We start from the raw sequence: 49,612 nt of genomic DNA, 5'->3' as shown, positions 1-49,612 counted from the left end.
ACTCTGGGCCGACGCGCTCGATGGCTTCGGCGAGTGTGTAATGCATTTCGGCCAGCCAATCGGGCCGATTAAGCACGAGGGCGGCGGCCAACTTCTCGCTGGTGGACAGGACTCCAAACCCGCCGTGCTTGGCGTCACGAGCTTTGGTGATGATGTGCTGCAATTCGCGGTCGGTCACGGATCGTCCCCTCTGGCCATTTTGAGTATACTCCAATGCACCTAGCTTAAGCTCCTAGCTCAAAATAGGAAGGTGCAATCTTTATGAGCCAGGTCGATTTGCACCACCTATTTGAGCCGTCGATTTCAGAAGACGGCTTCAGTTTCATTAAGGTGGGTGTGGGGGCGATATGGGAGGCTAAGTGGTCCTTAGATAAATGCCTGGGGGGTCGACTGCTGCCGACCCTTTCCTGCCGTCTGCCCGGGACGCTGACCGTTCTTGCCGACGAACCGGAAATCCTGAAAATATTGCGTCGCCACTCTTTGGGCGTTGCCACATGACCGAAATCACACTCCGTGACCTCTACTACTGCACAAGCGCCGGCTTCATACGTGTCGCAGAAAGCAAGACAGACGGTTCGCCGGTCCACATCGACGACGTCTTGTCAGGCCTCACATGCAATTGCATGTGCCCGGGATGCGGTCGCGACATGGTCGCAAGAAAAGGCGAGCAAAGAGCGCACGTATTCGCTCACCGTGCACACCAGGCCGAGAACTGCCGATCGCCTGGTGAAACTGCCCTGCACAAGTTCGCAAAGATGGTACTCCGCGACCGGCTGCGACTGAAACTACCGGCCATCACAATGTCGGACCAGAACGGCGTAGTGGAGGTCTTCAAAGAAGCCGTTTTGGAGTTCGAGGAAGCGGCTCTTGAGAAAAGGGCGGGCGAAGTCGTTCCTGACGTTATCTGCCGCCGCGGAGGCCGCGACCTTCACGTGGAATTCGTTGTGACGCATGCTTGCGACCCGACGAAGCTCGCCAAGCTCAGTGCCATGGATGTCGGCGTACTCGAAATCGATCTCAGAAGATACCGCAACAAGCCGCTGAAGCACCTCGATGACGCGATTCTCTTCAAGGCGCCCAGAAAGTGGCTTCAGACGCGCATGTTCGCCAAGGGCGCGCGGATGATGGAGGAGCGAAAAATCGCGATCGAACGCGAGAAGGACGATAAAGCAAGAGCGCTGTGGCAAATCTATACCGAGCGGCCGGCGGAAAGCCAATTCTCGCTAGGGCCATGGCAGGAAAAGGCAAACGAATACGGGCTCGGAAAAGCGGTCTCTGGTGGTGGTCAACACAAGACATGCTTCGAAGTCCGTGATGCCGAGTGGAAGTCGTTTATTCTGCTGGAGATCGCCTGTCGAAGAGGCCATTGGCCTTTCGATGCCTTCATGGCCCTGTGCAGCAAAGGATGGGTGCACCAGGCTTTCGTCTTCCGAGATAACGACATGGCGTCCAGAATGCGAAAGCTCGAACGCGCTTACCACTCTCCGTATGAACAATATTCGGACTTCTTGAAAGACATGACAAAGGCGGGACTGTTGGGACAAACGGAATCAGGGATACGTGGGTCGATGCGCCTATGGAAAATTGTCGACAAAACGGCGCTCAAAGCGCATTTGCCTGACATAGGGCGGGCAGTTGTGGAACAGCGCATTGCCGATGACCGCGCGAATTCGCTTTTCAGGCACCCATCAGTCGCTTCCTTCGGCGACGTCTCCGGCCAGAACGATTAGCGATTTGCGCGACGATAACGGTGACTATGCTGACTGTCGGGAGCCGCCGTCCTAGAGGTTGAGGTCGTCTGCAGCGACGAGGACAAGCATCGACGGCGCGTGGAAGCGCGGTCAGCGAATATTGCCGATCTTGAACTTCCTACATGGGAAATGGTCAAAACCCGCGACTACGCGCCATGGGCGACCACCCGACTTGTGATTGATACGGCCCGTCTCAGTCCAGAAGAAGCAGTTGCAGAGATCGGAAAGCGGATCGATGCCGTACCCTCGATCAGGAATTCGGACTGATGGTTCCACCAGATCCCGGGGCGGGGACATGAGCTACCTCACAACATTCCGGGAATCTGGCTTTCGATCCCTCCGCCAGATTAGAGAACCCATTGAAGCTGCGCCTTTGGCCGCGGTTGTGTGTCCCAGGGGTCGGAGCCATAGTCCTGCGTCACATAAGCATGCAACGCCCTCAGGGCAGCCAAAACAGCGCTCGCCTTAATGCGACAATCTTCCAGGTCATAGACCTTGATTCCGTGCACAAGGTCATTTCGCATTTTCTTGGCTTCAGGGATCGGCGGCCAGTTTTGCTCGAGGATTTCCGGAAGGGTGCGATGCTGCCGCTCGAAAACTGGCCACTTTTCTTTGAGGGTGTCGAACCCATCGCGACCTAAAATCGTATCCGCCTGATCTCTCGTGAATCCGCGTGCTACAATGGCTTTCCGAAGACTTCGCTTGATGAGCTTTTCAAGTGTGAACATGGACGTCACGAGTGCTTCGGCGTGATGCCCATTTCTCAGCAAACTCTCGATGCGTTCGAGAGCCTGATCGAAGCCTATTCTAACCGGATACATGGTTCCCCCCTTTCGTCATCGTTCTGCCCTCACCCCTTTGCCGATAATTACATCTTCAATTCCCATTCTCATAGATGCGCTCTCGCTTGACTTTTTGTTCTCATTTTGTTCCAATCCCGTATGGGATAGGAGTGCGCGCTATGAAACACGAGCGTATTGAGCGGGAATTCCCGCTGATGAAGATTTCGATCCCCAAGGCTACCGCCGAAGAGCTGCAGCGTGGCTTGGAAGCCGCGATCGCCGTATTCCGGCGCTCCGGCGTAGACCCTCAAGATGCCGCCGACGGCGTCAACATCCGCGGGGCCTGGGACATCACCGGCTTTCCGGAAGGCTTCGACATCACCGATGAAGAAATGGAGGCTGCTGCCATATGGGACGCAGCCGACTCCGCCGCGCTCGATGCCGCTTGCGCGGAATGGGATCAAAAAGGCAGGCAGCGTCCGGACAGCGCTCACCTTCAGCTCATTACCGATCCCGCGACACAGCTCGTCGATCGCGACACCGCACTTGCCATGCTCCGATCGCGCGTTCAGGATTCGCGCGATCGGAGCGAATATCTCGATAGCGCTGTTGGAATTCTTTCCTGGATCGTCGCCGCCGACCTCGAAGACCGGTGGCGCGCTCGGGAGCTGGTCAGCGCCGTGACAATCGCCTTCACTGCACTAGAGCTTTCCGGCTTCAGACCGGGTGAGCCAATCGAACCAAAACGGCAGGCCGTCTTCCATGCGATCAATGCGCTGGAACGGGCAACGACATGAAAAATGACCGCTGCGCCGGTCTAACGGAGATTGAGGAAGCCTATGTGCGGTCGCTATACCCGATATCTTCCCTGGTCGGAGATCCATCGCCTCTGTCGGTTAACCGCACCGGCTGACGCCGGTCGCAACCTTGCGGGTCGTTTAAAAAGCTGCCAAACAGCGCCATTAGGGCAAACAAACCGGCCCGTCATTCGCGCAGGAGTGGCGGCCGTGGGTTGGTTAAAGCATGTGCTGTAATCAACGTGTGGGGGACATTTTTGGAACAGCCGGCGCTTAAGCTTTCTAGCCATGTCAGCTTGGATCTAGACGGTCTAGAGCTGCTGGATCGGGACGACCTGATCGCAACCATTAAGAGAATGGTGAATGGGGGCGTCTCTCTCAGCTTCCACGGCAAGAGAACCGCGATGGAAATCGCCCGGAAGGTGCGTCCGCGCATTACGCGTCGCATCTCCGATCTTCACGTAGGCACGCCCGAAGAGCAGAGCCAGAATCTCCTGATCGAGGGTGAAAACCTGCAGGCGATGGTGACTCTCTACAAGTACCGAGGACAGATAGATCTCATCGTCGCGGACCCGCCTTATAACACCGGCCAGTATTTCCGATACAATGACCGTTGGGACGAAGACCCCAACGACCCGGACCTCGGCACGCTAGTTACGCTCGAGGATGGCTCGCGGCACACGAAATGGATGAAGGCCATGTTGCCGCGTCTTCAAATCATGAAGGCGATGCTGAAGCCCAACGGGGTCGTCGCGATGTGTATCGACGACAACGAACTCTTCCACCTCGGGCTTATGATGGACGAGGTGTTCGGCGAGCATAATCGTATTGCCATTATCAACTGGCAGAAGTCGTACGCTCCCAAGAATGACAGCACCCACGTCTCCACCGCAACGGAGTATGTGCTGGTCTACGCCAATGACAAGGAGTTGGCGAAGACGGCGCTGACTCTGCGCACCGAAGCGATGAACGCCCGTTATAAGACGCTCGACGGTGACGTGGAGCCATGGACGAGCGACAATCCGGTCCGCCGGGAAGCCCGCGAAAGGGACCGGTATGCCATTCAATCGCCCTTCACGGGGGCATTGCACTATCCGGGTGCGAACTCCTGGCGAATTCCTCGTGCTGACCTCAAGAAATACCTTGAGCAGTGGGGGTCGGAATATGTCGAGAAGGACGTAGGCGACGGCCGCGTGAAGGCCCTGATGATAAAGGGTTCCCCAGCCGTCAGAATGAACCAGGGACAAAACCTCGATAGCGATCCGGTTGTCGAAGGATTGGACCTCTTAGAACACCCAGTCATCCGCAAAGCCCGAGCGAAGGCCGAGAAGGTGCGCAATAATGAAGTTTGGCCGTTCCTGCACTTTCTCAAAAATGGCGATGGCCGTCCTCGAGTGAAGCGCTACTTGAGCGACGTTAAAAAGGGGAAGGTGCCTCTCACCTATTGGGCAGATGAGGACTACGAGACTCCCTTCGAACTGGGCACCCAGTCATGGGATCACGAGGAATCGGGTCACAGTCAGGCCGGCATTACAGAGCTGAACGCCATCGTAGGCAAGGGGCATCGTTTCGACACGGTAAAGCCCATGAAGCTGATGATGAAGATCATTCAGCTATGGTGTCCACCGAATGGGCTCGTTATGGACCCCTATGCTGGGTCCGGCACCACCGGACACGCGGTTCTGGAGCTGAACAAATCATCGGGAGCGAACAGAAGATTCATCCTTGTCGAGCAGGGTCGGCCCGATAACGGGGACAAGTATGCCCGCACACTGACCTGGCAGCGCCTGCGCAACGCGATCACAGGGGAGAGACCTGATCAGAATGGGGAGCTTAGGGGGACGGCGGAGCCGCTTGGGGGCGGCTTTGAGTTCAGGGCGCTGACGACCCAGATTGATGCGAAGACGGTCCTGACGATGAAGAAGGACGAGCTCATCGATGTCGTCATTACGTCCCACTGGCAGACCGGAAGCCGCAGCGCGCCGAATCTGGTGCGTATTGAAGACCCGCGCTTTACTTACCTTGTCGGGAAAAACGAGCGAGATGAGCCCTATTTCATCATCTGGAACAATGGGACAGGGCCAGTCGGCCAACTCGATAAGGACACCTACAACGTCGTCTTACAGGACGCCAGAAAAGCCGAGCTGAAGCAACCCTACCACGTCTATGCGCGCTACGAGCTCTACCAGTCGAAGAATGTCCGCTTCTATAAGATCCCGGACAAGATCCTTGCGCATCTCGGTCTCAACGAGAACAGCGACCCTTTCAATGACGAGGGGGAAAACTGATGGAGTTGCTCCCCTTTCAGCTAGCGGCTTCCACACAGATCGCTGACCGGTTTCAAGAGTATATGGAAGACCCCCTCACGATCACGCGCAGCCGGATCGTGCCATTCTACCAAAACCTGTCATCGATCACCGGCAGCGGCAAGACGCTGATCCTTGCCGACGCCGTGGAACAAATCCGAAGCCGTCTTCCGGTCGAGCCTATCGTGCTCTGGCTTTCAAAGGGGCGTATAGTCGTCTGGCAGACGCTCAACAACCTAGCGAACGGGAAATATACCGACCTTGTTGGCGGCTTCGACGTGAAGCCACTACTTGATTGCAAGCCCGCTGATGTCGAGGACGGAACGCGCGGTCTGATGCTGGTCGCGACCGTGGGCAAGTTCAACCAAAAGGACAAGGAGCAGGGCGATCGGAAAATTTTCCAGGTCGGCCTCGATGTGGCGGATCAGTCGCTCTGGGACATGCTGCGCGCGCGCAAGGACTCACGGGGGGCCAGGCGACCCTTTCTGGTTGTCTACGACGAAGGGCATAACCTCTCGAACCAGCAGACGGAGCTTCTGCTGGACCTGCATCCCGACGCATTGATCGCGGCGAGCGCGACGCTGCGCATCCCGCCGGCGCTTGAGAAGATCATCGACCGTCTGAGGGCCGATAAGGGATGGAGAGAGGCGGATTTCGTCACGTCCGTTAAGAGCTCCGAAGTCGTGAAGTCAGGCCTGGTCAAAAAGCAGATCATGCTGTGCGGTTATCTTACGCCGATGGAGATCGCCATCAACGAGCTCCTCGCGGATTTTGCGAAGGCAGAGGCCGCCGCGTCTCGCCTCGGTTTTGATTTCTCGCCGAAGGCGATTTACGTCGCCAATACCAATGTCGCCGACGGCACCTCAACAAAGGAGGACGCGGCGCGGCCGTTTAAGGAGCGGCAGGCACGCCCGATCCTGATCTGGCGGCATCTAGTTGACAACGTGGGTATCGATCCCGCCGAGATCGCGGTCTATTGCGATTTGAAGTTCGACTCGAAGTTTCCGCCTCCATGCGGGTTCAACCTCTTCTCGGGCGGTGACAACGACTACGATCAATTCATGGCCGGGGGCTTCCGGCACATCATCTTCAATCTCGGGCTGCAAGAGGGGTGGGACGACCCGTCTTGCTGCTTCGGTTACGTCGACAAGGACATGGGTTCGGCCGATCAGGTCACGCAGATCATTGGCCGCGTGCTTCGCCAGCCTGGGGCGCAGCACTATCCCGTGCCTGTACTGAATACCGCGCATTTCTACATCCGCACGGACGAGAAGGGTGTCTTTGAAAGCATCATCACCGACGTCCGGCAGAAGATCACGGGTGATGCACCAGACATTACTCTCACCGTTTCTAAGAGTACACGCGGAGGCGATCGGCCGACGAGGCCCCCGCAAAAGCACCGTCAAGCACCAACGGCCTCGATAGACTCCTCGGATGCAAAGCAGCCCATCGACGACATAGTGAAGCTGATCCCGAACTACCAAGGCAACACCGAGGACACGATCGGAACGGGCGGGCGCATACAGGTCCTGCAGACTATCGGCAAGAATGCGGCGGCCAAGGAAGAGTGGATCGATTTCGACCACAGCAACAAGGTGACGGCCCGGTGGGTCTTCCTGCGAGAGCTGCAAAAGCGGCATCGTAAGGCCGCTCATCTTTGCGATATAGAGCACCCAAAGTTCGATGTGCTTGTTGAGTACAACAGCCCGGCCGCGGCGCTTATTCGCGAGCAGGCTGATAAGGTTGCGGATGCTTATATCGAGCACTCCATCATTGTGCAGAATGCGCTCGATGATCCCTATGTTGTCGATAGCGTCTTTGTTGATGAGACTAAGTTGGTCAAGTTCAGCAACGCCCTTCACGAGGGCTATAGCGGTCTCAATGAGCTCGAGAAGACCTTTGCCCTCGCGCTCGATAAGACGAAGAAGACTTGGTGCCGCAATCCTTCCCATGGCGGCTACGAGATACCGCTTCTAGATCGCGGCAGCACCCGCACCTTTAATCCTGACTTTCTTGTCTGGGCTGATGCGAAGCACGTTGTGGCGATCGACACTAAGGGCGATCATCTCATCGTGGAGGACGCCGGGCGAAAGCTCTTTCACATCGAGCCGGTCTCGCCCGGTGCTCAGGTTTCGGTGCGCCTGGTGACGGAAGGCCATTGGAGCGTGATTAATGGTCTTCCTAGCAAGTCAAAAGGGAAGTCGGGTTTCACCGTGTGGAGCCTCAAACAGGGTAAACTTCACCCGAATGCGTGTATTGATGTAAATGCGGCGGCGAAGGCCTGTCTGCAGGTCTAGACGGCCATTAGCATTGTGCCCCGAGTTCACGGCTTTAGGCTCCGGCTCCATGCCGACAGGCGGCGTGAGGAAGCCGGAGAGCTCAAGCCGGCTGTGGCCGTCCGGCGTGCGCATCATGGCAATCTCGACGCGCTGATCGCCCAGTCCAGTGACACGTCCGGCCCATTCTCCTTCGATCGTGGCCCGCCCTTCGAGCTCAAGGCCGAGACTCCAGGGTGACTTTGCTCGCTTAATTGAAGGAATACACCGTCGCTTCATCAGCGCGTTCTCTAACGCCCTTAAACGACGGGTGCCGGAGTTTCTGGTCGTCGGTCCAAGCGCGATATTCGATCTCGGCGATCAGCAGCGGTTCGGTAAAGACGGCATTCTTCCGCCTGAGGCTCACCGCCGGCGATTTCGTCACGATGCCTTCGAGCAGCTTGCGCAGTTCGGTCGACATTTCGTGAGTGAAGCCGGTCCCGACGCCGCCGACATAGACAAGCCCGTCGCCCTTACGCGCGGCCAGCAGTAGCCGGCCAAGCGCGCGAGGAACGGCCTCTGACGGCTCGAAGCCAACGATGATGAAGCTGTCGCGGCGATTGCAAGTGATCTTCCGCCAATTATCGTTCCGGCCGGAGCGATAGGGCCGCTCGCGATGCTTCGCTATGATCCCTTCGAGGCCATGCAAGCAGGCGATGCGGAAGAACTCTTCCCCGTCCACCGCGACCTCCTCCGAAAGCCGGATCGCGCCATTGCGTCCGGCGACGATCGGCTCCAGCAGACGCCGGCGCTCGTGCTGTGGCAGCCACCGCAAATCGCGGCCGCCAAGGTAGAGGAGATCGAAAGCATAGAAGATGATTTCGGCCGCTTCGTGCGCGGCCGGCCGGCGCCCGAGCGCGCGCTGGAGCATGCCGAAGTCAGAGCGCCCCTTGTCGTCGAGCACGACCGCTTCGCCGTCAAGGATGGCGGTCTTGAGGTTGAGGCGGCGCGCCTCGGTCGCGATCGAGGGGAACCGATCGGTCCAGTCGTAGCCGCCGCGTGTGATGATCCGTACCCTGTTCGGCTCGATGTGGACGGCGAGCCGGTAGCCGTCCCATTTCACCTCGAAGGCCCAATCCGCCCCCTTCGGCGGCTTGTCGAAGAGCATCGCCAAGCATGGATCGACTCGGGCCGGCATTGGGTTCGGCGGAGGCGTGTCGGGCGGCTTCTTCGGGGATGCTCTTGCCATTCGGCCATTAATGCACAAATCCTCGAAAAATGCCGCAACAGCGGGGTAGCACTACCCTTGAGCGGCGAGCGTTTCGACCAAGCTTGCGAAGCGCCGACGAACTCTCATGTCGCGAATTCGTGCGAATGCCCGGTTCAGGGCAAGGCCCTCCTCGCTGGACAGAAATTCCGTCAGCTCTTTATTCGGATTTGGCTTGTCAGATGTGTCGTCCTGGTGGCCGGACATCTCTTCGAAGAAGTACGAAGGCGGTACGCCGAGCGCGGCCGCTATCTCATTGAGGCGGCTTGCACCAACTCTATTGGTCCCCTTCTCGTATTTCTGCACCTGCTGAAACGTCACTCCGATTGCGTCGGCAAGCGTTGTCTGCGTCATGTCATTCCAGACGCGCCGCATGCGGATTCTGCGGCCTACATAAATATCGATCGGGTTGGGGGTCTTTATTATGGGACGACTGAGCACTCGATTCTTCCTACTGTATTTTCATGTTTTCGGTCCAATGCGTCGCCGGCGAGCCGGGATCCAGATACCGGCCGATCGAGCGCAGATAGGCGACGATCTCTAGCTTGAGGAAATCGCGATCGCCGAACTTTTTATCTATGCGCTCGAGCTCATCGGCAGCCGTATCCATCTCCTCGAGGTCGCCGAGAACATAGCTTTCATGACCGACGGCGCAGATTTCGCAGCCGGCCTTGATCACCGCGTCGACGAAGGTGGATATCTCGCTCGCCTGCATTAGTCGCTTCTTATTTGCCACCATGCAGATCACTCCCGTTCGCGGAGCCAACAGCGACCGAGAATGACGGCGCGGCTTGCGCCGCGCGGTCATGGTCTTCGCTGCCTGTTCCATTCGGTTTCGTCTGCACATGCAGCAGAAAGTCGAAAATGGCCGTCAAGGTAGGGCCGTCGAACAATTCCAGCTTATCAATGATCGACTTTCGGGCCTCAGCCTCCCCTAGTTCCTCGCCCCAAAGATGCGGCGCTACCGGGTACAGGATCTCCACCGGAGAAATATCCAGCACCTCGCAAATGTGGAGCAGTCGGCCGACGGTTAGCCGCGAAACCGCGTTTTCGTAGCGATTATAAACCTGGTCGCTGAGCCCGAGCATCGGCGCCAGCTTCGATCGCGGGATTTTCCGTCGGTCGCGAGCGTTGCGAAGGCTGGTGCTGATCTTTTTTTCGATTTCGGCGCTTAGCTCCAGTTCGCCGAAGCTGGTTTTCCGATAGATCGGCTTGTCAAATTGTGGATCGTTGATCTGCTGTAAACCGAGGTGAGAAATCCATTCTTCGAAAGAAGGTCCTGCCATTGCTCCTGCCAAGTGACGTTGATCTTCGGAGTTCGTTCGAATCAATGTAACCGAATTGGTAGACTGGATGCACTTGAAATCTCGTGATCGTGGCAGAATTTATGGCGCGTCGCTTCGCGAAACCGCTCTATGCCTTCGGCACGGAGCCTTGCCTACAGCCAGTCTCCGCCCATCCGGGTGACGATCGGACGCGCGGGCCGCTACGCGGCCAGAACGACGTCATCAGTACACCAAATTGGGCTATCGCCCGTTTACAGAACGGCCCGAAATCAGCATAGTGCGCCGGCTCGGGCAATACGAGTTGGTGATGGTAAGTCGCTAGCCCTTCTTGCCACTCACCGCGGGAGCCGTCCTGGCGCTAGCCAGTGACGGCTCCTTTCATTTGCGAGTGACGGCCGCGATGGCGGCCGACTTTGTCGCCTCAGAGAGGGAAAGAGGGCCCTGCCCTCTCTCCCTCGCAAGGAAAAAAACGGTCTCCCCGTCCTTCCTCCGCGCGACCAAGTCCGCGCTCCGTGCAGGATCGACGCGGATCCGCCTAGGCGGATCATGCGTCGCCCCTTCGGCTTCGCCTCGGGCGGGCGAACCCCCTCCGTTTTTTCCCTTGCCTCCCTCTCTCCCGCTGCTCCGCGCGAGCTCGGGAGCAGGAGCGGGGCTCCTGCCCCTTCGGGCACGAGACCGCTTCGCGGAGAAAGAAAGGGCTAGACCATGAAACAGACTGCTTACCTACTGGACCCCGAAACCACGATCTTTCGGGCCGTCGAGCTTCCGGCCGGAATCAGCTTCAAACCCATCTATGACCTGATCGAGTGCCGCTTGATCGAGGTCGTGCGCTTTGATGAACGGCATTCCCTGTTCGCTGACGAGGAAGGCTTGCACCACGGCTTAACCGCCTTCACCATCTTTGAAGGATACCCGCAGCCGCTGGCCGGCAAACTCGTTCTCGTCGGCGGTGACGGAAGCGAACCCTACCACTCTCCCCTGATAAGCCTTGAAGACGCTTCGGCGCATTTCAAGTGCTGCCGTCCGGTACTGGACCCGGTGTTTGCGACCCACGACGAGATGACGGCGGGAGGGCTGATCATCTCCGGCGCATTGATGGGCTTGCAGGTCAGGATTGACCGCCGTGCCCCGAGCTTTGTCGAAGGAGAGGCATGATGAAAATCGCCATCGTGGAAAACCGAAACCTCGCCATCGTGACAGGAACCTTCGCCGCAAACATTGCGGCGAAGGACATCGAACACCAGTTCGACGCACTGACCCACTTTCCAGACCGGCGCGCGAATGCCGAGCTTGACGAACTGGCCCACCGACTAAACGAGTTTGCCGGCTACGTCGTGGAGCTGTGGGAGAAGGCGAGCGCACCGAATCCGGAACCAGAGATCGAGGCTTTCACCCGCCGCCACGTCGAGTTGACGCGGCGCTATTGGGCGGCGGAAAGCCGCTGCATGAACTGGTTTATTACCGGACCGGCGCGCTTTCCCGTTGCCCGCAACGAAAAGCGGATGAAGATTTCCGATGCCCGCCGCGCCGATCTTGCCGCACATTCAGCAGCGGCCCGGAAAGCGGTGAAGCGGAAAGCCTTCCCCCACGGTGCGGATGACGAGCCGATCCGCTCAGGCGATCCATCAGCGTTGCAACGGATCATGGCGAAGATCGAGGACCTGGCCCTGTCGATCGACAAGATGAAGGCCGCGAACTCCATTATCCGGCGCATGGAAAAAGACGGCTCCGACGACGCGGCCATGATTGCGGCGATCGTCGCCCAGACCGGCCTTTCGGCAGAAGTGGCGGCACGCGGCGTCGTGCTGGCCGACTGGCAATGGAAACGCGGATTCGACACGGCGGGCAACCGCGCAGAAATCCGCCGCCTGCAAGGACGGCTGAAATCCCTCACGCGGATGCACCAGCGCGGAACGCAAAGCCAAGAGGTCGTGACACAGGCCGGAGCCGTCGAGATCAAGATAAATGCCGATATAGCGCGCATTCAGATGATCTTTCCCGGCAAGCCCGACGAGACGACGCGGCGGGCGCTGAAGGCCAACGGCTTCCGCTGGTCGCCGTCGCAAGGTGCGTGGCAGCGGCACTTGAACGAGGCGGGGAGATGGGCCGCCGAACGGGTGATGAAGGCGATCAGCGCCGAAGGTGCCGCATGAGTGCGGCCCCTTTCGGGCGTCCTGCCCGCCGCCATGTCACTGTGTACGATACGCCGTCGCAGCTTGGTGGAAGCTTCACCGTCTCGATTGTCGAGACGCTGGCCGGAAACGCGGTGAAGGTGCGCGTCTGGTACGGACGCGCGACCGCGCAAGGCTGGGAGGCGTGGAAGGATTGGGACGGCTACACATTCCAGACCGATCGCACCGCCCTCACCTACGAGCGAGTAATGCCGCTTTTCAAATAATGCACCGCGCCGCGTCGATTGACGGCGCGGCCGGTTGTCATCATCGCAATCACCGAGAGGGAACGGCAATGAGCCGATACACTGTGGAGATCACAAACGGGACTGCAACGGATGCACAAGGGACCATCGGTTACGATCCGCCGTTGCGAACCTTCTTTCTGCAAGGCTTTCCGCATCCCGAAACCGACGAATGCGCATTGTGGCTAGGCGCGTTTCTCGATGAATATGCGACGCTGGAATCGATCATCGAGACAGCCCGGGCCGCAGGCTACGAGGTTCGCGGGCTGACACAGAAAATGATGATCGCGATGATCAAGGAATCCGGCAAGCCAACGCCGCCGAGCCTTGGCGAACGGCTTGGCATCGTTCGGTAAACGATTTCGGATAATATGGCGGAATCAGTTTCGAGGGGGAAAGCAGCAGCGCCGGGCCAGCGGCGCATTCGGGGAGGATGGGCCACCCCGACCGAGGCGACGGCCTCGCCCTCGAACGGAGGTGATCGCATGTGGTTTCTACCACTTAGCATCACCCTAGACGTGAAAAGGACCCGGACCACCTGGCTAGTGCGTATCCGAGTCCAATTCTGGTTCTAGGAAACGGGGGCGGGCCGCAAGGCTCGTCCCCACTCCGGAACCAAATATAGCGAGTTTTCCCCGAACTTCCAAGCGCCGGCCGTTCCAAGCCCGCATCGAGCGGGCCAGGAACGGAACGAGGGGCGCCCTGACGCCCCTCCCCTCGCGCTCCCCTCTCCTACCACGGCCGCCGCCCCGCTTCCCGGTGCGCCGGTCACTTCGGCTGGTTGTCGTTGTCGAACGCCGCAGCCAGGTCCTCGACCACTCCAGCGAAAAGATGACGGAGAACCGGCCTGACGGCCGGTTGGCGATTTGCCGATTGATGAGGCTGAAAGTCGGCCAGGGCTACGAAGGCCGCGTTTTCCGGCAGCTCCAAAGTGGCCGCACGCAATCTCAATGCTGCGCACGATACGTCAGGCCCTGCCCGGGCGTGCAACCCCCTAAAGGGTTCTCCTCTCCGCTACCGCTCCGTTGCGACCGCTCACGCGGTGCACTTGGCAGTTCCAGCCGTATTCGAGCTTCGCGATTGCGCACAACCACTTTGGAGGATCCACCTCATGAAAACGCTCGTAACCTTCTGCCAGAAGACCGGCCGCCGCCTTCGTCTGTACATCAATCGGCAAATCGCCAAACTGTCCCATAAAGGCCAGTTGAAAATCTCCGTCGCCTTCTCGCTTCCGTTCCTGGCTAAGGTCGAGGTCAGCTATCAGGTCCAGTTCGACGGGAAAGCTGACAACGACAACAAGCCGAAGTGACCGACGGCGCTGCGCCCTGCGCAAGCAGGGCGCGACTTCTTGACGGCTGAGGTGAGCAGCGAAGGCGAAAGGATGGTGATTGACGATGACATGAAGGGTTCGGCCGACTTGACTCTTTTGTTCTTATTTTGTTCACTGTGGCACGCGCACGAAAGAGAGGTGCCCAATGTACAAGGAAACTCCCCTGACAGTGGCTGAGGAGGTCGAACTGCAGAATGCGGCCGAAAAGCTGATTGCACGTCACGGCGGCGACATGCTGAAAGCTCTCAAGGCTGCGATGCTCCACAACGGCTATCTCGAAGGCCAGATCGAACAGATCGCCGCAGCAGTTCCGGGGCTCATCAAGATCCATTACGACGGCCCCATGGCTTCGAACTAGGCGGCCTGATGCATGCCGAGAAATTATCCGACCAGGATGACGATCTGGAGCGCGACGTCGACGCCGTCATCGTCTCCTGTGACGGCGACGCAAGAGCCGCGGCTCGCGCATTGATCGTCCAGGTCGCCTACCTGGAGCGCGAGATTCAATATTTTCGGGTCGCAGTCTCCTCAGGCTTCAGCCGGCAGTGGCATCACAAGAGATGGGAGATCGAGACTGATGCCGGGTCGGAGGATGGGTGAGCTATCTTACTCGGCGATCGACCGCGCCTACCCATATCAGGTGGCGCTGCCGGACGACCTTTGCTGCATGCACAACCTGACCCTCATCATGGAGTTTTGCGAGACACGCGGTCTCCACCATGTGACGCGACACGTCACGGCAGTCTGGCCGAACGCCAAGCAGGAGCATTATCGCCTCCATTGCTTTGCCAATCTTGCATCCGCAGAGCCCTTCAGGGATCATTTCGGCGGTGTGATGTTCGATCCGAAGCGCAATCGCGAGAATGGTCGGGCACGAGGTGCATGGCACCGGAAGGATGAATACAAGCGGATTCTGGAAAGCGGCCCATTAAGGGTGCCGGAAATCTTACGGGATTAGATCATGTGCGGTCGTTACACTCGATATCTGTCCTGGTCCGAAATTCACCGGCTCTACCGGCTCACCACGGACTGGGAGCGGCAGCGCAACGACGCGCCGGCCTACAACATCGCACCCACTGAGGATGTTGTTTTCGTTACCGCCGGTGAGAACGGCAACCACAAGCTGCGCGAGGGCCGCTGGTGGCTCGTGCCCTGGTGGGCGAAGGAGATGCCGAAAGGGGCGATGTTCAATGCACGTTCGGAGACGGCTGACACATCCGGCGCCTTCAAGGATGCATTCAAATCGAAACGCTGTTTGATCCCGGCGGATGGCTTCTACGAATGGACGCAGAGCCCTGCCGACAAAGGGCGTGACCCCTGGTACATCTTTCTGCCAGACCACCGGCCATTTTCGTTCGCCGGACTTTGGGCCCACAATGATAACCTCGGCATCACCAGCTGCACGATTCTGACCGCCCCAGCCCAAGATCCGATGGTCAGTCTGCACGACCGGCAACCGGTGATCCTCGCTCCCGAAGTCTACGATGCATGGCTCGATCCAAGGACGCCGGGCGGCGAGGCCAAGGCTCTGCTTTCGCAAGACCTTGACGGCCAACTTCAATTCTATCGCGTCGACCGCCAGGTGAATTCGAGCAAGAACAAAGGCGGCGACGAGATGATCGCGCCAATCGACATGCGAACCGCGTATGGGATCTGACAAATGAGCGACGATCCTTCATCACAGCCGGTGCCGGCGTCGCGCGTAACTGGAATCTTCGAACACTATTGCGAGCACCCGGGATGCGCCAAGTGGGGCGGCTGGGGCTTCCCGCGCGGGAAACAGACGATTTGGTTTTGCTGGAAACATCGCGAGGACGGGGAGAACTGAGGCCGGCTCAATTTGAGCGATAGGATCAACGGAAGCGTAGAGGTTTTCACCGCTAGGCCAGCCCGCCGACGAATCCGCTCAGCTCGTCGAGCCGCACCATCGAGAGCCGCACTCCGCCGTGACAGCCGCGCGCCCTGCAGACGGTTTCGCGCTCCAGCTCGTCGATGTAGAGAAATTCACGCTCCGGCGACGTGCAGACGATCGCCCGCGTGAGATAGTGGACGTGGCCACATTTTTTGCAGCGCGCTTCCAGCTTTTGATTGTCGGCGAGGTCGCCGACGCGAATGTTTCGCTTCCAGCTTTTCACCAGAAATCCTCCGCTGAAGGAATGCGCGTATAGCTGATCTTGCCGCCAACATGGCCGCCCGCCGGCGGCCGCCACTCGCCGAGGCTGACGACCGTGCCGGCATAGCGCGTATTCAGATTGTCGATCGCCTTGCTGGCGTTTTCCCAACGCCGTCGCTGGCAATCGTCATTGAGCAGCAAATCGAGCTGGCGTTCATGTGATGGCGACAAGTCGTAGAGCGTGACGCCAATCCGAAAAATCATCAGGCCGCGCGGGTGGTCCTTCCGTACCTGGTCCCACAGTTCCGAAAGCGCCGACAGTATGGCCTGATCGTCGTTGACGACCGGCAAATGGCGCTTTCCCATCCAAGTCCCGTCTCGGATCGACAGCCAGAGCCACAAGCCCCCCGCATAGAAGTTTTCTCGCCTCAGCCGCCGCGCCGCCTTGATCAGCAGCAGGCGCGAGATTTCGCGCGCGCCACTGATCGTCCGCGACTCCGGCGGAAGCACGCGGCCATGCCCGAACATGCCACGGCTCGAGGCCGGTGCTTGGACGTCGTAACCGTGCAGGGCGTACCAAAGGCGCTCTCCGGTAACATTGCCCCAAAGCTTACGCATATGCTTTGCCTGGACACTGTAAAGCTGTTCCGTCGTGTGGATGCCGGCACGATAGAGCCGCTTTGCCATGTTGCCGCCGACACCTGGAATGTCTTCCATTGTGACGGAGAGCAGCGCAGCCGGAAGGTCTTCCGGCCGCCAGATCGTTAGCCCGTCACCATATCGGCCGCCACCGCGCTTGCCAGCCTTGCAGGCAATTTTCGCGAGCTGCCGGTTGGCCGCAAACCCGATCGTGCAAGTGATCCATGGTCCGACATTTTCGGCAATCGTCGCTTTGATCTTCGCCGCCAGGGCGAGAGGGTCAGATCGGCCCGCCTCGTCGAGGCGGCACGTCAGCTCATCGATCGACTTCGCCGTGTCGATCGGAATGACCGTTTCAATTTCCGACAAGAGCGCATTATGTGCCCGGCGATACAAATCCGGCTTTTGCGGAACTAGAATGAGCTCCGGGCAAAGCCGCTTCGCCTCGTTGATCGGCATGACATTCTTGACGCCAAACGCTTTCGCTTCGCGGCTGCATGCGATCACGGCCGTTCTGTCCGTTCCCTCGAAGGGAACGACACCGACCGGCCGACCGCGCAGGCGTCGGTCGCACTGCTGTTCGACCGATGCGAAAAAGCCATCGAAATCCAAATAGAGCCGTTCGATGGTTTCCGGCTTGCGCATGGTTGCTCCTGTCGTATGAACAAAAGCAGAACACCTGCCGCCGGTTCCCCGTCAAGAGGAATTTTTTCTTATACGCAGTTTGTCTGGCGCGCTCCTGCAGCATCCATGAATCGCAGGCCGTGATCAGTCAGGCCGAGAGACGTGCGGCTCCCCGCCGTCAAAACGGGATGCTGGACCACCGCAAGCTTATGATCGAGCAAAATCCTGACACGGCGCCACGGTAAATTGAGTTCTTCGCCGCACACGATTAGCGCCATGTCAGCCAGGGCATTGCGCCGCTGATCATCCGTCATAGGCGGCGCTTCAAGCCAGTCTATGGAATCCATTTCGTTTTCCAGACCTGATTTTTCGTCCGCTTCCTACCTGCGGTATTTCGCGCCGGACAGTAATTTCCACAACTAGGTGACCCCTGAACATTAAAGGGGCACGGAGATACGGCAGAAAGATTAAAAGGCGAACAATGGCCCCTGGTGATCAGTTGCGCCTCGTAGGCAAGGTTTCAGAAGGTGGATTGTTGACGGGGGTTCAGGCGGTCATTTGCGGTTTGGATGGTGGGTAGCGGGCGATGATGATATCGTAGCGGCCGGGAAGTATTGGGGAGGGGGATGCTGAAACGTATTCTGATATGGGTCGCGATCATCGTCGTGGGGCTGATCGGCTACGCCGCCAAGAACGCTTTCGGCATCGCAGATCAAACCATCTGGCTGACGATGTTGGCTCTCATGCTGGTCCTGGTCAGTTTTCAGTTCGACGGACGGCTGAATGCTCTTGAAGAACGTGTGATCCAAAAGGATTACAGCGGGATCAAGGCGCTGATCGAGGAAGGCAAGCGGCACAGACCTCAGCACCAGCAGCCGAAGTCGCTGGTCGAAGGAGGGGCGGTCAAATCCTTCATCACGGCCGCGCACGAGGTTCTCTTCGAGGATTTCAGGTGGTTCGGTGCCACGCTCAATCAGCATATCGCGGAGCCGTGGGCTGTCGAGGAACTGAATGACACCGATGTCCGAGGCATCGAGGGGCCAGAGGTTGGAAGGCGCTATCAGGTCTATTACAACGCCTGCCGGATGGGCACCATGCAAGTCACCACAGGCGGGCATGAATGGATTTTCCGGCCGGAAACATTCGCCGAAAATCGACAAGCTCGTGTGGAGGTCGATCTTAACTACCTTCGGTTCGTGCCTTACACCGATACTCACAGCCTGATCAGCACGGTCGCACTTTTCATCGGCAAATTCGGTGATGATGGAGACGTGGCGCGTGCCAAAGCGTCGGCCGTTGCGACCGCTGCTTTGACTGGACACCTTTGGGAGTCCGTCAGAAATCCCGACATCGACATGTCGTTTGAATTCAGGACGGAAGGACCGTACGAGCTTCTGAGCGACACGACCGATCACTGGAAGGCAAACGGCATCGATCCGTTTGAAAAATGGGACGGGGATAGGTCGTGGGCAGATCAAAATGCTGATGCATGACTCCGGGGGATTCGGGCCAAGGGCGCGAAGCTCGCCGTTCCTGGTGTCATCGACCTGTCGGAACTGGCGGCCGACGCTCAGGGCGTGGCCGCGATCGTGCTCGAATCCGTGCAGGACATGCTGCTGCGGAATCGCGCCAAAGGGAGGGTCCATTTCCTTCTTTGACGCGCTGGCTGACGGTGCTTAGACTTCGGCGGGGACGGAAATAGGGGCACGAGAAATGTTTCAAAAATTGTTTTCCCGCAAACCGAATGAAAGCGCCGAAGAAATTGAAGGGCGCAAGGACATCGAACATTTGGAACGCGCCCAACAGGTTTCCAAGAGGCTTGTGGAACTGCGGGATGCCGATCCGCAATGGTTTGCCTCTGCGGCGGGAATGATCTTCCTGCTTCAACAGGACTTCTACCGCCATTACGGAATCGATTTCGCAGGCGTGGAGGCAACCGTTAAGAAATTCGACATTGAAAACAATCTTGAACCGGCAATGCAGGCACTTGGCAATCTCTGTGTCGGGCATAACAGTCGCTGGGTGGGGAGTGCGGAGAAAAAGGAAGCTGAGAAAACATTTCTCTACGGCATTTCTTTTAATGCCTGCGACTTTTGGTTTACTGACATGGCCGCCCAAGGATCAACTTTTTCGGCATTGAAATTATGTGCCGAAAAGAATCATCTCCTAATTTGCACGGCTGAACGAAGCTCCGTCATCCAGTACGCGGAACGTTTTCGGGGGTTCTTTCTGAATTTGCCAGCCTATGAATTTAGACATAGCCATTGGCCTTATCGCGACGCGGACGCGGTCATTGAGGCGTGGTCCAAGGCAAAGCAGAAGCTTTTCGAATAGACCCGCTTCTCTAGGCCAGTCCGCCGACGAGGGGGAGAGGTGTGCGCAAGATGAAGCCGGGCGATGTCCGGTCCGATTTCGATACCAGCTTGGGAGAGGTGCAGTCCTTCTACACCACCGTCAAAGCTGCTTTGACAGGCGACAAGGACGAGACGCTGCTTGTCCGGAATGTGACTGCGGCCACACTGTGGGAGAGTTTCGTCAACGACCTCTTCATCGCCTACATCAACCGCGACACGACGCAGTTCCAGGTCCATCTTGAGAACGCCTTCAAGGCAGACCGCACGCCCAAGCAGGACCTGATCGCTCAGCACTTCGTTACCCTTTCGCTGACCAAGCACATGACGGTGGACTTGATCACCGATCTCATAGACAGCGATGGAAACAACATTACGTTCTTCAACTACGACGCTATGAGGAAAGGTGCCGCGAAGTACCTAGTGGCTGCACACCGGAACGGCATCAACGGCTTGACCGGCGCTCAGAAATCCACGCTCAATTTATGGATCGCACTGCGAAACCACATCGCGCACGGCTCGCAGCGCAGCTATGACGCCATGAACGCGGCGCTCGCGCACGACGGGCTGCACAACACGGGCCTTCAACGAGGGGTGCGTAAGGTCACCTACGTGGGATCCTATCTAAAGGCCAAACCTACACCTAATTCAAAGCCGCGCATTGAACTGATACTGGATCAAATGAAGGCTATCGCGGCCTTGTTGTGAAATTTATGAGGCCATCCATGTACACCTGCTGAGACACACGGGACGTGGTGCATCCGTCTTCTTGCAGCACGCGGTGCCCGGCGACGTGTTGGCGGAAGCGTCGCTCTATTCGTCGCACTATCATTGCGCCGCGCAGGCGGCGAGCGACGTTCTACTCGCAGCCGTGCCAATTGCTGCGATGCGCGCCACACACGCCGCCGACACACGCCTGGCAGAGTTGTGGGCAAAGCACCTCGCGCGGGGTCCAGGCAGCAAGACTGCGTTCAGAAATACGCTCCCTGCGAACGGTAGCGGAACGGCTGGATGCATGGCTCGGAGCAAACGGTTGGAAGCTTCCCCCGAAGGGCAATAGGCAAGACATGGCCGCGGAAATCGGCGTTACTCCAGAAGCACTCTACCGGGAGCCGGCAGTCGTCGTCGCGGCAATACAGTCGCCTGAAAATAGCGTCCGCCTTCTGCGACCTTCGACTGGGGCGCGGAAGCAGATCGCTGTTCATGATTTGGTCTTTCTATCGTATATCCCTGCCCCTTTAATGTAATGTTCAGGGGCCTAGGTGGTGAAATCCGATGCTTGGTACCCGAAACGAAATACCGCTCTCGACCTAACCGCGACGTAGAACTCGGTCCACGGTGTACCCGAAAGCGGTCGTTCTCCTCGTCGCTGTTCTTGCAGTGCACCAAACTTTGCCGTCGGGTTCGGATTCGACCCTCCGCCGAGAGGCGGAGCATTGCAAAGTTGTGGATGACGTGCATCCCAAGCGCTCCGCTTCTGTTTTGTGCTCGTTAAAGTACGAGTGTGGAGAATCAACTTGTGGATCGCTGTCCGCCAACGCTTTAGGCAATTCCATTCCGATTTGAACCCGACGACGGATCAGGTCGAGGATGCGCTCGGAAAGGCCAAGCGTGTCGGTCAGGCACTGGAGCGTGCCTACGGGGGTGAGGCGACCGAAACTCCGCCAATCTTCGCCGTGGGGTCGTGGGGGAAGGGTACACAGGTGCGCCCCTCGGCCGACATCGACATCATGGCCCGCTTCGACCGAAGCATACTGGAGCGGTTCCAAGCATACGCCTTCAACGGGCAATCAGCGCTCCTTCAGGAGATCAAGGAGAAGCTGGAAACACCCTACCCCCAGACCCGCAAACGCGGCGATGGTCAGGTCGTTCAGATCGACTTCAACTCCATCATGGTGGAGCTCGTGCCCGTCTTCGCCACCGGCAACGGACAGTTCATCATGCCAGACACAAACGGCGGCGGCTCGTGGAAAACGGTCGATCCAATCGCGCAGATCAAGCTGATCGACGATGCTGACCGGGATCACAACGGAAACGTCCGGCCGCTCTGCAAGATCATCAAGCGATGGAAGCACGAGTGCTCCGTCGATCTGAAATCCTTCGCCATAGAGCTCTTGGTTGCTGATTTCTTCCGCAATTATGCATTCGGCAATTACGACTATTATTGGTACGACTTTTACGTGCGAGACTGCCTGAAGTTCTTTAAGACTAGGGTCAACGGATGGGTGGCGATACCTGGCACTGGCGAGATCGTACAGCTCGGCGACAAGTGGGCCTCCAAGGTCGACGCAGCCATCGCCATCGCCGAGACGGCATGTAATTACGAGCGTGACGACCTAGACATCTTGGCAGGCATGGAATGGCAGAAAATCTTCGGCCCCCGGATTCCGATCCACGTACTGTAGAAGCTCGCCGTCGAGAGATCGTGAAGGAGGCCCTTAGGCAGTCGGAAAGCTGCCTGTGGACCTCCACGATGCTGTTCACGTGGCTGCGCTTGGTCAGGCTTCAGCACAAGGCCGTCATCCTGCTCCCCATCATCCTGACGGGCCTCGCTGGCTTCAGTTACATTAAGGAATGGGTGCCCGCTTGGGGCGTCGCCTTGATGGCGTTCTTCTCGACGCTGATCCCGTCGATCGCGGAGGCTCTCGACATCCAAACGCACGTCGATGAGCTCAAGCGGCTAGCTGCGGAGTACAAGGCACTCGAGGACCGCTTCCGTCGGCTCGCGAGGATCACTGCGCTAGGCAATGTAGACGAGGCAGAGAAAGCGCTTGCCGAACTCATGGACCGAATGGACATCGCTCGGAGCTCGTCCATCACGCCGCCCCAGCGGTATTTCGATGATGCCCGCCGACAGATCGAAGGTGGGCACTACGACTTCGCTGTCGACCTGCCGGCCGGCGAGACTCCATCGGGAAAGAAGCTGGATTGACCAGCGGTCAGTTGACCTAGCTAACTGAGATCAAGCAGCGACGGCTTGCTACTGGTTAGGGGCAAATGCTCAAAGAATGATTTGCCCGATCCGCTCCCTTTGCGCGTCAGATTTGCAAGGTATGCCGATGTCGGCTCTGGGCGACCTATGCCGTTCGCTCTGTGTCCATTCTGGTAATTCCCTTCCTATAAGCGGACGGTCGTATATCCACCCGAGGCAGCCGTTTATCACGGGTACCAAGCGATAGGTCTTCAGAACTAGCGCCGGGTCCTGTCCCCAGAGGTGATGTGGCTCGGCGGTTTTGAAGCCGCTCGCGAGCGCGCCCTCAACAGCGCCGTAGAGAGCGAGCGGCTGGATTGGAGTGCTCTTCGCGCCGTTTAGCTTGAGATTGCCACTCCTCGTTCAATTTCCTCGAGCAGCACATTTCTCCGGTTGACAGGAGCCCCGCTGGCGCGGGCCGAAGTTCTTTCGCCCGATGGAGAAAGGGGGCGCTGCCCCCTCTCCCCTGCAAGGAGAAAATCGGTCTCCCCGTCCTTCCTTCGCGCGGGCCTGGCCCGCCCTTCGTGCAGGATCGACGCGGATCCGCAAAGCGGATCTAGCGCGCCCCTTCGGCTTCGCCTCGGGCGGGTGATCCCCCTCCGATTTGTCTCCTTGCCCCCCTCTCCCCCGCTGTTCCGCACGAGCTCGGGAGCAGGAGCGGGGCTCCTGCCCCTTCGGGCAGGAAAACCGCTTCGCGGGAAAAGGGAAATCAGGAGCAATATCATGACCGAGACCATCACCATTCCATTGAACAAGCTGGACGCGGACCCGAAGAACGTTCGCAAGACCTACAGCGCCGAAGGCGTCGAGGCATTGGCCGCAAGCATTCGCACGGACGGCTATCGTCTGTTGCAAAACCTTGTTGTTCGGAAGGGCGAGAAGAAGGGCCGCTACTTCGTGACGGCGGGTGGTCGCCGCCGTGCTGCGCTGCTTCTGCTGGCCGAGGCTGGCGAGATCGCGAAGGATTTTCCCGTCGAATGCAAGGAGCGCTCCGGCGAGGACGCTACGGGAATCAGCCTTTCCGAAAATGTCATGCGGGAGGACATGCACCCGGTCGATCAGTACGAGGCCTTCAGCGTCCTTGCCAATGAGGGCAAGGAAATCGCTGATATCGCCGCTCGTTTCGGGACAACCGAAACCATCGTGCGCAAGCGGCTGGCGCTCGCTCGCGTGTCGCCGGTGCTGTTGCAGATGTTCCGCGACGACGACATGAGTTTTGCGCAGTTGTCAGCCTTCACCGTCAGCGACGATCACCAGCGGCAGGTTGAGGTATGGAGTGCCCTGCCCTCTTGGAACCGTGATGCTTTTTCCATCCGGCGCGCGCTCACCGAGGAGTTGGTTGCCGCGACAGACAAGCGTGTCCAGTTCATCGGCGGGCTGGCCGCCTATGAAGCGGCGGGCGGCGCCGTAAAGCGCGACCTGTTCGATGAACGCAACGCCGGTTATGTCACTGATACGGTGCTGCTGGAAAAGCTGGTGGCCGAGAAGCTTGAGGCGGTGGCCGAGGCGGTGCGCGCCGAAGGCTGGAAATGGGTGGAGTGCCGCGCTTCGATGCCGGAAGGGCTTCACAGCATGGAGCGCCACTATCCTGAGGACGTGAGCCTTTCCGAGGAAGATCAGGCGGCGCTTGACGCCGCGCAGGCAGAATATGACGAGCTTGCCGAACTGATCGAAAGCGGTGCAGCCGACGACGAGGCCGAGGCAAAGCTTGAGGAAGTTGAAAAGCGGATTGACGCCCTGACCGCCCGCACGGAAGCCTTTTGCCCCGAGGCACTGGCGAACGGCGGCGCTTTCGTCATGCTCGATTATTACGGCAGGCTTTCCATCGAGCGCGGTTTTGTGAAGCCGGACGATGCCGAGGTAACAGACGAGGACGAGGCCGACGAGGGCTTGCCGAGTATCGCAGGCGAAGCAAAGCCCGCAATTCCGACCGTCACACATTCGGCGGCACTGATAGAGGACCTGACGGCCCACAAAACCGCAGCGCTGCGCATTGAACTGGCGAACAATCCTGACGTTGCCCTTGTCGCCGTCGTGCATGCCATGCTGTTGCAAGTGGCCTATCCATACAATTCGGAGCAAAGCGCGCTTCAACTGTCGATCACCCATGAGCGGTTGAAGTCTTCGATGAAGGACGCCGAAAGCTGCAAGGGTCTTGCGGCGTTCAGTGACCTGTCCGAAAACTGCGGCCATCGCCTGCCGGGCAATCCCGCCGATCTGTTCGATTGGCTGCTAGAGCAGCCGCAGGACACGCTCCTTTCGTTGCTGGCCTTTGGTGCTGCTCATGCGGTCAACGCGGTGGAGAAGAAGTTCACCGACCGTAAGAAGGGCATTGAGCAGGCCAATCAGCTAGGCCGAGCTCTCAATGTCGACATGTCCGAGTGGTTCGAGACGACCGGCGACAGCTATTTCAAGCACGTCAACCGGACCACCATCGAGCTTGCCGTGGCCGAAGCTAAGGGCCGGGAAGCGGGGCTTTCCGTCAAGGCAGCGGCCAAAAAGACCGAAGCCGTCATGATCGCCGAGCGACTTGTCGCCGGTAGCGGCTGGATACCCGACCCTGTGAGGATCGCTGCCGCCGACGAGGCGAGGCCTGTCGAGCACGAAACGGACATCGAGGATAACAAGCAGTTCCCCGAAGCGGCTGAGTAAAACATCAGCCGCAGGCCGGTTGCGTGTCTCCCGCGCGACCGGCCTCCCTTCTACTAGGCGCGGCCGAGGCCGCCGCTGAATGAATAAGGCCGGATCGACCGGCCTTATTTTCATTTTGAGGGGAGGCCCGAGCCCCCTCCCCTCACACTCCCCTTCCCGCCCTGGATAGCCAAAATGGTGCGCCATGCCGGCTCTTTCCTCCAGTTGCGAACCAATACGGTATACCGCCATCAAAGGCGGGTCGAAATGTATTGCACTTGAAAAACACGGAAAATCAAGGAAACACGCCTACTGCGAGCCATCAGGCTCTTCCGGCCGGCGGCGCGTGTAGCACAATTCTTGCGCCAAAACGGTTATTCCGGTTATGCTTCGCAAATCATCGGAATCAGCGTGATTCCGATGTGCGCATTCTAACGTTTTAAGACGGAGAGACAGACCGGCCCAGAAAAAGAAAAACCGCTCCCGAACGAAAATCCGGAAGCGGGTTTGCAATGAAAAAATAAGCCAAAACCTTTCTCGCAAACCCTCCCTTCCTTGTCAACTGAGAAACACCGCTTCGGTGAACGGGGAAGCTTTGCCTGGTCCCTAACAAGGAGACGAGGACATGGGGGACCCCCATACGGATCGGCGGCCAATCGGTCGCCGAATGACGCCACAACGTGCCGATTACCGGCGACTGGCACAGTCGGCCGAGATCGGAACGGTGACGCGCGGCCAGCTTGCCGTGCTTGCACAAAACCTCACTTGCACTGGATTGATCAGCGCGACCGAAAGCCATCTTTTAGTGACTCTGGTCAACACGGCCCCGGCCGAGGCCTTTGACAAGTCCGGCCGTCCGATCATCTTCAAGTCCAACCAGCAGCTCGGCTTCGAGATCGGCCGCTCAGCCGGTCGTGTGAGCCGTATGCTGTCCAGCCTTTTCGACGCCGGCTTGATCACCATGCAGGATAGCGGCAACTACAAGCGCTACCCGGTGCGAAATGGCGATGGTGCGATTGTAGATGGTTGCGGCATCGACATGCGGATACTCATCGCCCGCTTTCGTGAGCTCGACCAGCTCGTGCGGCAGGCCAAGGCCGAAAAATCGGCCGCGAGCGCAGCATTGCGCCGCTTTCGCGGCGCGCTACGCAACCTACGCTATGCTCTGGCAACGGTTACGAGGCTGTCGGATCGCGCCTTGGCACGCATTGCCGGCCGCGTCGAACGAGTCGTCGCCCTTGTCGGCGTTGCCTCCAAGGCGCCGAGCGGCCTTCTCCGACGCGCCTCGGCACTTTTCGACTGGTTTGTGGAGCGCCTAATGCAGCTTCCACGCCGTTCAGAATCTGCGTCGGAAACAGAAAATTCGACATGCACATATGCCGAAAACGGCATGCACAAACAGACTACAAACCCTGATCCTCTTGAAGAGGGTAATGATAATCGGCGTTCGGCTGACGCCGAACAACTTCATCTGCTAGAGGCTGGCTCCGCCAGCAAGAGGGCTTATGAACCAAGCCTGGGGGGCGGCTTGCGCCAAGTCAACGGGCGAGAGCGCCAGCCGCAGGCGGTAGTGGCATTGCATGACCTGGTGCGGGCAATACCGGCCTTAAAGGCCTACGGCTTTGCCCTGCCCCGCAGTTGGGCCGATCTGGCGCGGCTCGTGCCGCAAATGTGCCGCCTGACGGGCATTTCCGATGATGCGCGACTCCGCGCCATCGAACAGATGGGCGAGCAGCAAGCAGCGGTCGCAATCGCGGTGACGTTGCAGAAATACGACCGGCAGGAAGTTAAATCGCCGGGCGGCTACTTGCGGGCCATGACGGACCGCGCCACAGCCGGCGAGCTTCATCTTGCCCGCTCGATTTTCGGGCTGGCAGCCCGTAATTCCATGGAGGCATTGAATTGAGATTTCGAACGATATTGGCGGCCGTGGCCGCAATCTGGTGCATGGATGCGGCGGCCGAGCCGTCGGCATGGTCCGGCCAGGCGCGGGTAATCGACGGCGACACGATCAGTATCCGTCAGCAGCGCATTCGGATTGCCGCGATCGATGCATGCGAACTCGACCAGACCGGCTTGAAGGACGGCCAGACCTGGCGTTGCGGTGTCATTGCTCGCAGTTACCTTCGAAAGATGATCGACGGACAGCATGTCCGTTGCGATATCATCGACCAGGACCGGTATCGCCGTTTGGTCGGGCAGTGCTTCATCGGCGATACCGATGTGGGCCTCGCCATGGTGAACGCCGGGCTAGCCGAGGCGATGCTTCGATATCTGCCGTCTTCCCATCCTATCAGTCTGGTTGAGTACGGGGAGGCCGAAAACCGCGCGCGTGGCAACGGTTTGGGGATCTGGTCGGCTGAGATCGAAAGTCCGCATCTCTATCGCCGCGCCAAGTCTTCAAAGATGCCTTGACTGGAGATAGCCAAATTGGTGCTATTGAATGGCAGGAGACGCGAGCCATATTGCTTCACGTGTTTGGCGCTAAAGCCTGCAAAGCTCGTTGCATAGTCGCAAATAATGACTAATATAGGCTCATTTCTTGTCGTGTCAGGTCGACTACGAACAGGGGGAATGTTGCCAAAGGAGTCATGTCTCACGCCTCTGCGGTGGTTGCTTTTGACGCTCGTTCGCACGGCGACGCGGTTTGCGCAAAGCCGGAGAGCGCAAAAATTTCCCCGCCTGCGGCTTCCTCGCGCGCCAAATTTTTTCGCACTCCGGCCTCTTCCGCTGCGCTCCAGCCTTCGGTGCACACCGCTTCCCGCCGTGCCATGTGAACGATCATCGCAACCACCAAAGAGGAGTGACTGACATGACCACCACCAACTACATCCAGTTCGATGCTGACGACCTCGACGCCGCCAAGGGCAAAGGCCTCATCTCCACCATCGAACGCGACCTGGACATCGCCGCTGTGCCGTTCAGCTCGGACAACGAAAAAGCACCGACGCATCGCGTCTATGCCAAGTCACCGCGCGGCCATGACATCGAGGTCGGCGGCATCTGGAAAAAGAAGAACGCGGAGGGCAAGCCATACTACACGCTCTCGATCAAGCGCCTCAGCTTCAACGCCAATCTCGGCCGCTTTCCGGGCCAGGACGATCCGACTCTGCAGGCGATCATCGAATGGGAACCCCGCGATTAATCGCTGTAAAGCGCCCGGCCAAAAGCCGGGCGCCTACTTCAGAAACGCCGAAAATCACCCCAAAGTTCTGGATTTTCAGCACTTTTCTTGCTAGGGTGCAAGGCAACTGGAGATTGGCAGATGAACATCCATTCCGCACGTCCCGATCGTTCCCCGGAGGCCATTGCCAAGCGCAAGAAGGCCACCGATCAGGCCCGCGCGGCCAACATCCGGCAGGGCTACACCCACGATCCTGTTCTCGAGGCGGCCAACGCCCGGTATGTCGCCGGCGAGATCACGTCGGAAGAATTTCGCGAGCAGATGCAGGCGCGTTTCAAGCGCGCCTGACGCTCCAACTCTTGTTCGAATAAGCCGCCTGCGATCACGGGCGGCTTTTTTCATGAGGAATCGTATTGGCGGACGAGTCAAAGGGATCGTACACCTACCCCGACACGCCCGGCGATCCAGATCGCACTGGTGTCCTACGCAACAAGTTCGGGCTGACCAGACACTCGGAGCTGGGACCGGCCGACTATGCCATGACGCATATTCGACAGAGTGAGATTGCGGAGGGCCGCGGCCCGAGCGGCAATTTCGACAAGGAACATCTGAAGGCTATACACGGGTATATTTTTCAGGACGTTTACGAATGGGCCGGCCACACGCGCAACGAAAGCCCGATCGTCGACGGCCAGCGCGTCGAGCCGATCGGCAGCCTTTCCAAGGGCAGCACCTCATTCCTGCATGGCTCACGCATCGACTTCGGACTGGACGAGGCCTTAAAGCCGATCCGCGATCCCAATGTTCTTCGCACTGGCACCCCGGAGCAATTCGCTGAGCGTGCGGGCCAGGTGCTCGCCGAGCTCAATTACGTGCATCCATTCCGCGAGGGCAACGGTCGCGCCCAGGAGGCGTTCATTGGCGATCTTGGCCGCCATTACGGCCATGAGGTGGATTTTACCGTCATCAGCAAACCGCGGATGATCGAGGCATCAATCGAGACCACAAACGACCCGTCTAGTCCGGCAATGAAGCATGTGCTGGAGGACTCTATCAATCCGAACCGCCGCGAAGCGCTTCGCGCTGCATTTGCCGACCTCGAACGGTGCGGCGAGAAGCCGTTTGAACACAATATCCGCACGGCACGGCCGGGAGAGGAAATCACCGGCCAAATTCTCGGCCATGACGATAGAGTCGCCAGTATCGTCACGGATGAGCGGATCATTGCCGTCGATCGCGCCGACTTGCCCGAACGCTTGCCCGACGACAATACAGAGGTCTCTTTCACCGCCCGCTCTGACTTTTCCCGCCTGGGACGCGAGAGACAGGCCACCGAGGCACACCTGCGGCCACAACAGGCCGAGCAGCCACAGCGGGACAGAAGCGCCGGGCTGAAGGCTATCGAGGCCGAAATGGCGGCGCGGCGAGACCGTGAGCGCGACGACGACGATCGCGGTCGATAACCCCTGCCCTAGGCAACAAGCTGCTTTTCGTCGAGCGGTCGTCGAGCTGGTCGATGTCCGATGCGTTTCGGCGCCGCCTCAGTCCGTTGGGTGATTTGACGGACAAGCTACGATAGCCCCTCCCCCATGCAACCGCTGTCGCGGTCCTCCACTCCGTTTCGGCCCTACTGGTGCATGGGCTCGCTTCGGCTATCTCCGTTCTTTGCCGTCAACCAACGGAATGGAGACGGCCATGCAGAGCATCAAGGACACCTACCAACGCATCACCGATACCATCGTCGAGCAGCTTGAAGCCGGCACCAAGCCCTGGATCCGCCCCTGGCGCGGCAGCGTACGACACTCCCGCATCCCGCGCCGCGCGACCGGCGAAGCCTATCGCGGCATCAATGTCCTGATGCTGTGGGTGTCCGGCCAGATGTTCGGCTACGAGGAAAACACCTGGATGACCTATCGCCAGGCGCAGGACCTCGGCGGGCAAGTCCGAAAGGGCGAAAAAGGAACGCTCGTTGTCAAGTATGGCACGTTCACGCCAAAGGAGCGCGAAGACGACGAGGATCGCTCGATCCCCTACCTCAGGGGATACACCGTCTTCAATATCGAGCAGATCGAGAACCTGCCTGACCGGTTTTTCAGCCCGGCCGAGGAACTGCCGAGTGTTCCTGTTCCGCACATTGAAACCGTCGAGGTTTTCGTCAGAAACACCAACGCAAGGGTGAGCTACAGCGGCACGAAGGCCAGCTATCGACCGACCAGCGATGACATCCTCATGCCGGACCGCGACCGGTTCGAAAGCGAGGTTCACCTATATTCGACCCTGCTGCATGAGCTCTCGCACTGGTCCGGCGCAAAGCATCGCCTGGACCGTGATCTCAGTGGCCGATTCGGAACGGAATGTTACGCGGTGGAAGAGCTCGTCGCTGAACTCGCGGCATCATTCCTTTGCGCCGATCTCGGCGTGGCTCATGATCCGCGCGATAACACCGCCGCCTACCTGGCAAGTTGGCTCGCCGTCCTGAAGAACGACAAGCGCGCGATCATCACCGCCGCCGCCAAGGCGCAGGCCGCGGCCGACTATCTTCACCAGCTCCAATCGTCGAGAAGAGCGAACGAGGCCGCTTAGCGGCCTCCACCTTCCATCTGGTTCATCAACGCCCGGGCGTCGATTTCGATTTCGTGACGGCTCGGAGGACGACATCAGGATGGCTTAGCACGTAGCGGCGGGTGCCCTTTGGATGCGACTGAAGCAGGCGGGGGAAACGGGTTTCTCCCGGCTCCGCAGTGACGGCACGCCGGCCGCGAAAAACCCGTTTCCAGTTTCACGTGAAGCAACAAACAAGAAGAAGTTGGCCGCGGCCAACTCAGTCGCTGCCCTCGAAATTTGCGGCCGCCGATCAAACGACAAGCGAGGAGCAAGAAGTTGGCCGCGGCCAACTTTGCCTGCCTGCTTGCCAGAAGCCCTTGAATCATAAGGGTTCTTGGCATGGTTACCGAATCATGTCACTTTCGATACGGATTTTTAGCAATTGCTGCGTAAAAAGCGCATCGAAAGGGGAAATCGATGTTGCAGAATCAAAACGTATCGACGGCCATTTCTTCCGATGCGCGGATTTCACACCACGCGCGGCAGCTGTCTATGCAGTTGCAGTTGCTGCGAGAGCGCCTATTCCCGCCGTCCTCGCAAAAAATGCTCAAAACATTCACCTCTGGTGAGGCGGCTCAGATCGTCGGAGTGTCAGACGGCTACCTTAGACAGCTGTCGCTGGACGGCAAAGGCCCTTCGCCAGCTGTCTCGCCGACAGGAAGACGCTCGTACACCCTCGAACAAATCAACGAGCTGCGGAAACACATGGCATCCGCCAAACCGAAGGACGCCATCACATATCTGCCGTGGCGAAGGAGAGGCGATAAGCTTCAGACGATCGCCGTTGCCAATTTCAAAGGCGGCAGCGCAAAGACGACGACATCGATCTACCTAGCACAGCATCTTGCGCTGCAGGGATATCGCGTCCTTGCAGTCGATCTCGATCCGCAGGCTTCTTTGTCATCAATGCTTGGCGTTCAGCCAGAATTCGATCTGGAGGAAGGCGACACCCTGTACGGCGCGATCCGTTACGACGACAAACGGCGGCCCCTTAAGGACATCATCCGCAAGACATACTTCGCAGGCCTCGACTTGGTTCCCGGAAACCTTGAGCTGATGGAATTCGAGCACGAGACCCCAACCGCGTTGATGGAGCGGAAGACAACCAACAGCGAAATCTTCTTCAGGCGCGTCGGCGTGGCCTTGGCTGAAGTCGAGGCCGAATACGACATCGTCGTCATCGACTGCCCTCCACAGCTTGGATACCTGACGCTCGGTGCCGTGTGTGCGGCGACCAGCCTGTTGATCACAATCCACCCGCAAATGGTGGACGTCGCATCAATGAGCCAGTTCCTGCTGATGACTGCGGACCTACTGTCGGTCGTCCGCAAGGCAGGCGGTGACCTGAACCATGATTTCATCCGCTACGTCATCACTCGCCACGAGCCCCATGATGGCCCGCAGGCGCAGATCGTAGCCCTGCTGCGAAGTTTGTTTGGCGACGAGGTTCTGGCGGCGACCGTCCTGAAATCCACGGCAATCGCCGATGCTGGGCTGACAAAGCAGACGCTCTACGAAATTGAAAGGGGACAAGTCCGCCGCTCGACATTCGACCGGGCTATCGAATCCCTCGACGCCGTTAACGGAGAGATCCTGGATGGCATCAAGAGAACGTGGGGGCGGACATGAGCAGGCGGGACAAGCTTACGGGCATCTTTGCCGATACCAGCCGCGAGTTGGCCGCGGCCAACTTTTCGGGGGAGGGTGACGGAGGCCGAGTGTTGGCAGGACCCGTAAGGACGATGGGGCTTGCCCTTGACCGCATGGATCAGGAAGCTCGTGAACTGCAGGAAGCCCTGAAGGCAGGCGAGAAGGTTGTCGAACTCGATCCGGAACTCATCGACGGCTCGTTCGTGCGAGATCGCCTGGACGGCGAGGTTACTGCGACGGACGATTTCGTAAGGTCGATCGAGGAAAACGGGCAAGAGGTGCCGATACTCGTGAGGCAGCATCCCGATCTCGAAGGTCGCTACCAGGTTGCCTACGGGCACCGGAGGCTTCGCGCTGTCCGGCTTCTGAAGCGGAAGGTGAGGGCGGTTGTCAGGCAGTTGACCGACAACGAGCTTGTCGTCGCGCAGGGCATCGAGAACACCGCAAGAAAGGATCTCTCGTACATCGAGCGGGCCCTCTTCGCAGCGAGCCTCGAAAGCCACGACTTCAGCCGGGATGTCATTATGCAGGCGCTGTCGACCGACAAAACGGAGCTTTCCAAGCTGCTTTCCGTCGCAAAAGGCATCCCGAGCGGAATCGTCAAGGCCATCGGCGCAGCGCCCTCAATGGGCCGCCGCAGGTGGATGGAACTCGCTGAAAAGATCGCCGAACCCAACGTGCTGGAAACTGCCCGTAATGCCATCCAGAAGCCCGAGTTCGGGCCCCTGAGCTCGGACGAGCGCTTCATGCTAGTTTTGGCCGAGGTTTCGAAGAAGCCCCAGCGGGAACAGACTGTTAGCGAGTGGAAGCCACACGACGGCAAGGTTGCTGGGAAGATCAAGGATAACGGGAAGGCGTATACGCTCTCCCTCAAGACTGCCGGGGCTGATGAGGGCTTCGGCGCATATCTGACAGGGCGGCTGGACGATCTCTACGCCGACTGGCAGGCAAGCAGCAAATCGAAGTAGGAGTAGAACCGCAAAAGAAAAAGGCCCCCGAACGACCTTAGTCGTGGAAGCCTCTCTCAAAGTTGTAGCAAACTGAGAATCGCATTTCCACGAATCACTGTCAAGAGTCACAGCGTCGTGTCGGCGAGCGGATTTCTTTTGCCTGATTGAAAGGCGAAGGAAGAAATGGAGACGGGTATTGCAACGACGCCCTTTGGGCGGCGACCGATGTCGCTTGCCATGCTGGCAGCGCAGAATGACTCGAAAGAAATCGCGGAAGGGAAGGCTGTCGACAAATGGCAGGTCTACAGGGACCTGTGTGAGGGAAAAGCTGTCGTCGGCATCGGGGACCGCTCCCTGGCGGTATTGGCAGCGCTGCTGTCATTCTATCCGGACACCGAGCTGAGCGAGGAAAACGGCCTGGTCGTGTTCCCCTCGAACAAACAGCTGGTCCTGCGGTCTCACGGGATGTCGGAGGTAACGCTGCGGCGGCACCTGGCGACCTTGGTGGACAGTGGCCTTATCGTCCGCCGGGACAGCCCGAACGGCAAACGGTACGCCCGCAAGGGGAGGGGAGGGGGCCTTGAGGAAGCGTTCGGCTTCTCGCTTGCCCCAGTAGTGGCGCGTGCAGACGAGTTCGCGGAGGCAGCGGAACGCGTTCGAGCGGACAATCGTGCCCTCCGGCTCATGCGAGAGCGCATCACGCTGCACCGCCGGGATATCCAGAAGCTGATCGAAGCGGCCGTCGAGGAAGATGTTCCCGGCGACTGGGGAGACCTGTGGAGGCGTTTCAGGGCAATCGTGGATGCGATTCCTCGGAGGGCGGCGATCGTCGATCTGGCGCCGATTGTGACCGACCTAGCCGAGATCCGTGAGGAGATCGACATCCTGTTGGAATCGCACATGAATGTCGAAGATTCGAACGGCAATGCCGATCGTTTTGAACGGCAGCAATCTGATTCAAATACCGACTCTATTTTTGAATTTGAACCTGCTCCAGAAAAGAGCGGGGCACCGGTCGCGCAAGAACGGCGAACGACGGAGCCGCCGAAAGGTTATCAACTTGGACTTGTATTGAAAGCCTGCCCGGACATTATCGACTACGCTGTGAATGGGATAGCCAACTGGCGCGACCTGATGGAGACCGCCGCCCAGGTGCGGGGCTATCTTGGCGTGTCGCCATCGGCATACGGGGATGCCTGCCTCGTCATGGGACGGGAAACGGCGTCAATCGTGGTCGCCTGCATCCTGCAGCGGGCGCAGCATATTAACTCCGCCGGCGGCTATTTGCGCGTGCTGACGGAGAAGGCGCGGGCAGGGCAGTTTTCTGTCGGACCAATGCTGATGAGCCTTCTTCGAACGCAAAGCCGATCGGGTGAGGCGCGGGCAGGGTGATGGGCGCGATTGTCGCCTAAACGGACAACACGTTTGATCAGGGGCGCACCCCGGGCGATTACCTTCACGCGCTGCAACTGTCGAAGGAGGATAGCAAGGTCGCTCAATGGCCTTACTCCTTTGTCGGCGATGAGGCCGTGGCGGCGTCAGCCGCCTTCTGCTGTGCGACCATGCGCTTAACCAGGGCGAGGAGATCGCGCGTCGTGTCGTGGGACAAGGCCGCCATAAGTTTTGCCAGTTCAAGACGATCCTCGGCTTCCTCTGGCGTCCGGCCCCAAAGATGAGGAGCAGCCTCAAAAAGCATTTCGACCGGCATGAAGCCGAGGATTTCACAGAGGTGGATCATACGAGTGACATGCATTTTGGAGAAAGCACGTTCGTATCGCCCGTAGACAGGCATTGACAGGCCAAGCAAAGGCGCGAGATCCGCGCGCGTCAGCCCTTCGTCCTCGCGCTCCTTGCGAAGAAAGGCCGCGATCTTCTTGTCCATCTCGCCCAGGGTCGTGATGCCGTCAAACCCCGGGCGTCGATAAATCGGCTTGTCAATCTCAGGATCGGTCGTTTCCACCAATCCCTTTGCACTTTTATAGGTGTTCATATCCCGCGTCACGGACCCATCCCTCCAGATGAAAAACCGCCCGCAGGGCGGCACTATGTACCAATTTTGTTAGACTCGGCACTAGTCCCAATCCCCAGGACTAGCTTTTTCCCTTACCATTTTGGGGCGGTGGAGGGAGAACGAAGCGGCTGCGCGCCGACAGCGCTTCTTTATCGCTTGAACTGATCGATGATACTGGCAGAGCAGTTGCAAGGGCATCATCGGTTCTTTGCTATGACCATCGTCCAACGACCTGGTCCGCCCTCGAACACTGATTCCACGGATTTTTTACCTTCGATCCAACCAAGATGCGCCGACAGCTCGCAAGCTATCGAATATTCATCAATACTTATACACCGCCTCACATTAACCGTCGATCCATCACCGTGCTTGGATATATCCCATTTGGATATGCGGAAGAGCTCCGATTTCGCGTGTTCACTGGTCGGCCACGTAGCCTTATCGGGTATGCGGTCAGTGCCTTTGACGATAGACAAAAAGGCCTGCGAAGTCTCGCGAAGGCCTATGCTCTGCCGGCCGAGCATAGGCGCGGCGTAGATGCCGATGACGGTGCCGATGGCTATTCCAAATAGGAAGCCGCGGCCCGTCATTCTCAGTAGCCGTTGTCGCGGAGAAATTGGTCGATCGCCGCCTTGATGATCACCGTCATCTTGATGTCGTTGTCGAAGGCGGCCTTTTGCAATCGCATCTTCGTGTCGTAGTCCAGCGGGCAATTGACGTAGTGCTTGGCTTCTCGCGCGTGCGCGCGTTTGAGGTCGCGCAAGCGATAGCGTCCCTCCTCCTGAGCCAGAGCACGTTCGATCGCCTTGCGCTTGCGCTCTTCACCGCTTGGGTTCGGCAGACTGCGCTGCGGCCGTTCTCTTGTTGCATCCGCTTCTGAAACCGGCGCCGCTGCTGGTTCCCTAGCAGCCGTTCCAGCCTCTGCCTCTTCCGACACAGAGGCTGGTTTCATTGCGGCTTTGGATATGGCTGCCTTCGGCCGTCGCGGAGCGATCGGAAAGTCAGAGACGGACAGTTTGCCTGGTTTAGACATTTCCCACCTTTTCCCGGTTTTCTGCGAGATGGCGATCAAGTTCGGCCACAAACGCCGCGACCTCCGCGCGACCCTTCATCACCGGGTCGGTCAGCTCGAGCATCTGCAAGGTGCCGAGGCCGTTGCGTATTTCGCGGTAGCAATTTCTTTCGGTGAGCTCGGTTTCCATCAACGTCGATTCGTATCCATTGGCGCGAAGATTGGCGATGAACGGACGGATCAGCCTGTAGGCCTCGAGAACGCGGCCGGGAAGGGCGATGCGCGTCACCACGTTGAGGTGGGGAATCGTGCGTCCGTTCCTGTCGCCAATATCCGCGGTGATGGTGGCGGCTTCGCCAGCCGCCTTGATTTCATCCTGGTTCGGCTGAATTGGCGTCAGCACCAGGTCGGAGTTGCGGATGATCGTGTCGCGAATGACGCTATCGACGCCCGGTGAGTCCATCAGGATTACGTCATAGACGCCGTTTTGTTCGGCAAGCACGGTTTCAATGCTTCGCTGCGTTGCCGCACTATGCAGCTCGATGTTGGCCGGAAGGTTGTCCTTGGCCTCACATCGCTTCCACCATTCGGCGAGGTTCTGGCGCGGATCGGCGTCGATCAGAAGAACCTTCCTTCCATGAATGGCGTACTCGCCGGCAACGAGGATAATGGCCGTCGTCTTCCCGGCGCCGCCTTTTCCGCTGATCGCGCAAATTCTTTGAGTCATGTTCGATCCCCTTTTTGCCGTCTCCAAGGGCTTCAATGCGGCAGGCCGTCGCCACTGCAGCATTTCCATACGAAGCGAATGCTTGATTTCGCACGGCATTTTTACACCATGCGATCACTCCTCACTATCCTAGTGTGTGATACTTCAATCACATCTTGCTTTCATATCATGATGTCGTGGCATGTGAACACATCGTGTGAATAAGTCGTGTGAAAAGGGATCAACCGCGCGCTGCCGTTTGAGCCATCCTTGAAGTCTCCACGGTCGCCCAATTTCCATTTTTGACCGATGAAGTCTGGCTCCGGCCTTTCCGCTCCTTTTGTGGTGAACCCCGGAGCCGCGCGAAGGCCGTCTGTGACGCTCGCACGCAGTCCGCCAGGGCGAAGAGCGGAGCGTCCCTTGCGGACGAGTACGAGGGGCACACAAAGGCCGACAAAGCGGTCCTGGAGGTGAACCCTGGAGAGCGTTTTAGCGTTTGAATGGCAGGGCCTCCGTCCCTGCCATCGTTTCGATGTGGACGAGCGAAATGTGGGCCGCTCGAAGATTCCCTCTGTTGAGCGGGAATTTCACGCTTATCGAGTGTGGCGGGAATTTCACGCTTATCGAGTGTGGCAGGATACGGAAAAATGTGCGACATTTTTCCTGACGATCGAGGAACAAGCCCTCGATGCCTGCCGCAAGCGCCAGAGAGAGGGGCCTAAGGCTAATGGACGACGCGAAATTCGAGGTCCGGCTCGAGCCGGACCGGAAGGGTCGAATGGTGCATGCCCGCGTCAGCGCGGACGAATATGCGGCGATCGAAAAGGCGGCCAAGGCGGCCGACATGACGGTTTCCGGATTTTTTCGGTCGCTGATTCTCGAAGGTGCGGGTGTCCGGCCGGTCCTGACAAAGGAGGATCGGGCCGTGATGGCATTGCTGCTTGAGGATATGCGCGCGATCGGCGTGAACCTCAATCAGGTGGCGCGATCGCTAAACAGCGGCAAAGGGGTTCATCCAGGCGACGTCGACATCAATCTGGGAAATGTGCAACGCGTCCAAGCAGCCGTGATGACGGAGTTACGATCGCTGGCTAGGCGCGCCGGTCACAAGCGACGAGGGGAGGCGTAGGCCTTGGAAATCTTCTTCGGCGCCTTCACGAGCGAATGGGAGCAGCGCCGTGCGGCGTTTCTGCATGAGGCATCGCTTGGGCCAAAACGTCGTTCGTCGGCCGAAGACGAAATGAAGCGTCGATTGAGAGCGATGGCCGAGCTGGGCGGCGGTGGCGCTGGTGGCGGCGGTGGCAGCCAGCGCAAAACGCGGCGAGCGGCCGCCCGGTCGATCTTCGCGACTGAGGCGCGGTCAGCAGCGGCCCGCCCAATGGAAGCGCGGCTAGCGGCGGTTGCCCAGGGCAGCCAGCCAGCGGTCGTCAAAATGGCATCCTATGGCGGCGGCGCGAGGGTAGGGGCGATGCTGAATTATGTGTCGCGCGGCGGCGAGCTAGCGGTCGAGAACGAGAATGGCGAGCGCATTGGTAGCCGCGAGGATCTGGCGCGGTTGCGGGGCGACTGGAATCATCTGTTCCAGAACCGCGCAGAGAGCCGCGATATCGGCAGCTTCACCGTCGAGATTTCGACTGCGGCGGTTTCGTCAGACGAGGCGATGCATGAGCTGGTCAGGAACAGTTTGACGAGCACGTTCGGCGATCGACGCTATGCTTACGCTGTCACGCACCAGGCCGACGGCGCGCTGACGGTTCAAGGAGCGGTCGTTCTCAGAAGTGGGCAGGGGGAGCGGCTGACTGGCGACGACAAGGCCGCCGGAATCATTCAAGCGCGATATGACGCGAGTGCGGCCGCGCAGGATGTGGCGGCGCGGTTCTCGTTCCAGGGCTACGGCAACGGTGTCGAGTATGGCGCCAGCAAATTGCGGAGCCTGGTCGAACGTCATGACGGCAACGTTCGCGACGACCGCGGCCAAGTCATCGGTGACGAAAAGCTCGCTGGCGACCTGGTGCAAAAGGAATGGCGCGGTGATCTGCACAGCCGCAAAGGCCGCGACGTGATGCACCTGATCCTGTCGGCCCGGGCCGGCACGAATGTCGAGGCGTTTGAAAACGCTGCACGCGAATTCCTTGCCGAGCAGTTCGCTGGCCATCGCTATGTGTTTGCCATGCATGATCCGGCCAATGATCCGAAGGAAGAAGGCGAGGGGGGCAAGCGGCCACATGTCCATGCGCACGCGATCATCACGATGCGATCGGAATCGGGTGATCGGATCGAGACGACGCCTCAGGTGTTTCGCGAGTGGCGGGGCACAATGGCGGAGAAGGCCCGGGCGCAGGGAATAGCGATGGAGATGACCGATCGTCGCGAGTTCGCCGCTCCGCCCGCCTTTACCCGCAATCAGGTGAGGCCGGTGAGCAGGGAAGGGCGGACCGAGCACGTCGGGACCAGCGAAACGGCGCAGGGACGGTACGACGCCAAGCGGGGCGGCCGGAGAAGTCTGGCGAAGGCCGAGAGGAGCCGTGAGTATGCCATAAAGGCAACGCAGAGTTGGCAGAAAATCGCGCTTGCCAGCGGTGATCAACGGATCGTCGCCTATGCAGAACAGCAGCGGGACCATTTGACAGCAAGCCTTTCGGCAGGTCAGGCGGAAGCTACACCAAATGTGGTGCATGCAGATTTCGGCTCAAAATTCCGCGCCAATCTGGTAACATTGCAAAAACTCGTATTGGAGGGTCAGGACGTGCGCGAAACATCCAGGGCTGAATTTGAGGTTTACGAAAAGCAAGTCGAAACGGCGCTGTTCAAACTTGAAAGAAGTGTTGGGCCTGACGACCGGAGCGATTTTGATGAGGTTGCCAACCTGGCGCGTGATCACGTCAATCAGCGTCGCGAGTTAATGGCGCTGCATGAGCAGCGAAACGAGGCGACGGAAGGGCAGGGCAGGGAAGAGATGCTTCCCACCGCTGAGCGCGACGTTGAAGCGGAGCAGTTGAACGCCGCGATCGCCAAGCATGGCGCGGCGGCCGTTGAGGCCGCGAATGAAGTGCTGATCGAGATCGAAGCCAGGGCAAACATGCTGGTCGACCTGGAAAAGGTCGAACCGGAGCAGGACTCTGAAACCGGCAGTTATCGCTATCGTGAGGTGAGCGAAGACGAGCGGCAGGAGACCGACCGGATGAGACAGCGAGGCGAACAAGCGTTGGAAGAGGCGATCGGCCGCGCGGCGCAGCTCGCGATCGAGGGCAACACCTATATACGTGAAGTGGCCGAGCGAGACGATCCTGACCTGATGCGCGCCATCGAGGAGGCCGAGAAGAATGACGCCGCGCGGCCGGAAAAATCGCCGCAACGAGGGCAAAATGTCATCCTTCAATCGGATCAGTCACTGCGGGAGTTTGCCAACAGAGTGAAACGCGCCGACGATGAATATTATTTCCGCCGCTCGCAAGAGCCCGACCGTGAAAAGCCATGGCCGAGTAAAGAGGAGGTGGAGGCGGAGGACCGCGCGCGGCCGGAAGGGGAGAAGGACAAGACGCCGGCGAATGTCGACGCAACAGGAGAACAGCAACGCGATCTTCGCCAGGAGGATGCCGAGCGACCAACGAACGAGCCGGGCGCCCGAGAGGCGCACGAACTCGCATCAACGGTAGACGCTACAAATCGCCTTCAGGATCGGGTAAACAAGGAGAGGGAAGCAACACAGCGCGGCGGAGAGACGACGCGCACCGACCCAGCACAGCAGCATATACCGCGGCTTGAAGAGCTGGAGCGCGAGGAAATTGAACGGAAGGAACGCGACCGCGACGATCGGGAACGTTAAGTGAGCACGATGCTGAACAACAGGCAGGACTATGTAATCCAGACCAACGATCCGAAGGGCGACGAAGGCTTCGGCAAGGGCCTTGGCGTGGTCATCTGCCTTGTGTTCATGCTTGGCGTGATCCAGATCGCCTATGAGACGGTTGCCGGCTGGTATCAGTCGATTGTGCAGTGGGGCGGCGAGACTGCCGCCTTCATCGCCAGCTATTGGCCGTTCTAGAGGAAGCTGGCCGCCAGGAAGGTCTTAAGCTTCGGCGGCCAGGCCAACGTCGACGGGATCAGGAACCGTCGCTGAGAATATATCCAGATAATTCTTTCGTGTTGTCGGGGAGCGGTCACCGAGCTTCTCGACTTTCTGCGCAACCGTCGCCTTCAGTCGTTCGGCGCTAGGTTTTAAGCTCTCTTCGACCGTCTTAATGCGCTCCTCGATTGCGGCAACGTCGCGTTTCGACGTTTCGGCGCCGGCGCCGGAATTGCTCTTGGTTGGTTTTTTTCGTGCATCGATCGCCTTGCGGTTGACCACACGAGCGGAAGAACTAGCCGGCCGTCCGAAATCCGATTCCGGCTGTTTGTCGTCGGCGGCCGAGGCGGTTGCTTGCGCCTTCGCCGGCGTCAGGACTTGGACTGTTTCGACAGTCGGCTTGCTGTCGCCTCCATACTCCTCTGTCAATGCCGGTACCGGTTTGACGGGCAGGTATTCGACGGACGGGACTTCCGGCACGTGCGTTTGTGAGAAAGCCTCAGCAGCCTTGAAGGGCTGTGTCTCGAAAAATCGAAGTTTGTCACCAAAGATCGGCCTCTGGCCTTCGATGAGCAAAACCATCTTGCGTTCGGGCATCTGCCTGATTTCTTGCGGCATCATCAGATCGCGTTCGCGAATCTGTTCGACCTTCGTGCGGCGAGGCAGGCCAAAAAGCTCAATGGTGCGCGATTCCGACTGATAGCGAATTGTGCGCTTGCCGAGCGCACGAGAGGCATATTCGGCCGTTGCCTGGTCGTTGGCGCCAAGTACGAGCTGATAGCCGCAATTGCCAAGCAGCGAGTGGCGGGAGGTCTCGCCATAGATTTCGTCGAGGTTCTTGAGGTCCTGGATGATGAAGGCGAGCTTGATGTTGTAGCCGGCCACATAGGGTAGCTTTGTCATAATCTCGTCCATCTTCTTCAACTGTCGGAACTCGTCGAGCAGGAAATAGACGGGCAGGGAATTGGGGTCGTGCTCCAGGGTGAGGATGTCCATGGTCTGCTGCACGAACAGCGTCAGGAGAGGACGCAATAGCGTGATGTCAGTGATGTTGGGCGCGAGGTAGATCGAGATCGGCCGGCGCTTGAGCGCCCGTAAATCCATATCGGTTACGTTCGTGGCGGCTACGATGCGCTCGTTTTTGAAGGGGCGCATGGCCTTCTGAATATCGAGCAAGGCAGAGGCGGCGGCCCGTTCTGACAGCGCGAGATAGGCATTGAAGCTTTCCATCGTGAACTTGGAAAGGTATGGCTCTCTCGCCTTGATGAACTTCATCAGCGCCTGGAGGTCGACGCCGCTATTGATGAAGGAATTGACTTCGCCGAGGTTGCGCCGGCCATTGTAGTGCGGGCTCTCCAGAACGTAGCTGATAGCGCCCGCCATCACTTGCTGTGCCGTGGCCTGCCATACCGAATTCTCGGATTCGGTGTTCTCCGGGACAAGGATGCTCGCCATGTTTTGGATATCCGTCGTCCGCGTGCCGCGCTCCTGGCGCACGAAGTCGAGCGGATTGTAGCGGTTGGTGGCTTCCGATCCCGGAGCAAATAGAAAGACCTGGCTTCCCTTGCGGCGGCGATATCCGGCAGTGGCCTTGAAGACTTCGCCCTTCAGATCGGTGACGATCATCGACCCTTCGTGCAGGAGGGCGTTGGGAATGACGTAGCCAGCACCCTTACCGGATCGAGTTGGACCGATGATGAGATGGTGACGATCATCCTTTGTGCGGAGGATCTTGCGACCGAGGCGGCCGAAGATGTGCCCCTGCTTGCGGAACCATCTGCCGCGTCGCAAGGCGGCAATGTCCTGAAAAGCGGCGTCGCCGAGCGGGTTGGTTGGCGATTTCAAGCCAAGATAGGCCGCCAGGCCGCCGGCGAACAAGCTTGGCAGGAGCGCGACGAGCGCGACCTTCTGCAGGGTATGGCTGCCCTTGTAGAGCCAGAATTGTTGAACAGGCACGAAAGGATTGGTGGTGATCGTGGTTTCGAGTATTCGGCCGTCCTTATAGACGAGCTGCAAGCCAAGTCCGTAAGTGAGGGTCCAGACGGCGAAGACGATTCCGGCGCAGAAGAGAAGATAGAAGGCCTGATAGCCCTTGTTCATGTCTCATCTCGGGCAAAGAAGATTTCCGAAACGCCCCGTTTTCCGCCATCACGGCGCAACTGGATTACGATCGGGATGACCATTTGGATGTATGACATCAGATCCTGCTTGGAGTAACCCGACGACATTCCGGCCTGCTGCATCATCATGGCGAGTTGTTCATAGGCGCCCATCGGCGTATCCGCATGCACCGTCGACATGCTGCCCGGATGGCCCGTGTTGATGGCGCGCAGGAAGGAAAAGGCCTCGGCGCCACGGATTTCACCGACGAACAGTCTGTCTGGCCGCATCCGGAGCGACGCTTCCAGCAGGTTTTGGATCGTCACGTCTGCGGTGCCCTGGTCGCCCTTGGAGGCAATCAGATGCACTTTGTTCGGCTGCGGCGGAAATAGTTCGCGTGTGTCCTCCAGCGTCAATATCCGCTCATGCGGATCGACGCTTTTCAAACATGCGTTGAGGAAGGTGGTCTTGCCCGACGAGGTGCCGCCGCTGATCAAAATCGACACGCGCTTTGTGATCGCCGTATGGATGAAGTCATAGATACGGCTCGCGCGAAGGTGCGCAATCAGCTCCCGGTCGATGTCGCTCAGTCCGCCGACTGCGACCGAGACTTTATCCAGTGAGCCGCTATCGCGGTACTCCTCGAGCGTGAAATTGTTCACGACCTGCTTTCGGATCGAGATCGAGCCGCCTTCCGGCGCGGCGGGAGGCAGCACGATCTGAATACGCTCGCCCGTCGGTAAGGCCGCGCTTAAAATAGGCTTGGCGCGGCTGATGAACTGGTTTGTTGCGCCGGCGACGCGCTCCCCGATATTTTCAATTTCAGAGGCCGTGAGCTGCTTAATTTCGTGAAACTCCATATGATCGGAGCCCAGCCGTTCCACATAGAGGTGGCACGGCTTATTCACGGAGATTTCGACGACACGCGGATCGTCAAGAAAGCCGCGGATAGGTTCGAGTGCCCGATCAAGGAAGTAATAAGGATTGGTGGCCGACCGGCCCTTGTTACTGACCGCGACGTTCACGCTGTATTTCCTTCATCGCTTCTGTGACGGGATCGTCATACATGGTGCTGAAATCGAGATCCTGGCGCACGTAGACGAAGATGCGTTCGCCCTGGCTGACACTGATCGTCGGCGGGATGCGCAGGTTTTCGCTCAAAGCCTGGTTAGCCATATCGCTGAACGTTTGCGCGATCGTGTCGCGCGCCAGTTCCTCGCCGCGCTTGGCTTCATCATTATTTTGGCCGAAAGCTTCATCGCTTCCATATCCGGTGAGGTAACTAGCTCCTGCCCCGACAATCGAGAGTACGATTGCGGAACCGAACCTTTCCCGCCATTTGTTGTCGACACGGCCGGTCAATCCGGAGCGGCCAAGGCTGTCGGTGCCGATGGAGTTGAGGCGAACTGACACACCGTCATCGCGGAGAAGCCTGGTCCAGATGACGAAAATGCGTTTCTGACCCCTAACAACATCGGACTGATATTCGCCGATCAGCCGGGTTCCGGTCGGAATCAGGACGCGCCGCCCGTCAAACGAATAGACATCCTGAGATGTGATCGCGCGGATTTGGCCTGGAAGATCGCTGACGATCGCGGTTTCCAAAATGCCCGGGATTAGGGTGCCTTCAGGCACCAGCGCGTCGATACGTTTGATCTGCTTAGCCTTTGCCGACCTATCAGCCAGGCTCGACGCGGCCGCGAGGAATTTGCTGTTGCGGTCCTCGCCCGCGACACTCAGACCGTTGCCGTCGGCGCCACCGAGGCCACCGGCGGCGTCCTCCTGGCGAGCCGTATCCAACGATATCAGCTTGGACCTGTAGCGCTCCGGAAATTCCTCAGGCGGCGGCTCAGCTGCCGGCTCCGTGGGCGGCGCCTGGACGACTTCAGGCGGAGGAGGCACGTTAAATGTGGTCGTGTCGACCTTCTCCTGTACCGGCTCGGGAGGAGGCGGGATGTTGATCACGTCAGATTCGGGTTGCGGTTCGGGCTTTTCTTCCTCGCGCACGAACGACGGCGGCCGGAACGTCGTGGTCCGGAATTCTTCGTCGCCTTCGGTTGTGTCGCGAGGAGTTTCCCTTGGCGTGGCAAGGACGAAGTAGGCTGCCACGGCACCGCCAATGAGCAAGGCCGCTCCGCCGAGGAGCTGGTTGCGCTTTGCGTTCTTGTTGCTGACGGCCGTGTCGTCGGCCGACATCATGGCCTCAAGCTCAGGTGTCCGGTTCATTTGTTGCCGCTCCTCCAGCGCTTTTTGGCGACGCGATCAGGAGCCGGACCGAGGATATCAGGGTCGGGAGCGCCGAAATCAGGCTTCCGAAGGTTGAAGATGCACGTCCATTGATTGCCATCGCGCAGCGTGTATTGGGTCGCAACACCGTCAAGGACGAGGTATTCCCCTTCCTTGCGGAAATTGCGCAGCGTCTCGGAAAAATCCGACTGCACGGCGAAGATCGCCGGCACACGCCCGGTGAATTTGAAGAAGGTCTTCTTGCCGTCATCGAAAACCATCGACGGCTTCAGCTGCGCGTCACCGGAAAACGAATAGTCGATGTTGACGTTTGCCTTGTCGATGTTCGAGATATTCGGATTGGCTGCGCGGTATTCAGCTTCCTTGCGCAGCGCCGCATTGAGGTCCTTTTCCGGGTAGACAAACCTGACGCCGAAGACCTTCTTGCCGGCGGCAGGCGGATTGTCGTGAAGCTCGATGAAATAGATCCTCTTGGTCGTCACGACATTCATATTTGTGGTGACGTTCTTGGCGATCGGCTTCACAAACAGGATGTTGCCCTTCTCGGCAGGGGCAACCTGCCAACTCTCCGTATCGCCAAGCGAGATGGTCTCGAAACGTTCATCTTCATCGAAAATGATCATAGTCGAAATGCCATAAGTTGCGTTGACCGTCACGACGTTGTTGGGCTGATAGACAACACTCGTAACGCGACCGTCGAGGTTGCCCGGGCGTGGAGACTGTGCCGCATGGGCGTGATTCATGATCGCGGCGATGAACGCCGCCGAAAACAGGAGGTGTTTCATCATCCCTCACCTCCTGGGGTCACCGTCTCCTGGTCGCGACGGTAGCTGAAGACCTGGAAGCCGAGGGGATTTTCGAAAAGCCACTGATTTTCAGTGGGGGTGTCAGTGTAGCGGAAACGCACGACCGAAATGTAGTGCCGCGTGATGGAATCCGTGTCGGATTTTTCCGTCGTCGAGAAGCGGACAAGAACCGTCGACGGCGGTTGACTAGGATCGCTCGGCTCAGTGACCGCCACCGATTTGATGTCCACCGAAACCCGCTTGTTTTTTCCGTAGACTTTTGCGGGGTTATTCGAATTGGCGGCGCTATAAAGCTCCTGCAACTCCCGCGCGGCATCGCCGGTCGACAACAAGGCGGCAATGCCGAAGTTTTGTTCGATCTCGTAGGGGTCATAGCCTTCGCGAGCACGGATATAGCGCACGACATTGGCCTGGGTGACCGCTTTTTGTTCGGTGAGGGTGGCAGGCCTAGTCAGACCGCTTTTAACCTCCAGATAGCCGGTATTTTTGTCGACCACGACGACATACGGTTCGAAGCTCTTCAACGGAACCAGCAGCACCAGTGCCGCGAGCGCTAGCAGCGTGATCGCCCCGAAAATGATCGTCACGAACCAGGCGAGTCCGCGCGATCGCTTGGCCTTTTTTACGATCTCATATTCCCAACGATCGCCGTCTTGGAAATAGGTCCGTAGTGCAGTCTCTTTTGAATCTGACATTTTCGATCTAGCCCTTAGTTACTCTCACAAGCACCTCAGCGCGGCATGCTGTTGTTGCTTATTCGGTTCTGCATCGCCGCCCTGGCGTTGGCGTCGCGGATGTTGCTGAGCATGCCGGCATGTGTGCGATCGCGAGCCTGCATGCCGGCAGTGCCGACGAAGCCGGCAGCCCCGCGTGCGACATCGACCGCTTTCATCGGCGCGGTCACTCCGCTGAAGCGTCCAACAGCCCGCGCCACATTGCCAATGCCGGCGGCGACGCCACCGACAATGCCCTGCGCGAGAACCTGAATATTGATGAGGACGAACGCGCCGGCGCAGCACAGCAGCAGGAACGCCGAGATATCGCTGAGCTGAAGCCGGCGTTGACTGGCCGCGTTGGAGACTTTGGTCAGCTCAGGGTCCATCGCCGCGATCAGGAAAGCGGCCACGACATAGACGAAAAGCGGGATCAGCGCGTAGAGGAGTACCTGTTGGAACCACGAAACTCCGAGATTTCGCGTCTGCTCGAACAGCATGCAGGCGATGAAGATTGGTGCCGTGCCGATCAGCACCCACATCATAACCTTTGCTAGCAGCAGGATCGCCAGTGCGACGGCGATGAAGACGGCGACGCAAAGCATGATCAGGAAGCCGACCATCGACGGCAAGACCGAGAAATAGCCCGACTGTTCCGCAAATGCGGATGCCGCTTCATTGGCGGTCCGCCAGATCATGGAAAGGCCGTTTGTTGGCTCGGTTAGGCGACGCTACTGACGTCGCCGGCAGCACGACGATCGTCCCACTCTCGCACGACATCAGCCGCGGCCTTTTGCGCCGCCATATGCCGCTCTGTAATTTCGGCCAGGCTCAGCCCGGCCCCCTCATTCCTCGCTTCAACCATTGCCGCATCAGCTCCCTTTCAAGCGGCCACCCTTTGTCCCTTCCAGTGGAAGGCAGGGCAGGCCTCGTCCTGCCCCTGCCCGTCCGGCGAGGACCGGGAGAACGGGGGACAAGCTGAAAACCGGAAGGGGGATCGCCCACCCGAAGGGCGGGCCGGAGTCCGCCGAGCGGATTCCGGCCGGTGCTGCAGGCCGTAGGCCGAAGCATGGGGAAAGCCGGTTTTCTGCTTGTGGGGGAGAGAGGGCAGAGCCCTTTCTTCCCTCTCAGTCACTTGAATGTGGTTGAAAAATTTCGATCAAATGCACGAGGGGCAAACGTGCGACTGCTTACATTTGGTAATTTCTTGTCACTGTAGCGCGCTTCTCATGCGATTCTGTTGCCAACGATCAATATGGCGACCTATTCGACTTTGTTTGGTCTAGGTTGCATTTCCGCCGACTGTTACACGCGAGCCGCCTTTTGAACGTTGATGCTCCGCCCAAACGCGTTTGACCTGGCTTTCGCTGCATCCTGCGAGTCTAGCAGTGCGAGCGATGCTGTTTCCGCCCGTTCTCAGGGCGACGATTCTTTCGTGTGTCGCCGCATCCGCCTGTCTGCCGGCGTATTTGCCGTTGGTCCTGGCTCGATCGATGCCCTGGCGCTGGCGCTCACGCCGATCCTCGAAATCGTCACGAGCGACCTGCAGGGCGAGTTTCAGCAACATCTCTTGCACCGACTCAAGGACAATCTTCGCGACGCCCTCAGTGTCGGCCGCGATATCGCTCAGATCGACAATGCCGGGCACGGCAAGCCGTGCGCCCTTCGCGCGGATCGTGGCAACGAGCTTTTCGGCTTCTGGCAACGGCAGGCGGCTAATGCGGTCGATCTTCTCCGCAATGACGACCTCGTCCGGCTGGAGGTCAGAGATGAGGCGCAGCAGCTCCGGCCGATCGGCGCGAGCACCCGAAGCCTTTTCGCGGTAGACGCCGGCGATGTAATAGCCGGTCGACTTCGCCTCGTCGACGATCGCCTCTTGTCGAGCCAGGTCCTGTTCTTCGGTGCTGACCCGCAGATAGATCCGCGCAACGCGCAATGCGGGGCGCTCGGGCCTATTCATGCCTTCCCCGCGGCTCGCTCGTCTTCGTATTCCAATTCCCGCGCCGCCTTGGGAATCAGTGCCAACCACTCTGGGCCGACGCGCTCGATGGCTTCGGCGAGTGTGTAATGCATTTCGGCCAGCCAATCGGGCCGATTAAGCACG

The 49,612-nt window shown here is 58.8% G+C and carries 50 protein-coding genes and 3 pseudogenes; 33 read left to right on the top strand and 20 right to left on the bottom strand.

The window, feature by feature from the left end:
- Positions 1-261 precede the first annotated feature (261 nt).
- Together PV773_RS23100 and PV773_RS23095 are read left to right on the top strand one after the other, a co-directional pair.
- Entirely contained in the window at positions 262-498 is a 237-nt protein-coding gene (locus tag PV773_RS23100) for a hypothetical protein (protein WP_347968613.1), read from the top strand.
- Entirely contained in the window at positions 495-1,730 is a 1,236-nt protein-coding gene (locus PV773_RS23095) for a competence protein CoiA family protein (RefSeq protein WP_347968612.1), read from the top strand. Before PV773_RS23100 ends, PV773_RS23095 begins: the two co-directional genes overlap by 4 nt.
- A gap of 368 nt (positions 1,731-2,098) precedes the next feature.
- Here PV773_RS23095 and PV773_RS23090 read toward each other — a convergent pair whose 3' ends face one another.
- A complete protein-coding gene (locus PV773_RS23090) occupies positions 2,099-2,572 on the bottom strand; it encodes a hypothetical protein (RefSeq protein WP_347968611.1) in 474 nt (157 codons plus the stop codon).
- A gap of 140 nt (positions 2,573-2,712) precedes the next feature.
- Here PV773_RS23090 and PV773_RS23085 point away from each other — a divergent pair, with 140 nt between their 5' ends.
- The 3 genes from PV773_RS23085 (at position 2,713) to PV773_RS23075 (ending at position 7,933) form a co-directional block, all read left to right on the top strand.
- Entirely contained in the window at positions 2,713-3,330 is a 618-nt protein-coding gene (locus PV773_RS23085; protein WP_347968610.1) for a hypothetical protein, read from the top strand.
- A gap of 257 nt (positions 3,331-3,587) precedes the next feature.
- Positions 3,588-5,618 carry a site-specific DNA-methyltransferase gene (locus PV773_RS23080; protein WP_347968609.1) on the top strand — a complete coding sequence of 677 codons (2,031 nt, stop codon included), beginning with the start codon at positions 3,588-3,590 and terminating at the stop codon, positions 5,616-5,618.
- Entirely contained in the window at positions 5,618-7,933 is a 2,316-nt protein-coding gene (locus PV773_RS23075) for a hypothetical protein (protein WP_347968608.1), read from the top strand. Before PV773_RS23080 ends, PV773_RS23075 begins: the two co-directional genes overlap by 1 nt.
- 54 nt (positions 7,934-7,987) lie before the next feature.
- On the opposite strand, the pseudogene PV773_RS23070 reads toward PV773_RS23075, so the two are convergent.
- The 5 genes and pseudogenes from PV773_RS23070 to PV773_RS23050 form a co-directional block, all read right to left on the bottom strand.
- Positions 7,988-8,140, bottom strand: a pseudogene (locus tag PV773_RS23070) (VOC family protein); the annotation flags it as partial.
- 22 nt (positions 8,141-8,162) lie between these two features.
- Positions 8,163-9,140 carry a non-homologous end-joining DNA ligase gene (gene ligD / locus PV773_RS23065; protein WP_347968607.1) on the bottom strand — a complete coding sequence of 326 codons (978 nt, stop codon included), beginning with the start codon at positions 9,138-9,140 and terminating at the stop codon, positions 8,163-8,165.
- Between the two features lie 51 nt (positions 9,141-9,191).
- Positions 9,192-9,599, bottom strand: a complete 408-nt coding sequence (locus PV773_RS23060; protein ID WP_347968606.1) for a helix-turn-helix transcriptional regulator — start codon at positions 9,597-9,599, stop codon at positions 9,192-9,194.
- 10 nt (positions 9,600-9,609) lie between these two features.
- Positions 9,610-9,873, bottom strand: a complete 264-nt coding sequence (locus PV773_RS23055) for a hypothetical protein (protein ID WP_347968605.1) — start codon at positions 9,871-9,873, stop codon at positions 9,610-9,612.
- 10 nt (positions 9,874-9,883) lie between these two features.
- Positions 9,884-10,444, bottom strand: coding sequence for a helix-turn-helix transcriptional regulator (locus PV773_RS23050; RefSeq protein WP_347968604.1), 561 nt, complete (start codon positions 10,442-10,444; stop codon positions 9,884-9,886).
- Between the two features lie 705 nt (positions 10,445-11,149).
- Here PV773_RS23050 and PV773_RS23045 point away from each other — a divergent pair.
- The 9 genes from PV773_RS23045 to PV773_RS23005 all read left to right on the top strand — a co-directional run bounded on the left by PV773_RS23045 (position 11,150) and on the right by PV773_RS23005 (position 15,847).
- Positions 11,150-11,599, top strand: a complete 450-nt coding sequence (locus PV773_RS23045; RefSeq protein WP_347968603.1) for a protein psiB — start codon at positions 11,150-11,152, stop codon at positions 11,597-11,599.
- The gene (locus PV773_RS23040) at positions 11,599-12,597 is read left to right on the top strand and encodes a hypothetical protein (protein ID WP_347968602.1); all 999 of its coding nucleotides are present in this window, start codon (positions 11,599-11,601) and stop codon (positions 12,595-12,597) included. The genes PV773_RS23045 and PV773_RS23040 overlap by 1 nt, the downstream gene beginning before the upstream one ends.
- Positions 12,594-12,842: a hypothetical protein gene (locus tag PV773_RS23035; RefSeq protein WP_347968601.1), complete on the top strand. Its 249-nt coding sequence runs from the start codon at positions 12,594-12,596 to the stop codon at positions 12,840-12,842. Before PV773_RS23040 ends, PV773_RS23035 begins: the two co-directional genes overlap by 4 nt.
- Before the next feature lie 68 nt (positions 12,843-12,910).
- Positions 12,911-13,216 (top strand): hypothetical protein, encoded by a 306-nt coding sequence (locus PV773_RS23030; RefSeq protein ID WP_347968600.1) that lies wholly within the window; start codon positions 12,911-12,913, stop codon positions 13,214-13,216.
- A gap of 755 nt (positions 13,217-13,971) precedes the next feature.
- Positions 13,972-14,169 (top strand): hypothetical protein, encoded by a 198-nt coding sequence (locus PV773_RS23025; protein WP_347968599.1) that lies wholly within the window; start codon positions 13,972-13,974, stop codon positions 14,167-14,169.
- 166 nt (positions 14,170-14,335) lie between these two features.
- Entirely contained in the window at positions 14,336-14,548 is a 213-nt protein-coding gene (locus PV773_RS23020; RefSeq protein ID WP_292168517.1) for a hypothetical protein, read from the top strand.
- Positions 14,549-14,556: 8 nt separating this feature from the next.
- Positions 14,557-14,790, top strand: coding sequence for a hypothetical protein (locus PV773_RS23015; RefSeq protein ID WP_347968598.1), 234 nt, complete (start codon positions 14,557-14,559; stop codon positions 14,788-14,790).
- Entirely contained in the window at positions 14,783-15,148 is a 366-nt protein-coding gene (locus PV773_RS23010) for a hypothetical protein (protein WP_292526814.1), read from the top strand. Before PV773_RS23015 ends, PV773_RS23010 begins: the two co-directional genes overlap by 8 nt.
- 3 nt (positions 15,149-15,151) lie before the next feature.
- Positions 15,152-15,847 carry an SOS response-associated peptidase gene (locus tag PV773_RS23005; protein WP_292526812.1) on the top strand — a complete coding sequence of 232 codons (696 nt, stop codon included), beginning with the start codon at positions 15,152-15,154 and terminating at the stop codon, positions 15,845-15,847.
- A gap of 223 nt (positions 15,848-16,070) precedes the next feature.
- Here the strand turns inward: PV773_RS23005 and PV773_RS23000 are convergent, their stop codons facing one another.
- From PV773_RS23000 to PV773_RS22990, 3 genes are all read right to left on the bottom strand, one after another.
- Positions 16,071-16,325 (bottom strand): hypothetical protein, encoded by a 255-nt coding sequence (locus PV773_RS23000; RefSeq protein ID WP_292333064.1) that lies wholly within the window; start codon positions 16,323-16,325, stop codon positions 16,071-16,073.
- Positions 16,322-17,587, bottom strand: coding sequence for a type VI secretion protein ImpB (locus PV773_RS22995; protein WP_347968597.1), 1,266 nt, complete (start codon positions 17,585-17,587; stop codon positions 16,322-16,324). The genes PV773_RS23000 and PV773_RS22995 overlap by 4 nt, the downstream gene beginning before the upstream one ends.
- Positions 17,588-17,655: 68 nt before the next feature.
- On the bottom strand, positions 17,656-17,913 hold the full coding sequence (locus PV773_RS22990) for a hypothetical protein (protein WP_347968596.1): 258 nt from the start codon (positions 17,911-17,913) through the stop codon (positions 17,656-17,658).
- A 279-nt stretch (positions 17,914-18,192) separates the two neighbouring features.
- Between PV773_RS22990 and PV773_RS22985 the strand changes: the two genes are divergently transcribed.
- The 16 genes and pseudogenes from PV773_RS22985 to repC (PV773_RS22910) all read left to right on the top strand — a co-directional run bounded on the left by PV773_RS22985 (position 18,193) and on the right by repC (PV773_RS22910) (position 35,239).
- On the top strand, positions 18,193-19,059 hold the full coding sequence (locus PV773_RS22985) for a hypothetical protein (protein WP_347968595.1): 867 nt from the start codon (positions 18,193-18,195) through the stop codon (positions 19,057-19,059).
- Between the two features lie 9 nt (positions 19,060-19,068).
- Positions 19,069-19,188 (top strand): annotated as a pseudogene (locus tag PV773_RS22980) (resolvase); the annotation flags it as partial.
- A 91-nt stretch (positions 19,189-19,279) separates the two neighbouring features.
- On the top strand, positions 19,280-19,900 hold the full coding sequence (locus PV773_RS22975; protein ID WP_347968594.1) for a hypothetical protein: 621 nt from the start codon (positions 19,280-19,282) through the stop codon (positions 19,898-19,900).
- Positions 19,901-19,950: 50 nt separating this feature from the next.
- Positions 19,951-20,625, top strand: a complete 675-nt coding sequence (locus PV773_RS22970; protein WP_347968617.1) for a HEPN domain-containing protein — start codon at positions 19,951-19,953, stop codon at positions 20,623-20,625.
- 809 nt (positions 20,626-21,434) lie between these two features.
- On the top strand, positions 21,435-22,322 hold the full coding sequence (locus PV773_RS22965) for a hypothetical protein (protein WP_347968593.1): 888 nt from the start codon (positions 21,435-21,437) through the stop codon (positions 22,320-22,322).
- A 68-nt stretch (positions 22,323-22,390) separates the two neighbouring features.
- Positions 22,391-22,849 (top strand): hypothetical protein, encoded by a 459-nt coding sequence (locus PV773_RS22960; protein WP_347968592.1) that lies wholly within the window; start codon positions 22,391-22,393, stop codon positions 22,847-22,849.
- Between the two features lie 762 nt (positions 22,850-23,611).
- Complete coding sequence (locus PV773_RS22955; RefSeq protein WP_347968591.1) at positions 23,612-25,540, top strand: ParB/RepB/Spo0J family partition protein; 1,929 nt, start codon at positions 23,612-23,614, stop codon at positions 25,538-25,540.
- A 604-nt stretch (positions 25,541-26,144) separates the two neighbouring features.
- Positions 26,145-27,425: a plasmid replication protein RepC gene (gene repC / locus PV773_RS22950; protein WP_347968590.1), complete on the top strand. Its 1,281-nt coding sequence runs from the start codon at positions 26,145-26,147 to the stop codon at positions 27,423-27,425.
- A 41-nt stretch (positions 27,426-27,466) separates the two neighbouring features.
- A complete protein-coding gene (locus PV773_RS22945) occupies positions 27,467-27,934 on the top strand; it encodes a thermonuclease family protein (RefSeq protein WP_292464850.1) in 468 nt (155 codons plus the stop codon).
- Positions 27,935-28,331: 397 nt separating this feature from the next.
- Positions 28,332-28,664, top strand: a complete 333-nt coding sequence (locus tag PV773_RS22940; RefSeq protein WP_127404257.1) for a DUF736 family protein — start codon at positions 28,332-28,334, stop codon at positions 28,662-28,664.
- Between the two features lie 120 nt (positions 28,665-28,784).
- Positions 28,785-28,991 (top strand): antitoxin VbhA family protein, encoded by a 207-nt coding sequence (locus tag PV773_RS22935; protein ID WP_095483089.1) that lies wholly within the window; start codon positions 28,785-28,787, stop codon positions 28,989-28,991.
- 65 nt (positions 28,992-29,056) lie between these two features.
- Positions 29,057-30,106, top strand: a complete 1,050-nt coding sequence (locus tag PV773_RS22930; protein WP_347968589.1) for a Fic family protein — start codon at positions 29,057-29,059, stop codon at positions 30,104-30,106.
- A gap of 232 nt (positions 30,107-30,338) precedes the next feature.
- Complete coding sequence (locus PV773_RS22925) at positions 30,339-31,226, top strand: zincin-like metallopeptidase domain-containing protein (RefSeq protein WP_347968588.1); 888 nt, start codon at positions 30,339-30,341, stop codon at positions 31,224-31,226.
- Between the two features lie 441 nt (positions 31,227-31,667).
- Complete coding sequence (gene repA / locus PV773_RS22920) at positions 31,668-32,876, top strand: plasmid partitioning protein RepA (protein ID WP_347968616.1); 1,209 nt, start codon at positions 31,668-31,670, stop codon at positions 32,874-32,876.
- The gene (repB, locus tag PV773_RS22915) at positions 32,873-33,865 is read left to right on the top strand and encodes a plasmid partitioning protein RepB (RefSeq protein ID WP_347968587.1); all 993 of its coding nucleotides are present in this window, start codon (positions 32,873-32,875) and stop codon (positions 33,863-33,865) included. The genes repA and repB overlap by 4 nt, the downstream gene beginning before the upstream one ends.
- A 165-nt stretch (positions 33,866-34,030) precedes the next feature.
- A complete protein-coding gene (gene repC, locus PV773_RS22910) occupies positions 34,031-35,239 on the top strand; it encodes a plasmid replication protein RepC (RefSeq protein ID WP_347968586.1) in 1,209 nt (402 codons plus the stop codon).
- A 112-nt stretch (positions 35,240-35,351) separates the two neighbouring features.
- On the opposite strand, the gene PV773_RS22905 is transcribed toward repC (PV773_RS22910), so the two are convergent.
- The 4 genes from PV773_RS22905 to PV773_RS22890 all read right to left on the bottom strand — a co-directional run bounded on the left by PV773_RS22905 (position 35,352) and on the right by PV773_RS22890 (position 37,597).
- Positions 35,352-35,837 (bottom strand): helix-turn-helix transcriptional regulator, encoded by a 486-nt coding sequence (locus PV773_RS22905; RefSeq protein WP_292168485.1) that lies wholly within the window; start codon positions 35,835-35,837, stop codon positions 35,352-35,354.
- Positions 35,838-36,055: 218 nt separating this feature from the next.
- Complete coding sequence (locus PV773_RS22900) at positions 36,056-36,448, bottom strand: hypothetical protein (RefSeq protein ID WP_347968585.1); 393 nt, start codon at positions 36,446-36,448, stop codon at positions 36,056-36,058.
- Positions 36,449-36,450: 2 nt separating this feature from the next.
- Positions 36,451-36,891, bottom strand: coding sequence for a hypothetical protein (locus tag PV773_RS22895; protein ID WP_347968584.1), 441 nt, complete (start codon positions 36,889-36,891; stop codon positions 36,451-36,453).
- Positions 36,884-37,597, bottom strand: coding sequence for a ParA family protein (locus PV773_RS22890; protein ID WP_347968615.1), 714 nt, complete (start codon positions 37,595-37,597; stop codon positions 36,884-36,886). The genes PV773_RS22895 and PV773_RS22890 overlap by 8 nt, the downstream gene beginning before the upstream one ends.
- 706 nt (positions 37,598-38,303) lie before the next feature.
- Between PV773_RS22890 and PV773_RS22885 the strand changes: the two genes are divergently transcribed.
- From PV773_RS22885 to PV773_RS22875, 3 genes are read left to right on the top strand one after another with little or no spacing between them, the layout of a single operon-like run.
- Complete coding sequence (locus PV773_RS22885) at positions 38,304-38,705, top strand: MobC family plasmid mobilization relaxosome protein (RefSeq protein WP_347968583.1); 402 nt, start codon at positions 38,304-38,306, stop codon at positions 38,703-38,705.
- Between the two features lie 3 nt (positions 38,706-38,708).
- Entirely contained in the window at positions 38,709-41,402 is a 2,694-nt protein-coding gene (locus PV773_RS22880) for a conjugal transfer protein TraA (RefSeq protein WP_347968582.1), read from the top strand.
- 9 nt (positions 41,403-41,411) lie between these two features.
- Positions 41,412-41,621 carry a hypothetical protein gene (locus PV773_RS22875; protein WP_347968614.1) on the top strand — a complete coding sequence of 70 codons (210 nt, stop codon included), beginning with the start codon at positions 41,412-41,414 and terminating at the stop codon, positions 41,619-41,621.
- 24 nt (positions 41,622-41,645) lie between these two features.
- Here the strand turns inward: PV773_RS22875 and PV773_RS22870 are convergent, their stop codons facing one another.
- The 7 genes and pseudogenes from PV773_RS22870 to PV773_RS22840 form a co-directional block, all read right to left on the bottom strand.
- Positions 41,646-43,742, bottom strand: a complete 2,097-nt coding sequence (locus PV773_RS22870; RefSeq protein WP_347968581.1) for a type IV secretory system conjugative DNA transfer family protein — start codon at positions 43,740-43,742, stop codon at positions 41,646-41,648.
- Complete coding sequence (virB11, locus tag PV773_RS22865) at positions 43,739-44,767, bottom strand: P-type DNA transfer ATPase VirB11 (RefSeq protein ID WP_292168501.1); 1,029 nt, start codon at positions 44,765-44,767, stop codon at positions 43,739-43,741. Before virB11 ends, PV773_RS22870 begins: the two co-directional genes overlap by 4 nt.
- On the bottom strand, positions 44,748-45,968 hold the full coding sequence (gene virB10, locus PV773_RS22860; protein WP_347968580.1) for a type IV secretion system protein VirB10: 1,221 nt from the start codon (positions 45,966-45,968) through the stop codon (positions 44,748-44,750). Before virB10 ends, virB11 begins: the two co-directional genes overlap by 20 nt.
- Complete coding sequence (locus PV773_RS22855) at positions 45,965-46,777, bottom strand: TrbG/VirB9 family P-type conjugative transfer protein (protein WP_347968579.1); 813 nt, start codon at positions 46,775-46,777, stop codon at positions 45,965-45,967. Before PV773_RS22855 ends, virB10 begins: the two co-directional genes overlap by 4 nt.
- Positions 46,774-47,490 carry a type IV secretion system protein gene (locus PV773_RS22850; protein WP_347968578.1) on the bottom strand — a complete coding sequence of 239 codons (717 nt, stop codon included), beginning with the start codon at positions 47,488-47,490 and terminating at the stop codon, positions 46,774-46,776. The genes PV773_RS22855 and PV773_RS22850 overlap by 4 nt, the downstream gene beginning before the upstream one ends.
- A gap of 35 nt (positions 47,491-47,525) precedes the next feature.
- Positions 47,526-48,233 (bottom strand): annotated as a pseudogene (locus PV773_RS22845) (type IV secretion system protein); the annotation flags it as partial.
- Positions 48,234-48,790: 557 nt separating this feature from the next.
- Entirely contained in the window at positions 48,791-49,468 is a 678-nt protein-coding gene (locus PV773_RS22840) for a recombinase family protein (protein WP_347968577.1), read from the bottom strand.
- Positions 49,469-49,612: the final 144 nt, after the last annotated feature.

The sequence above is a fragment of the Mesorhizobium sp. CC13 genome, assembly GCF_039907765.1.
Taxonomy (GTDB): domain Bacteria; phylum Pseudomonadota; class Alphaproteobacteria; order Rhizobiales; family Rhizobiaceae; genus Aminobacter.
Note: the sequence above shows the minus strand (reverse complement) of the source record. Positions and strands in the feature narration are given on the sequence as shown.

Coding starts and splice junctions, on each gene's coding strand:
- PV773_RS23100 (WP_347968613.1), top strand. CDS start 262: ATGAGCCAGGTCGATTTGCACCACCTATTTGAGCCGTCGATTTCAGAA.
- PV773_RS23095 (WP_347968612.1), top strand. CDS start 495: ATGACCGAAATCACACTCCGTGACCTCTACTACTGCACAAGCGCCGGC.
- PV773_RS23090 (WP_347968611.1), bottom strand. CDS start 2,572: ATGTATCCGGTTAGAATAGGCTTCGATCAGGCTCTCGAACGCATCGAG.
- PV773_RS23085 (WP_347968610.1), top strand. CDS start 2,713: ATGAAACACGAGCGTATTGAGCGGGAATTCCCGCTGATGAAGATTTCG.
- PV773_RS23075 (WP_347968608.1), top strand. CDS start 5,618: ATGGAGTTGCTCCCCTTTCAGCTAGCGGCTTCCACACAGATCGCTGAC.
- ligD (WP_347968607.1), bottom strand. CDS start 9,140: ATGGCAAGAGCATCCCCGAAGAAGCCGCCCGACACGCCTCCGCCGAAC.
- PV773_RS23055 (WP_347968605.1), bottom strand. CDS start 9,873: ATGCAGGCGAGCGAGATATCCACCTTCGTCGACGCGGTGATCAAGGCC.
- PV773_RS23050 (WP_347968604.1), bottom strand. CDS start 10,444: ATGGCAGGACCTTCTTTCGAAGAATGGATTTCTCACCTCGGTTTACAG.
- PV773_RS23045 (WP_347968603.1), top strand. CDS start 11,150: ATGAAACAGACTGCTTACCTACTGGACCCCGAAACCACGATCTTTCGG.
- PV773_RS23040 (WP_347968602.1), top strand. CDS start 11,599: ATGAAAATCGCCATCGTGGAAAACCGAAACCTCGCCATCGTGACAGGA.
- PV773_RS23035 (WP_347968601.1), top strand. CDS start 12,594: ATGAGTGCGGCCCCTTTCGGGCGTCCTGCCCGCCGCCATGTCACTGTG.
- PV773_RS23030 (WP_347968600.1), top strand. CDS start 12,911: ATGAGCCGATACACTGTGGAGATCACAAACGGGACTGCAACGGATGCA.
- PV773_RS23025 (WP_347968599.1), top strand. CDS start 13,972: ATGAAAACGCTCGTAACCTTCTGCCAGAAGACCGGCCGCCGCCTTCGT.
- PV773_RS23020 (WP_292168517.1), top strand. CDS start 14,336: ATGTACAAGGAAACTCCCCTGACAGTGGCTGAGGAGGTCGAACTGCAG.
- PV773_RS23015 (WP_347968598.1), top strand. CDS start 14,557: ATGCATGCCGAGAAATTATCCGACCAGGATGACGATCTGGAGCGCGAC.
- PV773_RS23010 (WP_292526814.1), top strand. CDS start 14,783: ATGGGTGAGCTATCTTACTCGGCGATCGACCGCGCCTACCCATATCAG.
- PV773_RS23005 (WP_292526812.1), top strand. CDS start 15,152: ATGTGCGGTCGTTACACTCGATATCTGTCCTGGTCCGAAATTCACCGG.
- PV773_RS22995 (WP_347968597.1), bottom strand. CDS start 17,587: ATGCGCAAGCCGGAAACCATCGAACGGCTCTATTTGGATTTCGATGGC.
- PV773_RS22990 (WP_347968596.1), bottom strand. CDS start 17,913: ATGGATTCCATAGACTGGCTTGAAGCGCCGCCTATGACGGATGATCAG.
- PV773_RS22985 (WP_347968595.1), top strand. CDS start 18,193: ATGCTGAAACGTATTCTGATATGGGTCGCGATCATCGTCGTGGGGCTG.
- PV773_RS22975 (WP_347968594.1), top strand. CDS start 19,280: ATGTTTCAAAAATTGTTTTCCCGCAAACCGAATGAAAGCGCCGAAGAA.
- PV773_RS22970 (WP_347968617.1), top strand. CDS start 19,951: ATGAAGCCGGGCGATGTCCGGTCCGATTTCGATACCAGCTTGGGAGAG.
- PV773_RS22960 (WP_347968592.1), top strand. CDS start 22,391: ATGCTGTTCACGTGGCTGCGCTTGGTCAGGCTTCAGCACAAGGCCGTC.
- PV773_RS22955 (WP_347968591.1), top strand. CDS start 23,612: ATGACCGAGACCATCACCATTCCATTGAACAAGCTGGACGCGGACCCG.
- repC (WP_347968590.1), top strand. CDS start 26,145: ATGGGGGACCCCCATACGGATCGGCGGCCAATCGGTCGCCGAATGACG.
- PV773_RS22945 (WP_292464850.1), top strand. CDS start 27,467: ATGGATGCGGCGGCCGAGCCGTCGGCATGGTCCGGCCAGGCGCGGGTA.
- PV773_RS22940 (WP_127404257.1), top strand. CDS start 28,332: ATGACCACCACCAACTACATCCAGTTCGATGCTGACGACCTCGACGCC.
- PV773_RS22935 (WP_095483089.1), top strand. CDS start 28,785: ATGAACATCCATTCCGCACGTCCCGATCGTTCCCCGGAGGCCATTGCC.
- PV773_RS22925 (WP_347968588.1), top strand. CDS start 30,339: ATGCAGAGCATCAAGGACACCTACCAACGCATCACCGATACCATCGTC.
- repB (WP_347968587.1), top strand. CDS start 32,873: ATGAGCAGGCGGGACAAGCTTACGGGCATCTTTGCCGATACCAGCCGC.
- repC (WP_347968586.1), top strand. CDS start 34,031: ATGGAGACGGGTATTGCAACGACGCCCTTTGGGCGGCGACCGATGTCG.
- PV773_RS22905 (WP_292168485.1), bottom strand. CDS start 35,837: ATGAACACCTATAAAAGTGCAAAGGGATTGGTGGAAACGACCGATCCT.
- PV773_RS22900 (WP_347968585.1), bottom strand. CDS start 36,448: ATGACGGGCCGCGGCTTCCTATTTGGAATAGCCATCGGCACCGTCATC.
- PV773_RS22895 (WP_347968584.1), bottom strand. CDS start 36,891: ATGTCTAAACCAGGCAAACTGTCCGTCTCTGACTTTCCGATCGCTCCG.
- PV773_RS22890 (WP_347968615.1), bottom strand. CDS start 37,597: ATGACTCAAAGAATTTGCGCGATCAGCGGAAAAGGCGGCGCCGGGAAG.
- PV773_RS22885 (WP_347968583.1), top strand. CDS start 38,304: ATGGACGACGCGAAATTCGAGGTCCGGCTCGAGCCGGACCGGAAGGGT.
- PV773_RS22875 (WP_347968614.1), top strand. CDS start 41,412: ATGCTGAACAACAGGCAGGACTATGTAATCCAGACCAACGATCCGAAG.
- PV773_RS22870 (WP_347968581.1), bottom strand. CDS start 43,742: ATGAACAAGGGCTATCAGGCCTTCTATCTTCTCTTCTGCGCCGGAATC.
- virB10 (WP_347968580.1), bottom strand. CDS start 45,968: ATGAACCGGACACCTGAGCTTGAGGCCATGATGTCGGCCGACGACACG.
- PV773_RS22855 (WP_347968579.1), bottom strand. CDS start 46,777: ATGATGAAACACCTCCTGTTTTCGGCGGCGTTCATCGCCGCGATCATG.
- PV773_RS22850 (WP_347968578.1), bottom strand. CDS start 47,490: ATGTCAGATTCAAAAGAGACTGCACTACGGACCTATTTCCAAGACGGC.
- PV773_RS22840 (WP_347968577.1), bottom strand. CDS start 49,468: ATGAATAGGCCCGAGCGCCCCGCATTGCGCGTTGCGCGGATCTATCTG.